The sequence below is a fragment of the Streptomyces sp. NPDC030862 genome (assembly GCF_055571835.1).
In genome coordinates this window covers 115,344-173,014 of record NZ_JBVIEN010000012.1, presented here as the reverse complement: position 1 = coordinate 173,014, position 57,671 = coordinate 115,344, and the positions used below count along the sequence as shown (strand labels likewise).

Here is a 57,671-nt window from a genome sequence, read left to right as displayed (position 1 = left end):
GACCTCGGGTTCAGTTCCCTGCGCGCCGTCGAGCTGCGCGGCCACCTCGAAACCGCGACCGGACTGAGGCTGCCGGCGTCGCTGCTCTTCGACTACCCGACCCCCGCGGCGCTCGCCGCGCACCTGCGGGAGCAGCTGTCGGCGGACCCGGGTGCGACGGCGGCGGCGCGGCCGCAGACGATGTCGGTCGCGGCGGCGGACGACGATCCGATCGTGATCGTGGGGATGAGCTGTCGTTTCCCGGGTGACGTCGTGGATCCCGAGGGGTTGTGGCGGCTGGTCGCCGAGGGCCGGGAGGGGATCTCGGAGTTCCCGGTGAACCGTGGCTGGGACCTGGAGGGGCTCTACGATCCGGATCCGGAGCGGCGCGGTACGTCGTACACGCGGCATGGCGGGTTCCTGCATGACGCGGACCGCTTCGACGCGGAGTTCTTCGGGATCAGCCCGCGCGAGGCGCTGGCCACCGATCCGCAGCAGCGGTTGCTGCTGGAGACGGCGTGGGAGGCGTTCGAGCGCGCCGGGATCGACCCGACCGGCCTGCGCGGAAGCCAGACCGGCGTGTTCACGGGTCTGATGTCCCCGGACTACGGTCCTCGCCTGCACGAGGCCGTGGAGGACACCGACGGTTATCTCCTGACGGGCAGTTCGAACAGTGTGGCGTCGGGTCGGGTGGCTTACACGTTCGGCCTGGAAGGCCCGGCCGTCAGCGTGGACACGGCCTGCTCGTCATCGCTCGTGGCGCTGCACCTGGCGGTGCAGGCGCTGCGGCGCGGCGAGTGCACGATGGCACTGGCCGGCGGTGTGACCGTGATGTCGACCCCCGGAACCTTCGTGGAGTTCAGCCGACAGCGGGGCCTGTCCCAGGACGGCCGCTGCAAGGCCTTCTCCGACGACGCCGACGGCACCGGCTGGGGCGAAGGCGCGGGCCTGCTGTTGCTGGAGCGGCTGTCCGACGCCCGCCGCGCCGGCCGCCGCGTCCTGGCCGTCATACGAGGCAGCGCCGTCAACCAGGACGGCGCCAGCAACGGACTGACCGCACCCAACGGCCCCTCACAGCAAAGGGTGATCCGGCAAGCTCTCGCCTCGGCGGGGCTGTCGGGTGCCGACGTCGACGTCGTCGAAGCACACGGCACCGGAACCCGACTCGGTGACCCCATCGAGGCCCAGGCGCTGCTGGCCACCTACGGCCAGGACCACCACCCCGACAATCCCCTGTGGCTCGGCTCGGTCAAATCCAACATCGGCCACACACAGGCCGCCGCAGGCGTGGCCGGCGTCATCAAAATGGTGATGGCCATGCACCACGGCACCCTCCCCGCCACCCTCAACGTCTCCGAGGCATCCCGGCAGGTCGACTGGTCGGCAGGCGCCGTGAACCTCCTCACCGAAGCCCGGCCCTGGGAGACGGAAGGCCGCCCGCGCCGCGCCGCGGTATCCGGCTTCGGCATCAGCGGCACCAACGCCCACCTCATCCTCGAAGAACCCGAACCGGCGGAAACACCCCACGCCGACGACGAACCCGCCCAGCCGACCGCGGACCCCGTGTCGAGCGGCCCTGTGCTGTGGCCGCTGTCCGCCGCCGGTCCCGAGGCGCTCCGGGCTCAAGCCGCACGCCTGCGCGACCACCTCACCACCGAGGCACCCGCCGCCGACGCGGTGGCGGTCGCCCATGCCCTCGCCACCACCCGCGCGGCGCTCGGACACCGGGCCGTGGTCGTCGGCTCCGAGCGGGCCGAGTTCCTCGCCGCGCTGGACGCCTTCGCCCAGGGCGACAGCCCGGCGGCCGTACGGACCGGCGTGGCCCGCCCCTCCGGGCGTCTGGCGGTGTTGTTCGCGGGGCAGGGCTCCCAGCGGGTGGGCATGGGCCGCGAACTGTACGCATCACACCCCGTGTTCGCCGAAGCGTTCGACGAGGTCTGCACCGCGTTCGACCCGCTCCTGGGACGCCCCCTGGCAGAGATCGTGTTCGCCGACAAGGACACACCCCAGGCCGCCCTCCTGGACGAAACACGCTTCGCCCAACCCGCGATCTTCGCCACCGAAGTAGCCCTCTACCGACTCCTCCAGACCTGGGGAGTCCGACCCGACTTCCTCGCCGGACACTCCATCGGCGAAATCACCGCCGCCTACCTCGCCGGCGTATGGACCCTCACCGACGCCTGCACCCTCGTCGAAGCACGCGGCCGACTCATGCAATCCGCCCAGCACACGGGCGCGATGGCATCCCTCCAAGCACCCGAAACCGAAGTCCGCGCCACACTCCCCCCCGGAGTCGACATCGCGGCCGTCAACGCCCCCGACGCCACAGTCATCTCCGGCGACGCCGAAGCCGTGGACACCCTCATCACCACCTGGAAGAACCGCGGCCGCAAGGCAACCCGCCTCCGCGTCAGCCACGCCTTCCACTCCGCACACATGGACCAGATACTCGACGCCTTCCACCACACCGTCGAGACACTCCAATTCCACCCCGCCCAACTCCCCCTCATCTCCAACATCACCGGAACCCTCACCACCGACCAGGAACTCGCCGACCCCACCTACTGGACACGCCACATCCGCGAAGCCGTCCGCTTCGCCGACGGAATCCACACCCTCCGCACCCACGGCACCACCACCTTCCTGGAGGTCGGGTTCGACGCCGTCCTGACCCCGGCCGTCGCCGCGACCCTCGGCGACGACGAGCAGGTGCGGGCCATCCCGGCCGTACGGCGCCAGGGCGGCGAGGCCGCGTCCGTCGCGGCGGCACTGGCCGACGCCTTCGTGTGCGGCGCGCTCACCCCCGACTGGGACGCCGTCCTGGGTACCGGCGATGCCGGCGCCCTCCGTCCCCGCCCCCTCGCCCTGCCGACGTATGCCTTCCAGGGCGAGCGGTACTGGCTGGAGGCCGCCGCCCCGGCCGGCGACCTGGGCCGTCTCGGCCTCGACAGCGGCGCCGACCACCCGCTGCTGGCCGCCGCCGTCGAACTCGGCGACGACCAGGGGCTGCTCCTCACCGGTCGGCTGTCGCTGCGCACCCACCCGTGGCTCGCCGACCACGCGGTCGGCGACCAGGTGCTGCTGCCGGGCACCGCCTTCGTCGAGCTGGCCCTGCACGCCGGCGACCGGGCGGGCTTCCCCGTACTCGACGAGCTCACGCTCGAGTCGCCCCTGTTCCTTCCCGCGCAGGGAGCCGTACAGCTCCAGGTCGCCGTCAAGGCGCCGGAGGCCGACGGCCGGTGCGCGGTGACCGTCCTCTCCCGGCCGCACCGGACCCACGGTGCCGCCGACGGTGACGCACCGTGGACCCGGCACGCCTCGGGACTGCTGGCCGCCGAACCGTCCCGGCCGCAGCCCGCACCGCAGCAGGCGGAGGCGTGGCCTCCGGCCGGTGCCGAGGCCGTGGACATGGAGGGCGCGTACGCGGCGCTGGCCGGGCTCGGGTACGCCTACGGACCCGTGTTCCAGGGTCTGACCGGCATGTGGCGCAAGGGCGGTGAGCTCTTCGCCGAGGTGCGGCTTCCCGAGGAAGCCGTGCGCGACGCCGGCGCGTTCGGGCTGCACCCGGCGCTGCTCGACGCCGCCCTGCACCCGCTCGTGCTGGCGGACGCCGCGGCGGGCGAGACCGTGGCGCCCCGCGTCCCCTTCTCGTTCTCGGGCGTACGGCTGCACGCGGTCGGCGCCGACATGCTGCGGGTACGGATCTCCCGGGCCGGCGACGGCACTGCCGCGCTGAGCCTCACCGACGGCAGCGGTGCCCCGGTGGCCCGGATCACCGAGCTGCTGCTCCGTCCGATGGACCTGGGCGCCACCAGGCCCGGCGGCGGGACGCTGCTGGCCGTGGAGTGGCAGCCGCTCCGGCTCGAGGCGGCGGCCACCGCGCAGAGCCCCCGTTTCGCGGTCCACGAGGTCGTCGCCGGGCAACCGGTCCAGGACGCCGGCGCTCTGGCGCTCTCCCGGATCCACGCATGGCTGGCGGAAACGGAGGAGGGCGTACTCGTCGTCCGTACCCGCTCCGCGGACACCGACCCGGCGGGCGCGGCCGTCCGCGGACTCGTCCGCACGGCGCAGACCGAGCACCCCGGCCGGTTCGTCCTGCTGGACGCCGACGGTGGTGACATCCCATGGGACCTGGTCGCCGCCGCGGTGGAGTCCGGCGAGTCCCAGCTGTCGCTGCGCGACGGGCAGTTGTGCGCAGCCCGACTGGGCCCGGTCGCGGGCGACAGTGCTGCTGCCGGGCGTCCGGTCTTCCGCGCCGGGGGCACGGTGCTGGTCACCGGCGGTACCGGCACGCTGGGCATGCTGGTGGCGCGGCACCTGGTCACCGAGCACGGCGTGCGGAACCTGCTGCTGGTCTCGCGCCGCGGCCCCGCCGCCGACGGCGCCCACGAGCTGACCGCCGAACTCCAGGCGCTCGGCGCCCGCGTCGACATCGCGGCCTGCGACATCGCAGACCGGACCGCACTGGCCGGGCTGCTGGACGGCATCCCGAAGGACCGCCCCCTGTCCGCCGTGGTCCACACCGCCGGCGTACTCGACGACGGCATTCTGGAGGCCATGACGGCGGAGCGGCTGGCCGCGGTCTTCGCACCGAAGGTCGACGCGGCCCGGCACCTGCACGAGCTGACGCGTGACCTGGACCTGGACGCCTTCCTCCTCTTCTCCTCCGTGGCGGGCACCCTGGGCACTGCAGGGCAGGCCAACTACGCGGCGGCCAACGCCTGCCTGGACGCGCTGGCCACCGAGCGCCGTGCTGCCGGGCTTCCCGCGATCTCCCTGGCCTGGGGCCTGTGGGCGGAAGCCGGCGGTATGACCGTCGAGATGGCCGACGCCGATCTCGCCCGGATGCGCCGCGCCGGCATCGCGCCGATGTCGAACGCCGAGGGACTGGCCTTCCTCGACACCGCCCTCGCCGGGACCGCCCCGGCCGTCGTCGCGGCCGGCCTCGACCTGGCCCAGCTCCGCGGCCGGGCCGCGGCGGGCACCCTGCCCGCTCTGTTCCGCCGACTGGTCCGGGTCCCGGCCCGCCGCCGCACCGCGGGACAGGACGCGGACGGCTCGTGGGCCGCGCGGCTGCGAGCCATGCCCGCCGCCGAGCGCGAGCAGACCGCACTCGCCCTCGTACGGGCGCAGGCCGCCGCCGTGCTCGGGCACTCGGGCACCCGGGCCGTGCCCGCCGACCGGGCATTCAGCGAGCTGGGCTTCGACTCGCTGACCGCGGTCGAGCTGCGCAACCGGCTCAACCAGGCGACGGGGCTGCGGCTGCCGGCGTCGCTGCTCTTCGACTACCCGACCGCGAGCGCTCTGGCGGCGCACCTGCGGGCCGAGGTACTCGGCACCGACGGGCCCGGCGTCGACGTGCCCGGGACCGACGGCACATCGACTGGCGCCGATGTCCTCCCCGTCGACGACGATCCGATCGTGATCGTGGGGATGAGCTGTCGTTTCCCGGGTGACGTCGTGGATCCCGAGGGCTTGTGGCGGCTGGTCGCCGAGGGCCGGGAGGGGATCTCGGAGTTCCCGGTGAACCGTGGCTGGGATCTGGAGGGGCTCTACGATCCGGATCCGGAGCGGCGCGGTACGTCGTACACGCGGCACGGCGGGTTCCTGCATGACGCCGACCGCTTCGACGCGGAGTTCTTCGGGATCAGCCCGCGCGAGGCGCTGGCCACCGATCCGCAGCAGCGGTTGCTGCTGGAGACGGCGTGGGAGGCGTTCGAGCGTGCCGGGATCGACCCGACCGGCCTGCGCGGAAGCCAGACCGGCGTGTTCGCCGGCGTCATGTACCACGACTACGCCTCGCGGCTCCAGCCCATTCCGGAGGGATACGAAGGCCTGCTGCTCACCGGCAACACCGGCAGTGTGGCGTCGGGTCGGGTGGCGTACACGTTCGGCCTGGAAGGCCCGGCGGTGAGCGTGGACACGGCTTGCTCGTCGTCGCTGGTGGCGCTGCACCTGGCCGTGCAGGCACTGCGGCGCGGCGAGTGCACGATGGCGCTCGCCGGCGGTGTGACCGTGATGTCGACCCCCGGAACCTTCGTGGAGTTCAGCCGGCAGCGGGGTCTGTCCCAGGATGGCCGCTGCAAGGCCTTCTCCGACGACGCCGACGGCACCGGCTGGGGCGAAGGCGCGGGCCTGCTGTTGCTGGAGCGGCTGTCCGACGCCCGCCGCGCCGGCCGCCGCGTCCTGGCCGTCATACGAGGCAGCGCCGTCAACCAGGACGGCGCCAGCAACGGACTGACCGCACCCAACGGCCCCTCACAGCAAAGGGTGATCCGCCAGGCCCTGGCCTCCGCCGGACTCACCGGCGCCGACGTCGACGTCGTCGAAGCACACGGCACCGGAACCCGACTCGGCGACCCCATCGAGGCCCAGGCGCTGCTGGCCACCTACGGCCAGGACCACCAGCCGGAAAACCCCCTGTGGCTCGGCTCGGTCAAATCCAACATCGGCCACACCCAAGCCGCCGCAGGCGTGGCCGGCGTCATCAAAATGGTGATGGCCATGCACCACGGCACCCTCCCCGCCACCCTCAACGTCTCCGAGGCTTCCCGCCAGGTGGACTGGTCGGCAGGCGCCGTGAACCTCCTCACCGAAGCCCGGCCCTGGGAAACGGAAGGCCGCCCACGCCGCGCCGCGGTATCCGGCTTCGGCATCAGCGGCACCAACGCCCACCTCATCCTCGAAGAACCCGAACCGGCGGAAACACCCCACACCGACAGCACCGTTCACGAGGGCAGCAGCCCCTGCCTGCCCCCGTTGGTCCTCTCCGCCCGTGCCGAGCAGCCCCTGCGGGACATCGCCGCGCGGTTGAGCGAGGTGCTCGCCCCCATCGCTGTGGACACCACCGCTGTGGACACCGCCGACGTGGCCTGGTCCCTGCTGACCACCCGCGCCGTCCTCGACCACCGGGCCGTCGTCACCGCCACCGGCCGTGACGACGTACGGGAGGCCTTGGACGCCCTCGCCGCCGGACGGCCCGACCCGCGCGTGGTCACGGGCCTCGCCGCCTCCGGCGGTCTCGGGGACACCGTGTTCGTCTTCCCCGGCCAGGGGTCCCAGTGGACCGGCATGGCCCTCGAACTCCTGGAGAGCTCACCCGTCTTCCGAGACCGGATGGCCGAATGCGCCGAGGCGCTCGCCGAGTTCACGGACTGGTCCCTGCTGGACGTCCTGCGCGGTGCGCCCGGTGCGCCCGGCTACGACCGGGTGGACGTCGTCCAGCCCGTCCTGTTCGCCGTCATGGTGTCGCTCGCCGCGCTCTGGGAGTCGTACGGCGTCCGCCCGGCCGCGGTCGTCGGGCACTCGCAGGGCGAGATCGCGGCGGCCGCCGTGGCGGGGGCGCTCAGCCTCCAGGACGCGGCTCGTGTCGTCGCCCTGCGCAGCCGCGCCCTCGGTGCGCTCGCGGGCACCGGCGGCATGGTGTCGGTGCCCCTGCCGTACGAGGAGACGGACCGCCGCATCGCGGCCTGGGCCGGCCGGCTCTCGGTCGCCACCGTCAACGGGCCCGGCTCGTGCGTGGTCTCCGGGGACCCGGACGCACTGGACGAACTGCTCGCCGCCTGCGCGGCCGAGGAGATCCGGGCCCGGCGCATCCCGGTCGACTACGCCTCCCACTCCGCGCACGTCGAGGCCATCGAGGAGGAGCTGCTCACCCTGTTGGCGCCCGTCGCACCCCGTGCCTCGCGCGTCCCCTTCTATTCGGCCGTCACCGGTGACGTGCTGGACACCGAGGAACTCGACGCCGCGTACTGGTACCGCAACCTGCGCGCCACCGTGCGCTTCGACGTGGCCACCCGGACCCTGCTAGAGCACGGCCACGGCGCGTTCATCGAGGTCAGCCCCCACCCGGTGCTGACCACCGCCGTCCAGGACTCCATCGCGGCGTCGGCGGCCCCGGGGACCGAGGCGGTGGCGCTGGGCACCCTGCGCCGCGACGAGGGCGGGCTCGAGCGCTTCCACGCCTCCGCCGCCGCCGGATACACCGCCGGGTTGGAGGTGGACTGGAAGGCCGCCTTCGACGGCGAGGGCGCCACCCGCCCCCGCCGCCACATCGACCTGCCCACCTATCCCTTCCAGCACGTCTCGTACTGGCTCGACGCGACGGCTCCGGCCGGCGACATGAACACCGCCGGCCTGCGCAGCGCCGACCACGCGCTCCTGGCGGCCGCCGTCGAGTTCGGTGACGGACGCGGACTGCTGCTCTCCGGCCGGCTGTCGCTGCGCACCCACCCGTGGCTCGCCGACCACGCCGTCAGCGGCACCGTGCTGCTGCCCGGCACCGCCTTCGTCGAACTCGCCCTGCGGGCTGCGCGCGAGGCCGGGTGCGCCCATGTGGAGGAGCTCGTCATCGAGGCGCCGATGGTGTTCGCGGAAGGCACCGCCCTGCGCCTCCAGGTCTCCGTCGGCGAACCGGCCGCGGACGGCCGGCGCAGCGTGACGGTCCTGTCCCGGACCGATGACGACGACCCGCAGGGCACCTGGGTCCGGCACGCCACCGGCACGCTGAGCACCGCGCCGGCGCCTGCCGCCCCCCTGCCGGAGGCATGGCCGCCGCCGGGCGCGGTCCCGGTGGACCTCGAAGGCGCGTACGAGCGGCTCGCCGCCCAGGGCTACGAGTACGGACCCGCCTTCCAGGGCCTGCGGGCCCTGTGGCGCGGCGACGACGGAACCGACGTGTACGCCGAAGTCGCCCTCGCGCCCGAGGAGAGCGCCGGAGCCGACGCGTTCGGTCTGCATCCGGCTCTGCTGGACGCGGCCCTCCACCCGGTGGTGCTCGGCGCGCTGGGCGCGACCGAGGAAGGCGCGCTGCCGTTCTCGTGGAACGGGGTCACCCTGCACGCCGAAGGCGCCCAGGCGCTCCGCGTGCGACTGCGTACGGTCGGCCGCGACGAGATCGCCGTCTCGGTCGCCGACGCGCTCGGCGGCCCGGTCGCCGACGTGGGTGCGCTGAGCCTGCGCGTGGTCGACAAGGACCGGCTGCGCGCGGCCGGGACCCGGCAGGTGCCGCTGCTGCGGATGGACTGGCAGCCGTACGAGGTTCCCGCGGGCTCGGCCACCGGCGCCGGCCACCGGGTATGGGAGCCGGCGGACGGCTCCGGCGAGGTCCGCGAGGTGCTCGCCGGGGTGCTGGCGCGGCTGCAGTCACACGCCGCCGGCGACACGACGGAGCCTCTGGTCGTGGTGACCCGGCAGGCCGTGGCCGCTGCCGGCACGGCCGCGCCGGATCCGGTTGCGGCGGCCGTCTGGGGGTTGGTCCGCACGGCGCAGACCGAGCACCCCGGCCGGTTCCTCCTGCTCGACCTGGAGAGGGACGCCGAGCTGCCCGTGGTGGCGGAGACCGGCACCGAGACGCAGTTCGCCGTACGGGGAGGGCAGTGGTTCCTGCCGAGGCTGGTCCCGGTCGCGGGCGACAGTGCTGCTGCCGGGCGTCCGGTCTTCCGCGCCGGGGGCACGGTGCTGGTCACCGGCGGTACCGGCACGCTGGGCATGCTGGTGGCACGGCACCTGGTCACCGAGCACGGCGTGCGGAACCTGCTGCTGGTGTCACGCCGCGGCCCCGCCGCCGACGGCGCCCACGAGCTGACCGCCGAACTCGAAGCACTCGGCGCCCGCGTCGACATCGCGGCCTGCGACATCGCAGACCGGACCGCGCTGGCCGGGCTGCTGGACGGCATCCCGCAGGACCACCCCCTGTCCGCCGTGATCCACACCGCCGGCGTACTCGACGACGGCACCCTGGAGACCATGACGGCGGAGCGACTGACCACCGTCTTCGCCCCCAAGGCCGACGCGGCCCGGCACCTGCACGAGCTGACGCGGGACCTGGACCTGGACGCCTTCGTCCTGTTCTCCTCGTACGCCGGCATCATCGGCAACGCGGGACAGGCCAACTACGCCGCAGCCAACACCTACCTCGACGCACTCGCCGAACACCGCCACACACTCGGCCTGCCCGCCACCTCCATCGCCTGGGGCCTGTGGGCGGACAGCAGCGGCATGACCGGCGAACTCACCGCCGCCGACCTGGCCCGCCTCGGTCGCTCCGGCATCGCGCCGCTCGCCGCCGACCAGGGGCTCGCCCTGTTCGACGCCGCCCTCGCCGGGACCGCCCCGCTCCTGGTCGCGGCCCGCCTCGACCTGGCCGCCCTGGCCCGGAGCGGCGGGCCGGTCCCGAGCACGCTGCGAGGTCTCGTACGGCCCACCGCGCGGCGGGCCGCGACCGCCGCCACGGGGACCGGTGACTCCGCCGGCGGCGGGCTCGCCGACCGCGTGCGCGCTCTGGCGGCCGATGAGCGCCGGCGGCTGGTCACCGAACTCGTGGCGGCCGAGGTGGCCGCCGTACTCGGGCACACCGACCCTCGCGCCGTACCGGTGGACCGTCCCTTCACGGAGCTGGGCTTCGACTCGCTGACCGCGGTCGAGCTGCGCAACCGGCTGAACCGGGCGACCGGGCTCAAGCTGCCGGCGTCGCTGGTGTTCGACCACCCGACCGTCGCCGTGCTCGCCACACACCTCACCCGTGAGCTCGCGGGTGAGGACGAGGGGACGGGGACCGAAGCGGGCGCGAGCGCGCCGACGGCGGTGTCGGCCGTCCTCACCGACGACGAACCGATCGCGATCGTCGGGATCGGCTGCCGCTTCCCGGGAGGAGTCACCGACCCCGAGGGGTTGTGGCGGCTGGTCGCCGAAGGCCGCGACGCCATCGGGGACTTCCCCGACGGCCGCGACTGGGACCTGGACGCCCTGTTCGACGCCGATCCGGAGCAGCGGGGGACGTCGTACACACGGCGCGGTGGCTTCCTCTACGACGCGGACCGCTTCGACGCGGAGTTCTTCGGGATGAGTCCGCGCGAGGCGCTGGCCACCGATCCGCAGCAGCGGTTGCTGCTGGAGACGGCGTGGGAGGCGTTCGAGCGGGCGGGGGTCGACCCGGCCGGCCTGCGCGGAAGCCAGACCGGTGTGTTCGCCGGCGTCATGTACAACGACTACGCCTCACGCATCAAGCGGGCGCCCCGGGACCTGGAGGGCTACCTGGTCAACGGTAGTTCGAACAGTGTGGCGTCGGGTCGGGTGGCGTACACGTTCGGCCTGGAGGGGCCAGCGGTGAGCGTGGACACGGCGTGCTCGTCGTCGCTGGTGGCGTTGCACCTGGCGGTGCAGGCGCTGCGGCGCGGCGAGTGTGGGATGGCGCTGGCCGGTGGTGTGACGGTGATGTCGACCCCGGCGACGTTCGTGGAGTTCAGCCGGCAGCGGGGTCTGTCCGAGGACGGCCGCTGCAAGGCCTTCTCGGACGACGCGGACGGCACGGGTTTCGCGGAGGGTGCGGGGCTGCTGCTGCTGGAGCGGCTGTCCGACGCCCGCCGCGCCGGGCGCCGCGTTCTGGCCGTCATACGAGGCAGCGCCGTCAACCAGGACGGCGCCAGCAACGGACTGACCGCACCCAACGGCCCCTCGCAGCAAAGGGTGATCCGCCAGGCCCTGGCCTCCGCCGGACTCACCGGCGCCGACGTCGACGTCGTCGAAGCACACGGCACCGGGACCCGGCTCGGTGACCCCATCGAGGCCCAGGCGCTGCTGGCCACCTACGGCCAGGACCACCAGCCGGAAAACCCCCTGTGGCTCGGCTCGGTCAAGTCCAACATCGGCCACACACAGGCCGCCGCAGGCGTGGCCGGGGTCATCAAAATGGTGATGGCCATGCACCACGGCACCCTCCCCGCCACCCTCAACGTCACTGAGGCTTCCCGGCAGGTGGACTGGTCGGCAGGCGCCGTGAACCTGCTGACCGAAGCCCGGCCCTGGGAGACGGAAGGCCGCCCACGCCGCGCCGCGGTATCCGGCTTCGGCATCAGCGGCACCAACGCCCACCTGATCCTCGAAGAACCCGAACCGCACGCCGGCGACGAACCCGCCCAGCCGACCGCGCACCCGATCCCGGTCCCGGTCCCGGTCCCGTGGGTGCTCTCCGCCCCCACCGGCGCCGCACTCCGCGCCCAGGCGGAGGCCCTCGTCGCACACGTCGAGGCCGACCCGGCAGCCGCTGTCCCGGCCGCGACCGGCCTGGCTCTGGCCACCGGCCGCACCGCCTTCAGCCACCGCGCGGCCGTGGTGGGCCGCGATCAGGAGGAGTTCCTGACCGGACTGCGGGCCCTGGCCGAAGGCCGGGCGGTGCCGTCCGTCGTCCAGGGCAGGCCCGTCAACGGGTCCCGTCTGGCGGTGTTGTTCGCGGGGCAGGGCTCCCAGCGGGTGGGCATGGGCCGCGAACTGTACGCATCACACCCCGTGTTCGCCGAAGCCTTCGACGAGATCTGCACCGCGTTCGACCCGCTCCTGGGACGCCCCCTGGCAGAGATCGTGTTCGCCGACAAGGACACACCCCAGGCCGCCCTCCTGGACGAAACACGCTTCGCCCAACCCGCGATCTTCGCCACCGAAGTAGCCCTCTACCGACTCCTCCAGACCTGGGGAGTCCGACCCGACTTCCTCGCCGGACACTCCATCGGCGAAATCACCGCCGCCTACCTCGCCGGCGTATGGACCCTCACCGACGCCTGCACCCTCGTCGAAGCACGCGGCCGACTCATGCAATCCGCCCAGCACACGGGCGCGATGGCATCCCTCCAAGCACCCGAAACCGAAGTCCGCGCCACACTCCCCCCCGGAGTCGACATCGCGGCCGTCAACGCACCCGACGCCACAGTCATCTCCGGCGACGCCGAAGCCGTGGACACCCTCATCACCACCTGGAAGAACCGCGGCCGCAAGGCAACCCGCCTCCGCGTCAGCCACGCCTTCCACTCCGCACACATGGACCAGATACTCGACGCCTTCCACCACACCGTCGAAACACTCCAATTCCACCCCGCCCAACTCCCCCTCATCTCCAACATCACCGGAACCCTCACCACCGACCACGAACTCGCCGACCCCACCTACTGGACACGCCACATCCGCGAAGCCGTCCGCTTCGCCGACGGAATCCACACCCTCCGCACCCACGGCACCACCACCTTCCTGGAGGTGTCACCGGCCGCCGTACTCTCGCCCGCCGTGGAACGGGTCCTCGACGAGGCGGCGGAGGACCGCCCGGCCGTGGCCGTCGCGGTTCCGGACCCGGCCGCGTTGGCCGCGGCGGTGGGCCGGATGTACGTGACCGGAGCCGCCGAGCTCGACTGGGCGGCGCTGTTCCCGCCGGGAACACGGCCGGCGCCCGTGCCCACGTACGCCTTCCAACGACAGCGCTACTGGCTCTCCCCGTCGCCCGAGGAGCACTCGGCTCCGGCCCTGCCGGGGGCCGGGCACCACCCGGTGCTCGGCGCCGGCCTGGAGTTGGCGGACGGCAGCACGGTCCACACGGCCCGGCTGTCCGCCGCCACCCACGCGGAACTGGTGGACCAGGAGCTGGCCGCGGGTGGCGTGCTGCTGGACGGCATTCCCCTGGTGCTCACCCGGCACGCCCCGCTGCGCCTGCCCGCCGACGACGCCGTGGACGTACAGCTCGCTCTCGCCCGCCCCGATGCGCGCGGGCACCGCGCGGCCGTCCTGCACTCCCGCCCCGTGGCGGCGGGTGCACGGCCCGGGCCGTGGCGGCGCCATGCCGAAGCGGTGCTTCCGGCCGTGGTCGGCTGTGCGCCCGCCGCCGCGCTGTACAGGGTGGATCACATCGCCCTGCCGTCCGGTGCGTCGGCACCGGAGCCGGCCCCGATCGACCCGGGGGACGTCCTGTTCACCGTGCCCTCCGGAGCCGGACCGCGGGAAGCGGCCGCGGAGACGTTGGCACGGATCCAGCGGCTGGCGGCCGAGGAGGACCCGGCCGTACGACGTCTCGTCGTGGTCACCTCCCGCGCGGTCACGGTCGACGGAGAGCCGCTCACCGCCGGTCCCGACGCTGCCGCCGCCCGCGGACTGGTCCGTTCCGCGCAGTCCGAACTGCCGGGCCGGCTGGTCCTGCTGGACACCGACGGCAGCGACGCCTCGACGGCAGCCGTGCCCGCGGCACTGGCGACCGGGGAACCGGAGCTCGTGCTGCGTGCCGGGACGGTGTACGTGCCTCGCCTGGTCCAGGCCGGTCCCGCCGATCCCGCCGGTCCCGCCGCGGCCGCCCGGCCGGTGCTGCACCCGCAGGGCACGGTGCTGGTCACCGGCGGTACCGGGGCGCTGGGCATGCTGGTAGCACGGCACCTGGTCACCGAGCACGGCGTGCGGAACCTGCTGCTGGTATCACGCCGCGGCCCCGCCGCCGACGGCGCCCCCGAGCTGACCGCCGAACTCGAAGCACTCGGCGCCCGCGTCGACATCGCAGCCAGCGACATCGCAGACCGGACCGCGATAGCCGGGCTACTGGACGGCATCCCGACGGACCACCCCCTGTCCGCCGTGATCCACACCGCCGGCGTACTCGACGACGGCACCCTGGAGACCATGACGGCGGAGCGACTGACCACCGTCTTCGCCCCCAAAGCCGACGCAGCCCGGCACCTGCACGACCTGACGCGGGACCTGGACCTGGACGCCTTCGTCCTCTTCTCCTCGTACGCCGGCATCATCGGCAACGCGGGACAGGGCAACTACGCCGCAGCCAACACCTACCTCGACGCACTCGCCGAACACCGCCACACCCTCGGCCTGCCCGCCACCTCCATCGCCTGGGGCCTGTGGGAGGGGGACGGCATGGGCGGCAGCCTCGCTGCCGGCGATCGGAGCCGGATGGACCGGTCCGGCGTACGGGCGATGCCCGCCACGGCGGCCCTCGGTCTGCTCGACGCCGCACTGACCGGGGCGGATCCCGCCCTGGTCGCCGTGGACCTGGACGGGGCGGCACTGGCGGAGCGGGCGGCGTCGGGAGCACTGCCGGCGATCCTCTCCGCGCTCCCGGCGGGCGCCTCGGACCAGGCCGGGTCCGAGGACGCCGCTGCCGAACCGGTGGTGCTGGACGCCGAGCAGGCGTACGCGCTGGTGCTGCGCACCGTCGCCGAGGTCCTCGGTTACGACGATCCGGACGAGGTGGAGGTCGAGGAGGAACTGCTCGATCTGGGCTTCGACTCGCTGATGGCGGTCGACCTGCGCAACCGGCTCACGACCGAGACGGGGCTGGTCCTGCCCAGTTCGCTGGTGTTCGACTTCCCGACGATCCGCAAACTGGCGGACCACCTCGCGGAGCAGCTGGCCCCGCGCACCGACGCCTAAGGCAGGACGCTCCTTTGCGGATGCTCCCCAGACGAACAGGGGGCCCCGGGGGCCGTGGCACACACGATCCGTGCGCGACGGCCCCGGGCTCCCCCATCGCCAAGTCCTCAGCCCTGCGGGATCAACACGCCTGGGCCGCGACGAGCCTGCGCGGCATCTCCCTCACCGGTGTGTGGACGATCAGCCGCACCGCGCCGTCCGGGTCCCTGTGGAGCAACTCGACCATCCGTACGTCGATGACCCCACGCTTGGGGTGGCGCATGCGATGCGTCCTGCTGAGGGGCCCCGCCACCTGGTGCTCGTCCCACCACATGCGGAACCTGGGGCTGCGCGCGGCGAGTTCCTCCACCAACGGGCCGGTGCGCGGACAGGTCCGCCAGTCGGTCACCTCGGCCCGGAAGCAGGCGATGAAATGGCGGGAGACGTCCTCCCAGTCGACGAAGAGGCGGTGCGCCTCCTCGGAAGTGAACATCCACACAAGGAGGTTGCGCTCACGGCCCGGCAGACTGCCGAAGTTCGCCAGCCAGTCCGGCACCGCACGATTCCAGCCAAGCAGGTCGCCCGAGAGGGAGCAGACGTAGGCGGGGAAGGGGTACATCCCCTCCGCCACGGCGACGAGCGACCTCCAGGACTTGGGCACCTTGGCGGCGGGCAGCGGGGAAGGCCGCTCGCTGGACAGGTTGAGCAGGTAGTCCCGTTCGAAGACGGACAGTCCGAGCACGCTGGCCAGGCTGTTCAGGACCTCGGGCGAGGGCGAGACGTCCCGGCCCTGTTCGAGGTACGTGTACCAGGTCGGGCTGAGCCCGGCCAGCACGGCGACTTCTTCGCGGCGCAGCCCGGGAGTCCGTCGTCGCACCCCCTGAGGAAGTCCCACTTCGCAAGGCAAGATGCTTTCTCGCCGCTTTCTCAGAAAATTGGCTCGTTCTAGCCTACGGTGCTCCTCTATGGCCACGCTCTACCCCCCGCAGGAACGGTGCTTCTGATCTTCCGGATCTAATCACAGTCACCCAATCCGCTTGCCGCGGCGAACCATCGCCGCTGGCCAGCCGGGATGACGTGCGCTCTCAGCGAACGAACTACGGTTCGGCTGAGTCCCCGTGGTGATCGTGCTACGGTCCGATGAGTGAAGATCGGTAAGTGTCACGTCAGTTGAGCGCATCGGTCGGATCAGCAGGACCGGAACGGCAGTGATACATCGAACGGTGGCTGTGGCCGCCAGTGGATCCACTTGGGGGTTCAGTGACTCGTCAGGATGACTTTCAGCCGGCGGAATTCGGCCATGAGACGCCCCGAATGAACAGCGACGCACCGGCGCCCTGGGGAATGGGCGACCAGGTATTCAGCAGCCTGCTCCGGCACCGCATTATCTTCCTCGGCCAGGCCGTCGATGACGAAATCGCCAACCGCATCACCGCGCAGCTCCTGATGCTCGCCGCCCAGTCCGAAGAGGACATCTACCTGTACATCAACTCGCCGGGCGGCTCGGTCACCGCCGGCATGGCGGTGTACGACACGATGCAGATCATCAAGAACGACGTCGTCACCATCGCCATGGGCTTCTGCGCCTCCATGGGGCAGTTCCTGCTGACCGCCGGCGCCCCCGGCAAGCGCTTCGCCCTGCCGCACGCGAAGATCCTCATGCACCAGCCGTCGGCCGGCTTCTCCGGATCGGCGAGCGACATCCGCATCTACGTGCAGCACCTCCTCAAGACGAAGCGCGAGATGGCGGAGCTCATCGCGCAGCACTCCGGCAACGACGTGGAGCGCATCACCAAGGACTCCGACCGCGACTACTGGTTCTCCGCGCAGGAGGCCAAGGAGTACGGCCTCATCGACGACGTGATCCAGTCCACTCCGGCCATCTCGGGTGGCGGCGGGCTCGCGGCCCGCTGACCTGACGGCAACGCATCACACCGGTGCGGGCGGTACGGCTGGTGACGGCATGTCACCCGCCGTGCCGCCGCGCCGCATCGGCGTGCCCTCAGCACGCCCTGCCCCGCCCGCTCCCGCCACCGCATCCCGGACATCACGGAGGCTGCCTTGTCCATGCACGACTACGCGCCCCAGGCCCGTTACGTCATCCCCCGCTTCGTCGAGCGCACCTCGCAGGGCGCGCGGGAGTACGACCCGTACGCGAAGCTCTTCGAAGAGCGGGTCATCTTCCTCGGTTCCGAGATCGACGACACGTCCGCCAGCGACGTCATGGCCCAGCTCCTCTGCCTGGAGTCGGCCGACCCGGACCGCGACATCTCGATCTACATCAACTCGCCCGGCGGCTCCATCACTTCGCTGCTCGCCATCTACGACACGATGCAGTTCGTGAAGCCCGACATCCAGACGGTCTGCATCGGCCAGGCGACCTCGGCCGCCTCCGTGATCCTGGCGGCCGGCACCAAGGGCAAGCGCATCGCGCTCCCCAACTCCCGCGTGCTGATGCACCAGCCGGCCAGCCCGGGCCAGCAGGGACAGGTCTCCGACCTGGAGATCCAGTGGCTGGAGATCGAGCGCATCCGGGACCGGATCGAGACGATCATGGCCCTGCACACCGGCCGCGACCGGGACCAGATCCGCGAGGACCTCGACCGTGACAAGATCCTCACCGCCCAGGATGCCCTGGAGTACGGGATCGTGGACCAGGTGGTCGTCCCGCGCGGGAAGAACGGTTCCTGAGCGGTCATGACCGTTCCCCCTCTCCGCAGCGGCTGGTTGCGGCGGTTCTCCAGCGGCTCCCCCGACGGGACGACGCTGCTGTGCTTCCCCCACGCGGGCGGAGCCGCCAGCACCTACTTCCCGATGTCCAAGCTCCTCGCACCCCTCGTCGGGGTGTGCGCGGTGCAGTACCCCGGGAGGCAGGACCGGCGCTCGGAACCGTCGCTCGACGACATGGCCGAGCTCGCCGACCGGGTCACCGAGTCCCTCACGGAACTCGACCCCGGCCGGCCGCTGGCCCTGTTCGGGCACAGCATGGGAGCCCTGCTGGCGTACGAGGTCACGCGTCGGCTGGAGGCGGCCGGAGGGATCCGTCCGGTCCGCCTGATCGTCTCCGGCCGCCGGGCGCCCGGCCTGCCCGCGACCCGGCCGGACCTCCACGACCAGGACGACGAGACGCTCCTCGCGGAACTGCGCCGGATCAGCGGGACGGCCGAACAGGTGCTGGCCGACGAGGAACTGGTCCGGATGCTGCTGCCGACGCTGCGCTCCGACTACAAGGCGGTGGAGTGCTACGTGCCGCCCGCGCCCGGGGACGGTGTGCTGTCCTGCCCGATCTCGGTGTTCACGGGCACCGAGGACGGCCACGTCTCTCCGGAGGGGGCCGCGGCCTGGGAGGCGTACACCACCGGCGCCTGTGATGTGCAGGCGTTCACCGGTGGGCACTTCTTCGTCCAGACCCATCGCGAGGAGGTGGCCTCGGCCATCGCCGGCCGGCTCCACGGCCGCCCGTCGGCGGTCGGTCAGCGCGCGGGCCACACCATCTGACGCGTCCTTTTCCGGGGGGAATCCATGCCCGTGCGTGACCTGCACAGGCCCTTGATGTACTTCGTCGCGGCGATGGCGGTCGTCGGCGTCGTCAGCGCCGTCGGCCTGGTCGTCGACGACCGGGTGCTGCTCGGCATGCCGATCTGGGAGAAGCCGCTCAAGTTCGCGCTGTCCCTTGGTGCGTACGCCGCGACGCTGGCCTGGATGCTGTCGCTCCTCGACCGCGGCCGGCGGATCAGCTGGTGGGCCGGGACGGTGATCACGGCTGCCTCGTCCGTGGAAGTGGCCCTCATCATCGTGCAGGCCGCACGGGGCAAGCGGAGCCACTTCAACGACGAGACCGCGCTGGACGCCGGCCTGTACGCCGTGATGGGCGTGACCGTGGCGGTGCTGTGGCTGGCCGGGGTGGTCGTCGCCGTCCTGATGTTCCGGCAGCCGCTGCCCGACCGGGCGACCGCCTGGGCGATCCGGCTCGGTTCGGGCATCGGGGTCGTCGGGCTCGCGCTCGGCTTCCTGATGAGCCAGCCGACGCCGGAGCAACTGTCGGGCGAGGTGGTGGGCACGGTGGGCGCCCACAGCGTCGGAGTCCCGGACGGCGGTCCGCACCTGCCGCTCACCGGCTGGGCGGCCACCGGGGGCGATCTGCGCATCGCCCACTTCACCGGGATGCACGCCCTCCAAGTGCTGCCGCTGCTGGCCCTCGCACTGGCCGCGGCGGCCCGCCGGCACCCGGGAGCCCGGCTCGCCGACCCGGCCGTACGCACACGACTGGTGATCGTCACGTCGGCCGGTTATCTGGGCCTCGTCGCCCTGGTGACCTGGCAGGCCCTGCGGGGCCAGCCCCTCATCGCCCCAGACGCGCCCACCCTGATCGCGGCGGGCGTCCTCGCCCTGGCCTGGCTGACGGGAACGCTGCTGGCCCTGCGCCGAAGTCCTCTGCAAGGGGAGGGCCCGCAGGTGGCGGCAGGGGACGCCGCTCGCCACGGCGAAGAGGCGTCGCGCGTTCACGACCGGGTTGCGTGAGGACCGACGCGATTGCCTTCCCGTCGGAACCCCCTCATGGGCGACGACGGGCTATGCGGACGCCCCGCGAAATTCGGCAGGAGCCGTGACCGGGCGCTGTCGATGAGGGTGTGCTGGAGAGCGCTGGGGACTGCGCCACCGCCGATGCGGAGGCCGAGAAGGCGACCCTCGACGTTCTTCGTATCTGTCCCTCACCCGGCGCCGTGCCCTCGGGCACTAAAGCCGTGACCTCTTGGAAGGGGACGCGACGAGGCGGGGGATGGGATAAAGCCGATGGCACGCTGGGGTAGCCCTTCGATGGGGAGAGGCCAGGGTTGACGTCCACGCCATGAAGCATGCCCACACAGCCGGAACGTAGCAGAACGGCATCGACAGCCTCTAGATGAGCGCCTGCCACGCCATCAGCGGATTACTCCTGGCTCCTTTCAGCCTCGGGTGTTTCACACTCGTCAATACGAGCCTTGACTTGCGAGTCCGCGGCCAGCTTCTCGGGGAGTTTCGTGTCATGGGTGAGGTGCGCCTTGATGAGCTGACGAATGCTCAGCCCACTGGCCGTACTGAGATCTGCGGCAGCAACCTTGGCGTCCGTAAGGTCGGTGTGGGCCAGGTTGGCTCCGCTGAGGTCGGCCCCCGTGAGGTCTGCGTTCGCGAGTTTCGCGCCGACGAGATCAGCGTGAGTGAGGTCTGCACCCTCTAGATTTGTCCCGCCCAAGTCGGCATGTTCCAGATTTGCGTGACTCAGCACAGCCTTGGCCAGACGTGAACCGGTCAGCTTGGCGCGGTGCAATGATGCGTGGCTGAAATCAACATACGAAAGGTCCGCTCCCACCAGGAGCGCGCTGGTTAGTACCGCGTTCGTGAAGTTCGTGCCAACAACTACTACCCCGGTGAAGTTGGCGCCAGGGGCGATCGCGTGAGACAGGTCCCCTTCCCAGAAAGTAGCCCCGGTCAGTCTGGCCGACGCGAGATGCGCGCCGGTCAACACGACGGCGTCCAGGCGGGCGCCCGTCAGTTCGGCCCCTTGCAGGTTCGCATCTTGCAGGTCTACGTCCTGAAGCGTGGCGCCTGTGAGGCGGGCCCCACGCAGGTCCACCACGGGATGGCTCTGCCGCACCGGCTGGCGTCCAAGGACCGCCAAGGCCGCAGTCACGTCGGGGGCGAGAGAGACACGTGACGCTTCCACCGAGTCCTCACCCGAGCGCTTCTTCGTCCCTTCCTTCGACCTGCTCCTCTCCCCCTCCGGGGTGCGCACGAATGCCGACAGGACTTCGACGACTGTCCTGTGGTCTCTCTCACTGTCGTTCATGATGCGTTCGAGGCTGTAAATGCCGCCGAGCCGTTCGTGGAGATTGCCGGACCCAAGCAGTTTGATCGCCGCAACGTACCGGTCGGTGACCTGCCCCTCGCGCGTCAACTCCGCTTGCTCACGATCTTTCTCACGCACATGTGCGAACTGCTCCTGACTGTGTTCGTACAGCTTCTCGGCGTGCCGGTGGTTCCGGTGGGTGTAGTACAGCCCGAGTCCGGCCACCGCCCCAGCCCCGATGGCGACAAGCATGGTCCGGAAGCCGGTGATGACGACGCCATCAGCTGGCTGCAGGTCCGTCTCGCGTAGGTGGGCACCGTCGATCCACCACGGCCCGCGCCACAGGAGAAGGACGTACCCAATGGCTGCGGCCATGCCCACGACGGCGAGGATAAGGCGCCTGGTCTCGGACTTCATGCGACGCATCATGACCGAGCTCGGGGCGGCACACACATGAACAGTTGTTGTCTGAGGAGAAGTTGAGCTTGGACGGTGCCGCTGCGGTTGCTTCCGCCGCCGAGCGAGCCGGACGCGAGTCCGACGGCCCCCGGTGCGGGATGCGGCACCCTAGGGGCAGCGACCCCGCCCCCAGCTACCCGCCATCCCCGAACCACAAGCCGACGATCTCAGGCTGGGCGGGGGCGACAACAGCTCGGCAGCCGGTCTCCCCGCCCCTTCACGGTGCCTACCGCCATACAGCTGGGTGCTCCGCCCGGCGGTCGACAGTCGTGCATGACGAGCCGTCGGCAACTGCCCCGGTCAGCGGCCCTTTTCTGCAGGCTAAAGGATCGCGACGCACTCGACACGGTAAGTCATCGCAAACCGTCAAATGCATCCGGGAGTTTCGGCGCCGTGACCTCGGGGTCTCCTGGGAGTGCCACCGACCACTGCGCACCGTCGAGCTCCACGACGGGCCTGCCACTGCCCGGAACAGCCTTAACCAACCGCGCGCTGACGAATTCCCCGCCTTGAGGGACAGGGAGCCCGAGTCGGCGGGCGATGTCCTGGTGGGCTCGGCGGTCACCCAGGATGATGATCCCTTCGTCCCGGAGCGCGGAACGAGCCCCGCCGTTCCCGCGGACCCGTTTCATGTAGTCGTGCTGCTGTACAACGGTGCCGATCGTGTTTCGTCCGATCCGGCGGTGCTGCACTCGCCGGAACAGCTCGTTGGCGCGGCGCTGACCGGACGGCTGCGCGAGGATCGCGTCGCGGTCGTCGGCGGGTATGTGCAGCAGGGTGTTCTCCGGGAGGGCCGCATCGCGCCAGAGCCAGACGATCTTGTCTCGATATTCCGCCTTGACCGTGAACTTCCCGTCCCGGTTCAAGCCGAGATTGAGCCGTTCCCGGCTGGCGCGCAGCAGGCCGGCACTCCAGCAGCTCCGGTGGTCGTCCGCCCACACCAAGAGGCACAGGTGATTCTCGGCTTCGGGCGGGATCACCCAGCCACCGAACCGATGTGAGTACTTGAAGTCCACCTCCACCCCCGCGATCCGGTAGTCCATCCGGGCTCCGTCGGCGAACGCGAACTCCCGCTGGACGGCGATCTCCACCAGGGCCCCGAAGTGGGCCTTCTCCGTCTTGAAGAGGTGCGCCCAGTCGTAGCGGCCGGTCCGGGGACCGTCGAGCACGGCGTCGATGGTGTCCCGCAGGACACGCCCCATGCGGCTGCTGTCCGGGTCCAGGGCCAGCATGGCGCGGGTGACCGCGGTGAGCTCCTCGTCGTCCGCACCCACGCTCGTGAACCTCGCCATCACCGCCTCCGCGTGGTCCGGCCGGTCCTCGGGGTGAGTGGCGAGCAGGTCGGTGACGAGCGTGTCGAACTCGGGAGGGAAGCCGGAACGGAGCTCTGGCTGAGGATGCGGCATTCCATGCGTCCACGCGTTGCGCACGGCACGGGAGTCCGGGGCAGGGGCGGACCCAGTAGCCATCGCGTAGAAGAGGCAGCCGAGCGAGTACAGGTCGCTGCGGTGATCGGCAGTCGGGCCGAAAAGCTGCTCGGGTGATCGGTACGCGGGCATGGGGCCGGACGGATCGGCGGCCCACCGCCGGTGTTCATTGTCGTGGTCGGCCTGCAGCCCATGGACACCCAGACCTGGATCGGTGACAATCACGCGCCCGTCGTGGCGCATCACCAGGGCCGCCGCACTGAGGTCCAGGTGGGACAGTCGGTGCAGGTGCAGTTCGGCGAGCGTCCCGATGATCTGTCCACCGATTTCCCTGATCGTCTCCCAGGACATGGTCCCGGCGGCAGGGCTCAGCAGTCGCTCGAAATCCTCTCCGTCGACGAGATCCGTCACCACATATGGACGGCCGTCGTGGAACCCGAAGTCGCCGACGCGCGCCAGCCCCCGGACTCCGATCGCCGCCAGCCGCTCCGCGTCGGCGAGGAACCGGTGCTTCCTGACGTCGTCCGTGATCGACGCGTGAAAGAGCTTGAGGGTCACGTCCTGGTCCCGTTCCTCGTCCGTCGCCCGCCAGAGGTCGGACGTCGGCCCGGCGTGGCGTCGTTCGACCAGCTGATAGCGCCTGTCGATGAGGGAACCCGGAACATCAGCACCCGTGTTCGTCCCGTCCTCATCCGCGCTCCCCTCCGAGCGCCCGCCTAGCCTCTGTACCGTTTCCGCGGTCACCACCGCCAAAGGCACCCCGCCCGGCCGCCCCTCCTCCTCGGCGCCACCGGTCGATGCCACGACGGGGAACTCCCCCGGCCTGAAGCCGGCGTGCCGTTGGATGACGGCGCCGATGCGCGTGGCCGTCGAGCGGGGCAGGGCACGCGACAGCACGTCACGCACGCCCGGGCGGAAGACGTAGTGGCCCGAGGAGGCCGGCTTGCCGGGGGCCGTCGTGAGCAGACCGCTGAGGACGACCTCGGCCAGGTGCTGCGGCTCCGGCCGCGCCTCCGTGGCGGCCTGGACCAGCCGCATCACGGGCAGGCTGAGCTCGACCACGGCCAGGTGCGCGGCGAGGCGGAGCGCTTGCGGTGAGGCGTAGGACCGGAAATCGAGGACGAGCTCCTCGGGCGAGAGCGACTCGGCCGCGATTCCCCCGGATTCGAAAGGAGCCGCCGACGGGTCGGTGGTTAGCGTCGCGGCCACCCCCGGCACCTCGGTTTCCGGGCCTCCCGCCACGAGTTCCGCCCAGTGTCCGAACCAGCGGGCAGAGGGCTCCAGCAACGGCAACGGCAGCCCGGTACGCTCTTCCCGCGGCGGGTCGTACGGAGTGAACCGGAGACCCGAGTTGGCGGCGGCCGGTCCGCTCGCCGACAGCAAACCCGCCGAGCCGGGGAGTGCGGTGCGCCGCCAGAGCCGCTCCGGGAGGGGCTGGATAATGGCCACCGGCATCGTGCGCGCCCAACGGCCCAGTACCCCGTGCCAGCGCGCGGTCGCCTCGTCACCAGCGTACCAATGGGGGCCGCTGCAGTCGCTGAGGATGAGGGCCGCGGCGCGGCCGTCGCGCGGGGGCAGAGCGGCCAGCCGGCCACCGGGGGACTGCCGCAGTCGGCCGTCGTGGGTGAGTGTCAGCAGCTTGATCCCGCGGAATGCGCCGGTCTGCCCGAAGACGCGGTGGAGCTCCCGCCACAACGGGCGCCAGATGGGCATCGTCGGCCCCGCGTCGTACACGAGGTAGAGGGTCAGTCGGCGCTCGGGCTTCGGCCGGAGCACGGGCAGCCAGGTGCCGGGCAGTGCGCCTTGACTGGCGATGCGGTACGCCGTACTCCGCTCGTCCAGCTCCGTACTCAGGCGCGAAGGCACCCGGCGCCGGAGCGGCCGCAAGGCCCGCTGGAGGGGAAGCGGGTGCGGCAGCATGGGCGGCAGCGGCGCCAGTAGCGACCTGTACCGGCCCTCGCCCGACGGCTCTTCGTCGGACTGGTGCGACAGCTGAGAACCTCGACCTGCCGATGCCGGCGGGGACTCCGGGTTCATGGAGGGTTCGGTGCTCCCGGCCGATGAGGAGATCGACGCTTTAGGTGCCGGTTCCTCGGGGTCTGGTCGTGCGGCGTGCGCGGGCGTGCCGCTGTGGCTCGCCAGCCAGATCAGCTCGGCGAGCTCCGTCGCATCCGCGCCGTGTCCGCCAGCCCGGTCGAGGACGTCGAGGAGACGCCTCAGTTCGGACGGGGACGACGGCTGGGCCGGATCAGAAGTCATGGAACTCCGCGACCGGGCCGAGATGAGTCATGAGGCTGGCGGCCAGTGCCTCGCGGGACTCGGCCGTCAGGCCGGGGACCCGTGAGAGGTAGATGGCGTTGAGCAGCTGGTCGGTGGCCAGTTCACCCGTGCTGCTGCGCTCCAGGAACGTCGCGATCATCTGCGTCGTCTCCCCGTCCAGCTCTCCGAGGTGTGCGCGCACGATCGCTTCCAGGTGGTCCGGCTGGGGGCGCCGGAGCCGCAGGGGAACGCACCGGCGCAGGAAGGCGGGGGGAAACTCCCGCTCGCCGTTGCTCGTGAGCACGATGAAGGGGAACGCGCGGCAGCGCACGAGCCCCCGGTCGACGGTGACACGGCTCTCGCCGCCCGCGGTCATCAACCGTGCCCTGGGAGCGAGTTCGGCGGCACGGACCAGCTCAGGGATCTCGTACTGTCCCTCCTCCAACACGTTGAGCAGGTCGTTCGGCAGGTCGAGGTCGCTCTTGTCGATCTCGTCAATGAGCAGGACGCGGGGCCGCTCGTAGGGGAGCAGCGCGGTCCCCAACGGGCCGAGCCGCAGATGGTCTTCGAGGGCGTCACCCGCGGGGTTCCCGTCGTCGGGCTCCACCGCCGGCTTGCGCCCCGCGCCCTTGCTGGCTGCGTAGAGACGGGCCATAGGGTCGTACTGGTACAGGCCATCCTGGAGGGTGCTGCGGCTGGTGATGTTCCACCGCAGTACGGGCCCCAATTTCAGCTCCCTCGCCACGGCGTAGGGCAGGGACGACTTGCCGCTGCCAGGCGGGCCGGTGATGAGCAGCGGTCGGCGCAGTACCATCGCCGCGTTCACCAGGTCGACGCTTTCCGGGGTCGCCTGATAGGTGCCCGCCCGGTGTTTCCGGTCGCGGGACACGGCATCGTCCTCCTGCGACGGGGAGGGCAGTGCCGGTCCGCCGTCGAAGGTCCGCCAGGGCGGGGGGTCGGGCAGGCGGGACACACCGTCGTGTGGCTCGTCCGTCCCGGTGTACACAGGCCACATGGACACGGGAGTTCTCCAGATCGCTCGACTGTCGCTCAACGGACCGGGGATTTCGGGTAGATGTTCGTCTCCGGGAAGCATCGAGGATCCTCCCAGACGAGGGTCAGTCCGGCGGCCCAGTGCGGTGAGGGCTCTTCGGCGATGAACGCCTCCCTCCGCAAGGTGTGGACGTGACGCGGGAGTTCAGCCAGAGGAACGGACGCCAGTCGTTCCTCCAGAGCGTCGAGGAAGCGGGCACCAGCGCATGAGTGCTCGGTCACGGCGGCCTCGTCGTGCCGACCGGAACAGCTTGCCCGCGACCAGACGATGACGGGTGCCGCCGCGTTCAGACCCGCCTGCAGCAGCCCACGCGACTGCTCGGTGAAGGGAGGCGACCCGTATCCCACGGCGGTGGCCTCGAGCCCCTGGAGGCGGACGGTGAGCTTGGCGGGGTCCTGGGGAGTGTCGCACTCGACCCGCTGCCAAGCGGTGCTGCCGGCATGGCGGTCGAGGGCCTGCCAGGCCTTCTCGAGCCTGAACTGGAGCCTGCGCTCACGCCGCCGGTTGAGATCCATCACCACGACCGGCGAGAAGCATCCCAGCGGAGTGGCGTCGGCCGCGCTGGTGCGCCATTCGTCGACAGGTTCGCCGAGCCAGTCCCCGGGCAGCGCGAAGGCGATGAGCTCCTCGCCGTCGCGATCGATCTGCCCGAAGGCGTGGTCGAGGTGTTCCCTGACGTATTCCTGTGCGTGCCGTCTGGCGAGGGTGCTGCTGGCCACGAGCTGCGTCCGCCCGTCACGGATGACGTAGACCGAGACGATGTACACATCGCGGTCGGCGCCACTGCGCTCGACCTCGACGAGGATCGGGGACCATGGCGTGCCGTCGGCTGGCACCGGTTGTGCCCGTGGCGGCCCTTGGGGGGTGGTTCTCGCACCGTGTTCTCCGGCCCACTCGCGCAGCGCGCTTCGGACGGCCGGATCCTGGGTGCGGTCGGCGAGGTACGCCGCGAAGTCCGCCCACGGCGCGGTGCCCGGCGCGGGGTCGACCTCTGTCATCAGGAACCAGGCCACGTCCCACAAGGAGAGGAAGCCGCCGGCGGGCGGAGGCGGCGGCAGCGGGGCCAGTGGCTCCATGACGCTCCGGTACGCGGTCTCCGGGGCGCAGGCGTCCGCGCATCGCAGCACGAGATCACGCAGCGCGGCCACGGAATCACGGCTGTGGTCGGGCACGGGCACCAGCTCGGCCGCGTCGGGCCAGCGCCGGACGAGTGCCCGAGCGGGCAGCATCCGTCCGCCGCCGCCCACCGGGTACCTGGCGGTGACCATGCCCACGACTTCGCCCGTGTCCTCACGGACGACGGCCGCTCCGCTGAACCCCTCTTCCAGCGGCGGCCCGTGACCCGTCCACGCCTCTAGCTGAAGCCACTCCCCCGCGATCAACTGGTCGCTTGTGCCCCGGAACTCGCCGAGGATCCCCTCGTCGTATCCGCGGGGAAAGCCGTACGCGGTCAGCCTGGCCGCCTGACGTACGAACGGCGTGTCCACGGCGGCGAACCGGGCCGGGGTCACCCCTACCGCTCGATCGAGCTCAAGCACCGCGACGTCGCCCCGGTCCTCACCGGCTCCACACCATTCGCCGGTGGTGATCACGGTCGCCCGGAGCGGTCCGAGGTCGGGGTACTGGGCGAACGTCACCTCGGCACGGTCCGCACCGTCCACGACATGCGCGCAGGTCATCACATGGCGCTCAGTCACCAGGAACCCGGAACCGACGCGGCCCGCGGAGACCCGCACCTGCCAGGACTGGGAGCTCATCAGCCTGCCGGTGTCCCCCCGGCAGCGCCCGGCGTCCAGCTCAGTTTCACCACGAGGTGCCCTTCCACGGAGGTCTTGGCGATCACCGCGCCCGCCTCGGCGGTGAGCTTCACGCCGAACTCGATCTCGACGGCGTCGGGCTTGAGATGGCCGTCGCGGAAGACGCTCAGTGCCGACTCGGCCGCGGTGTGAATGCTTTCCAGCGCGCCGTTGAAGGTCTGTCCCGCCTGCCGCAGCACGCCGTCCCCCCGAGAGACCGGCCGGGCGCCGCGCTCCTCCTCCTCGACGGCCACCACGACCGAAGCACCGCTGTCCGTCTTGAACTCGATCAATTCGTCCACATGTCCCCCCGCGCCACGCTGTGATATCGCCACATCATTCTAAGACCCCGCACCGCGCGCCCCTGGTCGACGCCCACGCCTCCGACCTCCCGCGCAGCGCCGCACCGACGCGCCTGCTCGCCGGCCGCAGTCGCCACACGCGTCGAGGGCCGGAACGAGCCGAGGGCGGCACCTTCCTTCGCGCGTCCCCGTCCGAAGGCCGCGGCTCATGACCCCCACCACGAGGACAGGGCACGGCTGACGAGTTCGCGGACAAGACCTGAGACCACCCACCCTCCCGCTGTCTTCAGCGCCTCGAACCGCCAAGCCCGGTCACGCCACTTCGCTGCGAATTCCTTCACCACACGTCCTCTCTCCAGGTCCGGCCTCTCCGGCCGGTCGTCGGCCATTGACCCGGATCCGTGCGGGGTTCAGCGGGTCGGTTTCCCGCTGAACCCCACATCGCCGCAAGCCAGACCTGGTGAAATGGGCGTTCAACGAAGGTTCGGATTGAACGGGTGACGGATGGACGACCAGTCCGCGGCCGAGCGGCTCGCGACGGAGCTGAGGCAGCTGCGCACGAACGCCGGATCCCCTACGTACGCCCAGATCGCGCGGTGGGGAAGCCGGCAGCGTCCTCCGGTCAGTCTCGGCAAGAGCAAGCTCAGCCTGTGGTTCAGCGGCAAGAGCGTTCCTGAGGACGACCGCCCTTTCGCCGTCCTCGTGCAACTACTCGAAGCCAGGGCCCAGCACAAGTCCGGCACACCCCCGCGCGGCGTGGCCGCATGGCGGACGAGACGGACGGCGGCGGACCAGGAACGACGCCGTGAGACTGGGGGCCTCCCCCGCCGTACGGCCGGGGACGACCCGGCCGTCTCCGGACCGACGCCGGGCACCTACTCGGTGCGTCCTCCGTACGGAAAGTTGCCCACCCGGCTCCATGGCCGGGACAGCCTGTTGGCCGATCTGGAACGGGCGCTGGCCGAGGGGCATGAGCAGGTACAGGTCCTGCACGGGCTCGGCGGATGCGGAAAGACGACAGCGGCGCTGCAGCTTGCCCGGCACGCCCGGGACCTTGGACACCAGGTGTTCTGGGTGTCAGGGACGACGAACGAGCGGTTGCTGACGGGTATGTCTCAGATCGCCCGTGAACTGGGCGTGGCCGAAGACGACCTCAGTCGCGCATGGGCGGGGCAGTCGAGCGCGCTGGACCTCGTGTGGCGTTGCCTGGACCGCGCGGGCGAGCGCTGGCTGGTCGTCGTCGACGCCGTGGACGACCTCTCGGTCGTCGCTTCGGAGCACGGCTTGCCGGGGGACGGCACAGGGTGGATCCGGCCGAGTCGTTCCGGCCTCACCGTGGTGACGAGTCGCGTCGGCAACCCCCTGCTGTGGGGAACGGAAGCAGTGTGCCGAGCGGTGGACATGCTGTCCGCCGAGGAGGGGGCGAAGGTCCTCACTGATCTGGCGGGAGACGCCGGGCCGGTGGAGGACGCTCGTACGCTCGCCGCGAGGCTGGGCGGGCTGCCCCTGGGACTGCACTTGGCAGGCTCATATCTGGCGAAGGCACGAAGGAGCCTGGGCTTAGCGCGCGGCGTCATGGACGTCCGGCCCGTGGGGGACTTCGCGGGGTACACGGCTGAACTCGACCGGCTGGGCGCCCCGCTGCTCGATGCGGGTGAATCACTCAGGTCGGGCACGGACGACCAGCGGCTGCGCCGACTGGTGAGCCACACTTGGGAGATCAGCCTCGACCTGCTCACCCGACAAGGGCTGCCGGAAGCCAGATTGCTCATGCGGGTCCTGTCGTGCTTCGCCACGACCCCGTTCCCCACCGCGCTGCTCGCCTATGGTCTCGTCACTCCGGAGGGCGGGTTCCCGGAAGGATTCCAAGACGGCGAGGCAGCCGTCGACGCACTCGTCGACGTGGGCTTGTTGAGCCTGGTCGACATGGACGTCTCAGTCGGCGGAAGCGGCACGGCGAACGCGGCAAACCTGTGTCTCACAGCCCACCCTCTGGTACTGGAGACCAACGCGGCCCAGGTGCGTGGCGGAGACGGAGCCACTGAGGTGTGGCGGGCCGCCGCCCGCGTCGTGCGATGGATGGGAGGGGATACGGGTACGCCTGTTCAATGGCGACGGTGGCAGGTCCTGGTTCCGCATGTTCTGGCTGCCCTGCGCTCCGCTCCCGCGAACGACGTGGAGTCGTTGGCCTGGTTCGTCGAAGTCGGATGGGCCTCTTACGGCTACTGCCTGGCCTCCAACCATCGGGGCCAGGCCGATGAACTGCTCAGGTTGATGATGGAGCGTGCCGCCGCCCTGCCGGAAACCCGTCCCGTGGTCGGTGCGATTCGTGGCCAGTACTACGAGACCATCGGCGATGTGGACGAGGCTCGCCGGCTCTTCGAGGAGAGCCGCGCCAAGCGGGGGCCGCAGGATATGGAAACACTGCAATTCCAGTTCCGATGGGCGCGCGCCCTGCAGGCCACCGGACGGCTGCCCGCCGCTGAAGAGCAGCTGCACGCGGTTCTTGGCGGGATGTGCTCGAACGACTCCGTGAGCAACAGGTTGCTGGTCCACTCGGTCCTTGTCCTGGTGCTCGCGGCACAAGGCAAGGACGAGAGGGCGGCTGCGGAGGCGCAGGCGCTGATGTCCGCCATCGAGACGGATCCGGCCGAACTGGACATCACTCTGCTTCACCACGTGGGTCACGCGCTCACGGAAACGCATCAGACGGAACAAGCAGAGAGCATGTACGGTGCGCTTCTTTCCCGACTCGATGAAGCGGACGAACAGCTCTCCCCCCTCTACCACGACATTTCCCTGCAACTGCTCGGTCTGCTTCTGCACGGGGGACGTGAACGCGCGGCCATCGCATTGATCAGCCGTCTCCTCGATCTCTACATGCCGGCCGGGAGCGACTCCCCGGTAAGCCCCGCGAGCCTCGTCGACCTCATCCAGACCCGGCTCGACCTTCAGCTGCAACTGGCGGAGCGCAGCGGCGCCGAGGACGAGCTGCGGGGGTTGCTGCGCGATCAGCTGAGCGTGAGCGGGGACATCGGCTTGCTCATCGTCGAGTTGCACATCGCGCTCGCCCGCCTGTTCATCGCACAGGGGGACTTCACCCAAGCCCAGGAACAGCTGGAGCTGGCCGAAAAAGCCGCGACCGCAGCCGACGGCGGCACGGTGCCCCTGTGGACGGTCTCCCTCTGGAACGCCCGGTGCCTGTGCGCCCAGGACCGCTGCGCAGAGGCCCTGGGCTACTACGAACAGACGGTCGCGCTGCTCACCGATGACCCCGACGGCATGGCGTGCGTCATGGAGGAAGCCGCTGACTGCCTCGCCACGGCCTCGGGTGGCGAAGCCCGCGTCGGACAGGGGGAGTTCGCTAGGAGGGCAATGGATTGAGCGCCACGAGCGTCACCTCAGCGTCAAGCCGTCGCCCATAACGCGCACTCGGAGAAACGCCAGGTCAGCGACCCTTCTCAGCCGGCTCCAGAATCGCCACGCACTCCACGTGATGCGTCATCGGAAACAGGTCGAACGCCCGCAGCGTCCGCGGCTTGTACCCCACCTCGCGGAAGTAGGCGAGGTCGCGGGCCAGGGCCGCCGGGTCGCAGGCGACGTAGGCGATCTTCCGCGCACCCAGGCCCGCCAGGTGCTTGACCGTCTGCTTGCCGGCGCCCGCGCGGGGCGGGTCCAGGACGATGAGGTCGACCTGGGTGATGCCCGTGCGCGGCAGGGCCTGCTCGACCTTGCCCTGTTCGATGCGGACGCGGTCGAAGTGCTGGAGGTTGTGGCGGGCGTCCTCCACCGCGCGCTTGCCCGACTCGATGCCGAGGACCGCGCCCTTGTCGCCGACGCGGTCGGCGAGCGCGCCCGCGAAGAGGCCCACGCCGCAGTAGAGGTCGAGGGCGGTGTCGCCCTTGCGGGGCAGCAGGCCCTGCATCACGGCGCGCACCAGGGTGTCGGCGGCCTTCGGGTGGACCTGCCAGAAGCCGCCGTTGCCGACGCGGTACGTGCGGTCGTCGGCGCGCTCGCGGACGAAGGGGCGGCCGTGGACGCGGTGCACTCCCCCGTCCTCGGCGACCCGCAGCACCGAGACCGGCCTGTCGAGCTCGACCAGCGGGAGCCGGGCGCCGGGGCGCGGGGTGAGCACGACGGCGCGGTCCTGCGAGCCGGACGCGGCGATCGCGTCGACGGCCTCCATGCCGGACCAGTCGCGCTTCTCGATGCCGAGCTCGCTGACGCCCGGCGCCGCGATCAGGCAGCGGTCGATCGGCTGGACCTCGTGCGAGCGGTGCTTGCGCAGGCCCGCGTGGCCGTCGGCGTCGACGGCGTACTGCACACGCGTCCGCCACGCCGGCACCTCGCCGGCCGGGACCTTGTCGCCCTCGGCCGGCATGACCGTGCCGTCCCAGCCCGCCTCCTCGGGGGTCAGGCCGGCGAGCCGCTGGAGCTGCTCGGCGACGACCTCGCCCTTCAGGCGGCGCTGGGCGCCGGGCTTGGCGTGCTGCCAGTCGCAGCCGCCGCACTTGCCGGGCCCGGCGTACGGGCAGGGGGCCTCGACCCGGTCCTTCGACGCCTCCAGGACGCGGACGGCGTCGGCGCGCAGGAAGCGGGAGTCCGCTCCCCCGTCGGTGACGCGGGCGACGACCTTCTCGCCGGGCAGCGCGTGCCGGACGAAGAGCACGCGGCCCTCGTCGGTGCGGGCGACGCAGTGACCGCCGTGTGCCACGGGGCCGACCTCGACCTCGTACTCCTCACCGACGAGTGACGAGTCAGGTGCGTTCTGCATGGCGGGGTGGCTCCAGAAGTAGACAGGGCTGCCGGGGCGGCAGCCCACCAGTCTACGTGGCCGGGTGTCACTTCTTCGCCGTCGGTTCCTTCGGGCGCTCGTCGAACATGCCGCGGCGCACCGAGCCCGGCGCGTTCCACTCCTGGCGCTTCTTGGCCCGCTTCTTCGCCAGCTCCGAGGAGCGCAGCTGGTACGGCACCGAGGTCACCATCACACCCGGGGTGAACAGCAGCCGGCCCTTGAGGCGCAGGGCGCTCTGGTTGTGCAGCAGGTGCTCGTACCAGTGGCCGACCACGTACTCCGGGATGATCACGCTGACCGCGTCGCGCGGGCTCTCGCGCCGCAGGGACTTGACGTAGTCGATCACCGGGCGGGTGATCTCGCGGTAGGGGGAGTCGAGGATCTTCAGCGGGACGTTGATGCCGCGCCGCTCCCACTCCGCCTTGAGCGCCTTCGTCTCCGCCGGGTCGACGTTGATGCTGAGCGCCTCCAGCTTGTCGGAGCGCATCAGCTGCGCGTACGCGAGGGCGCGCAGCGTGGGCCGGTGGACCTTCGACACCAGGACCAGGGAGTGGACCCGCGACGGGCGCACGGTGTCGTCCGTGGGGCCCTCGGGGGCGGCGATCTCGTCGGCGACACGGTCGTAGTGCTTACGGATCGCGGTCATCGTCCCGTAGAAGATCACCATGCCCAGCAGGGCGACCCAGGCGCCGTGCGTGAACTTCGTCGCCAGGACGACGACCAGGACCAGGCCGGTGAAGAAGGCGCCGAAGGTGTTGATCGCGCGGGCGCGGATCATGCGGCGCCGGGCGGCGGGGTCCCGCTCGGTCCGCAGGTGGCGGTTCCAGTGCCGGACCATGCCGGTCTGGCTGAGCGTGAAGGAGACGAAGACGCCGACGATGTAGAGCTGGATGAGCTTGGTGGAGTCCGCCCCGTACAGCCAGACCAGCAGGATCGCGGCGCCCGCGAGGAGCACGATGCCGTTGGAGAAGGCGAGCCGGTCGCCGCGGGTGTGCAGCTGGCGCGGCAGGTAGCGGTCCTGGGCGAGGATCGAGCCGAGGAGCGGGAAGCCGTTGTACGCGGTGTTGGCGGCGAGGAACAGCACGAGGGCCGTGGCCGCGGCCAGCAGCACGAAGAAGAAGGTGCCGTCGCCGAAGACGGCTGCCGCGACCTGCGAGATGACCGGGTTCTGTACGTACTCGGGGCCGACGGGCACGCCGTCGCGCAGCAGGTCGTGGGCGGGCTGCTCGGCCATCTTGACGTCGGTGGCCATGGCGAGGCCGATGATGCCGCAGAACATGGTGACGGCCAGGCCGCCCATGAGGGCGAGGGTGGTGGCGGCGTTCCTGCTCTTCGGCTTGCGGAAGGCGGGTACGCCGTTGCTGATCGCCTCGACGCCGGTCAGCGCCGCGCAGCCGGAGGAGAAGGCGCGCAGCAGCAGGAAGACGAGGGCGAAGCCGGCCAGCCCCTGGTGCTCGGGCTTGATCTCGAAGTCGGCGGTCGGGGCCTTCATGGTCTGGTCGTCGAGGACGATGCCCTTGTAGGCGCCCCACACGATCATGATGAAGACGCCGGCGACGAAGACGTACGTCGGGATCGCGAAGAGCTTTCCGGACTCCTTCACGCCGCGCAGGTTCATGATCGTGAGGAGGAGGATTATCGCGATGGCCGAGAAGACCTTGTGCTCGACGACGAACGGGACGGCCGAGCCGAGGTTCTCCACGCCGGAGGAGATCGAGACGGCGACGGTCAGGACGTAGTCGACGAGGAGCGCGCTGGCGACGGTGAGTCCGGCCTTGGGGCCGAGGTTGGTGTTGGCGACCTCGTAGTCGCCGCCGCCGCTCGGGTAGGCGTGGACGTTCTGCCGGTACGACGCGACCACCGTGAACATCAGGACCACGACGGCCACGGCGATCCACGGGCTGAAGTGGTACGCCGACACTCCCGCGATGGAGAGGACCAACAGCACCTCACCGGGCGCGTACGCCACCGAGGAGAGCGGGTCGGAGGCGAAGACGGGGAGCGCAATGCGCTTGGGGAGGAGGGTTTCTCCCAGCCTGTCGCTGCGCAGAGCCCGGCCGATCAGGATCCGTTTGGGCACGTCGGTCAGTTTGGACACGCAGAGGATCGTAAGCGTTCGAAAAGGGACGCGCCCACCCGCCACCTCTTACCGCCACGGAATCTCTGCCGGACGTCTCCATCGGACGACTCCGTCGACGACGCGGGCCGTACGCCTGCGCCGATGCGGGTACGAAGGGCGTGGCGGCATAAGCTCGTCATCGGGCAACACCGCACCGCAGGCTGAGAGAGAGAAGTGAGCAGGGTGTTTACGCAGGTCGGCTTCGTCGGCAGAGTCACCAGGAGTGCGGGGTAACCAGGCGTGCACATCGTCATCATGGGCTGCGGGCGCGTGGGAGCGGCACTCGCGCAGACCCTGGAGCAACAGGGGCACACCGTCGCCGTCGTCGACCAGGACCCCACCGCCTTCCGGCGGCTGGGCTCGGGTTTCGGCGGGCGCCGTGTCACGGGGGTCGGGTTCGACCAGGACACGCTGCGCGAGGCGGGCATCGAGGAGGCCGGGGCGTTCGCCGCGGTGAGCAGCGGTGACAATTCCAACATCATCGCGGCGCGGGTGGCGCGCGAGATGTTCGGCATCGAGAACGTCGCGGCCCGCATCTACGACCCGCGGCGCGCGGAGGTGTACCAGCGCCTCGGCATCCCGACGGTCGCGACCGTGCGCTGGACCGCCGATCAGATGCTGCGGCGGCTGCTGCCGTCCGGCGCGGAGCCGCTGTGGCGGGATCCGAGCGGCGGGGTGCAGCTCGCGGAGGTGCACACGTCGGCGGCGTGGATCGGGCACAAGATCAGCAGGCTGCAGGAGGAGACGGGCGTCCGCGTGGCGTTCCTCACCCGGCTCGGCGAGGCGGTCCTGCCGACGTCGCAGACGGTGCTGCAGGAGGGCGACCTCGTCCACGTGATGATGCGTACGGACGAGATCGAGAAGGTCGAGGCGGCGTTCGCCGCCGGCCCCGAGGAGGACGGTCACTGATGCGCGTCGCTATTGCGGGCGCCGGCGCGGTGGGCCGTTCCATCGCGGGCGAGCTGCTGGAGAACGGGCACGAGGTGCTGCTCATCGACAAGGCGCCGACCGCGATCTCGGTGGAGCGGGTGCCGCAGGCGGAGTGGCTGCTGGCCGACGCCTGCGAGATCACCTCGCTGGACGAGGCGGCGCTGCAGCGGTGCAACGTCGTCATCGCGGCGACCGGCGACGACAAGGTGAACCTCGTCGTCTCGCTGCTGGCCAAGACCGAGTACGGGGTGCCCCGGGTCGTCGCGCGGGTCAACAACCCGAAGAACGAGTGGCTCTTCAACGAGGCGTGGGGCGTGGACGTCGCCGTCTCCACGCCGCGCCTGATGTCGGCCCTGGTGGAGGAGGCGGTGAGCGTCGGCGACCTGGTCCGGCTGCTGCGCTTCAGCCACGGCGACGCGAACCTCGTCGAGCTGACGCTGCCCCCGGAGTCGGCCATCGCCGGTACGCAGGTGGGCGATGTGGCGTGGCCGCAGGACACCTCGCTGGTGACGATCATCCGCGGCTCGCGCGTGCTGACGCCGAGCCCGGAGGAGACGCTGGAGGCGGGCGACGAGCTGTTGTTCGTGGCGGCCCAGGCCCGCGAGGAGCAGCTGGAGGACCTGCTGTCGGTCCGCCAGGGCCAGGACACGACGGGCTGAGGAAGTAACCACCGGAAACCACAGAGGCCCGGCGTACCGCGCGAGCGGTACGCCGGGCCTTGTGGCACGGCCGAGCGGGGCTGCGGGGCCCCGCGGCGCTGTGCGCGGCGGGTCCGGGGGCGTGGCCCCCGACGTACGCCGGGCCTCTGTGGCGCCGGAGGTGACGGGAGGGCGTCAGGCCTCGTTGCTCTGGGGCGCCGCCGCCTTGCGGGCCTTCTCCGCGGCCTCCTCCGCCTCCATCTCCGCGAAGACGTCGATCGGCGGCGGAGCCTTCCTCAGGAAGATCCACGTCAGGTACACCGCCAGCAGGAACGGCGGGATCTTCAGGGCGACCAGGACCCAGCCGAGCTGCGTGGTGTCGGCCCACCAGTACAGGGGGAAGAGGATCGCGCACTTGGCGAGGAGGATGAGGCCCCAGGCCCAGCTGGCCTTGGCGTACGCCTTCTTCCGGCCGGGATTGCGGGTCCGCCAGGAGAGGTTCTCCTTGAAGACCGGGCCCAGCACCAGGCCGATCAGCGGTACGCCCGCCAGCGTCGTGATGATGTACGCGAGGCCGAGGCCCAGCGTGTAGAGCATGCCCGGCAGGTAGAAGTCCTTCGCGTTGCCGGTCATCATCGCGAAGATCACGCCGAACGCGACGCCGAAGACACCGCTGAACGCGTGCTTGACCGTGTCCCGGCGCACCAGCCGTACGGCCACCAGCAGCAGGGAGACCCCCAGCGCCGCGATGGCGGACAGGTGCAGGTCCTTGTTGATGGTGTAGATCGTGACGAAGAGCAAGCCGGGGAGGACGGTCTCCACCATGCCCCGCACGCCGCCGAAGGCGTCGAACAGGGCGGCTTCGGTCACGGCGTTGTGGTCGTCGGGGGTGGGCCTGTCGGGAGACGTCACCGGCTACTCCTGTCCGAGCGGTCGGAGCTCGTATTTGGGGTTGAAGAGGACCCGGCGGCCGTGGCTCATGGAGACCCGGCCGGAGGCGATGAGCCTGCGTCCGGGCTCTATGCCCACGATGGAGCGCCGGCCCAGCCACACCACGTCCAGCGGGGCGGTCCCGTCGAAGAGCTCGGCCTCCAGCGCGGGGACGCCGGCCCGCGGGCGCAGGGTGACCGTCCGCAAGGTACCAGTCACCGTGACGATCTGCCGGTCGGAGCAGGCCGAGATGGGCGTGCACCCCGACGCCTGAGCATCCTCCTGCAGCTCCTCGGACTCCAGGTCGCCCTGGGAGCTGGACAGCCGGTCGAGCATCCGGCGGAACCGGCCGGCCGGCTTGTCTGTACGCGGTGCAGCACTCATACAGAAAGCGTACCTAGGGCTCTCAGCGGTGGCCCATGCCCCGTTCGGTGGTGTAAAGGCGCCGGGGGGCCCGGTCGGCCTCGGCCGTACCGTGCCCCCGCCCGTAAGCATCCGCCGTACCGCAGCCGCTCGAGCCGCTCCGGGGTCAGCGGACCTCGGTGATCTCCGGGCCCCGCTGGAGCTGGCCCATGCCGCCGGAGAAGCGCGAGGACTCCTGGTCCTCCTGCTGGACGCCCTCGGGCACCATCTGCGCGTCGTTCGGCAGCTTCAGGACGATCGGGTCGCGCGGCGCCATCGGCCCCTCGCCCCGGACGACCACGGTGTCGCGGAAGATCTGCTCCAGCAGTCCGGCGGTCTGCGGCTGCACCGCGCCCTGACCGGAGATGACACCGCGCAGGAACCAGCGCGGCCCGTCCACGCCCACGAAGCGCACCAGCTGCACACCGCCGGTGCCGTCGGGCAGTTGCACCGGGACCTGGGCGCGCAGCTCCCAGCCCAGCGGGCCCTCGACCTCGTCGACGACGCCGCCCTGCTGGGTGATGCCGGAGGCGATCTCCTCGCGGACCTCGCCCCAGATGCCCTCCTTCTTCGGCGCGGCGAACGCCTGCAGCTGGATGGCGCTGTCGCGCAGCACCACCGTCGCGGCGACGATCGCGTCCCCCGCGACCTCCACGCGCAGTTCCATGCCCTCGACTCCGGGCACGAAGATGCCGCCCAGGTCCACGCGGCCCTCGTCGGGCCGGGAGACCTCGGAAATGTCCCAGGGCCCGTCGGGCCGGGGCGCCGGCGGAAGGTTCACACGGCGCGGCTCGTCCTGCGCCGCGTCGTCGGTGTCGACCTCGTCGACGACCTGCTCGGCCTCGCGCGCCACGTCCGCTGCGTCCTCAGCGGCCCTGCTCTTCTTGCGACGTCCGAACACGTCACTGTCCTTCCCGGTCGGATACGACCGAAGCGTATCGATTCCCACCCGTCCAGCCCTCCACGGCGGCATGACCGCCGGTGGACCCGAAGCCCCCCTCGGCCCGCGCCGAGCCGGGAAGCTCCGCCACCTCGTGGAAGCGAACCCTCTCGACTTGCTGAACGACCAGTTGGGCGATCCGGTCGAACCGTTCGAACCGGACGCTCTCGCGCGGGTCCAGGTTGACCACGATCACCTTGATCTCCCCACGGTACCCGGCATCCACCGTGCCCGGGGCATTCACGAGGGCCACTCCGCAGCGGGCGGCGAGCCCGGAGCGGGGGTGCACGAAGGCCGCGTACCCGTCGGGCAGGGCGATGGACACCCCCGTGGGCAGGATCGCGCGCTCGCCGGGCGCGAGTTCGGCGGCCTCGGTGGTGACGAGATCGGCGCCCGCGTCGCCCGGGTGCCCGTACGACGGAATGGGCACCTCCGGGTCCACGCGGCGGATCAGTACGTCGACGGGGTTACGGCTCTGGGACATCAGGGGTTCACCTCGAAGGCGCGGGCGCGCCGGACCTGGTCGGGGTCGGCCATGGCGGCCCGGATCTCCTCCGGGCGGCCGTTGTCGATGAAGTGATCGACCTTGACCTCGATGAAAAGGGCGTCGGCGCGGACCGCCTCGGGGCCCTCGGGGCCGCCGATCCGGCCGGTCGCCCGGCAGTAGATCTTGCGACCGTGCACGGCGGTGACCTCGGCCTCGAGGTGCAGCACGGTGCCGACGGGCACCGGGCGCACGAAGTCGGTCTCCAGCCGGCCGGTCACGGCGATGACCCGCAGCAGCCAGCTCAGCGAGCCGAGCGTCTCGTCGAGCGCGGTCGCGAGCACGCCCCCGTGCGCCAGCCCGGGCGCTCCCTGGTGGTCGGTGGTCACCGTGAACTCGGCGGTGACGCTCACGCCCTCGCCGGCCCGCGCCGCCAGGTGCAGCCCGTGCGGCTGGGCGCCGCCGCAGCCGAAGCAGTGCTCGTAATGGGCGCCGAGGAGCTCGCCGGGGGCGGGCGCGTCGGGGTGCCGTACCGGCGGTATGGCCTCGGCGGGGGGCGTCAGTGCAGTGGTCACAGCCGCAGACCTTACCCGCGCGGCCGCCCCGGGGGCGCACCGTGCCAAGCTTGGGTGTATGCAGCCTTCCGCACCGGCTTCCGCCTCCCCCGCCGTACCGCTGTACGACGAACGTCTCACCGCCCCGCGCTCGTGGTGGCTGATCGCCGCCCTGGTCGGGCTGTCGGGCGCGCTGATCGCGCTGCCGCTGGGCACGCTGCCGATGCTCGGCGGCCTGATCCTCGCGGGCGCGCTGGCGGCGATCGGCGTCAGCACGTACGGCTCCGTCCGCGTGCGCGTGGTGGCGGGCTCGCTGGTCGCGGGGGACGCGCGGATCCCGGTGTCGGCGCTGGGCGAGCCGGAGGTGCTGGACGCCGAGGAGGCGCGCGCCTGGCGGACGTACAAGGCCGACCCGCGCGCCTTCATGGTGCTGCGCGGGTACGTGGCCGGGGCGGTACGGGTCGAGGTGACGGACCCGGCGGACCCGACGCCGTACGTGTACGTCTCCAGCCGGGACCCGAAGGCCCTCGCGGCGGCGCTGGCCGCGGCCCGCGCGGCCTAGAAAGCTTAGAACGGCCTAGAAGCCGAGCTCCTTGGGGCTCTCCGGCTGGTCCAGCGGCGGAAGCTCGGGGAGGGCGTCCCACGGCACCTGGCGGGTGCGCAGGTCCTTGCGGATCTGCTCGGCGAGGTTCTTGGTGTCGCGCCGGTTCATCATGGCGCCGACGGCGGCGCCGACCATGAACGGCATCAGGTTGGGCAGGTTGCGCACCATGCGCTTGGTGATCCGCTGGCGCAGCTCGCGCTTCATCCGGCCGCCGAGGGCGGCGTTGATGGTGGTGGGCTTGGTGACGTCGATGCCGCGCTCCTCCGTCCAGGAGGTCAGGTAGGCGGTGGCGCGCTCCCTGAGGTTGCCCGGGGGGCGCTGGCCGTAGACCTCGTGGAGCTCGGCGATGAGCTTGAGCTCGATCGCGGCGACGCCGGTGATCTCCGCGGCCAGCTCGGCCGGCATGGCCGGCGGTACGGGGAGCATGGCGGCCGCGCCGACGCCGGCGCCCACGGTGGAGGTGGCGTTGGCCGCGCCCGCGATGAGCTTGTCGGCGATCTCCTCGGGGCCGAGGCCCGGGAACTGCTTGCGCAGGGTGGCGAGGTCGCGGACGGGGACGCGCGGGGCGTTCTCGATGAGCCGGTCGGCGAGGTGGCCGAGGCCGGCGCGTGCTCCGTCGCGGCCCTTGCGTACGCCGCGCCGGACGGCTTCGACGGCTTCGAGGCGCCGTCGGGCCTTGGTGGGGTGCTGCTGCTGTGCCGGTAGGCCGCGTCCCGTGGGTCCGGCCTCGGCCGCTGCTTCGAGCGAGGCCGAAGGGCCTCGCTCGTCGTCACGCGCGCCGGGGGAGGGCAGGAGGGCGGAGTGCTCGGCGGACGCGTCCTGCGCGTCCGGTGCCGTGCCTGTGCCGCCCTGGTACGCCTCCGGCTTCCGGTGGAGGGGGAGCCGGAAGCGTCGCTTCCGAGACGGGGTGTCGCCTGCCACGGCCGACCGGACCTCAGTCGCAGTCTCGGCAGATCGGCTGGCCGTTCTTCTCACGGGCCAGCTGGCTGCGGTGGTGGACCAGGAAGCAGCTCATGCAGGTGAACTCGTCAGCCTGCTTGGGCAGCACCCGGACGGCCAGTTCCTCGTTCGAGAGGTCGGCGCCCGGGAGCTCCAGGCCTTCGGCGGCCTCGAACTCGTCGACGTCGACCGTCGAGGTGGACTTGTCGTTCCGGCGGGCCTTCAGTTCCTCAAGGCTGTCCGAGTCGACGTCGTCGTCGGTCTTGCGTGGGGTGTCGTAATCCGTTGCCATGTCGCTCTCCCCCTCTGGGTGTTTGCGGTGTCTCCAGCGCACGTAACGCGTGGGAGGCCGGTCTTGTGCCCGACCTGAGGCGGAGATTTTGCCTCACATCAAGGTCTGTTACTCAATCGACACCCAACCGGACCCCTTCGGAGTGATCGGATTTGAGTGGCGAACGGGACCGTACACGGTCCCGGAGCCGCGCCCTGCAGGCGCCACCCCGTGTACTTCCCGTGATCCAGGGCCCTGGAAACCCGGACTTTTCCTGGTTTTCCGGGGGAATTCTTGATCACGGAGAGTAGATGGCCGGAATCGGTCCTTTGTGATCGATCACACACGGTCAACACGGGAACGGGTCCCGAAAATTCCGCGCAAAGCGAACACAATGACGACCACGGCGGCGTGCCACCCCTCCATGGTCACACCGGGAGGGTGACACGCATCACCAGGCCGCCGCCCTCGCGGGGCTCCGCGATGATACGGCCTCCGTGGGCCCGCGCGACGGACCGGGCGATCGAGAGCCCGAGCCCCACGCCCTTGTCACTGCCGGTGCGCTCCTGCCGCAGGCGCCGGAACGGCTCGAAGAGATTGTCGATCTCGTACGCGGGTACCACCGGCCCCGTGTTCGACACCACCAGCACGGCCTGACCGGCCTGGGTCTCGGTGGTGACCTCGACCCAGCCCTCCTCCGGCACGTTGTAGCGCACGGCGTTCTGCACCAGGTTCAGCGCGATCCGCTCCAGCAGCACGCCATTGCCCTGGACGACGGCGGGCGCCCGCTCGCCGCGGATCTCCACGCCCTTCGCCTCGGCCTCGCCGTGCACCTGGTCGATGGCCCGCGAGGCCACCTCCGCGAGGTCCACGGGCTTGCGCTCGACGATCTCGTTGTCGCTGCGGGCGAGCAGCAGCAGGCCCTCCACCAGCTGCTCGCTGCGCTCGTTGGTGGCCAGCAGCGTCTTGCCGAGCTGCTGGAGCTCCACGGGCGCGCCGGGGTCGGAGAGGTGGACCTCCAGCAGGGTGCGGTTGATCGCCAGCGGCGTGCGCAGCTCGTGCGAGGCGTTGGCGACGAACCGCTGCTGCGCGGTGAAGGCCCGCTCCAGCCGGTCCAGCATGTCGTCGAACGTGTCCGCGAGCTCCTTCAGCTCGTCGTCCGGGCCGTCCAGCTCGATGCGGCGGCTCAGGTCCGTACCGGCCACGTTGCGGGCGGTACGGGTGATCTTGCCGAGCGGGGACAGGACGCGGCCCGCCATCGCGTAACCGAACGCGAAGGCGATGACGCTCAGGCCCAGCAGCGCGAAGAGCGAGCGGCGCAGCAGGTCGTCCAGGGCGTGCTGGCGCTGTGCGTTGACGCAGGCGTTCATCGCGCGGTTGGCCTCGTCGGCCGTCGGCGCGTAGGGGAACTCGCAGATCTCGCTCTGCAGCCGGCCCTCGACGATCCGGAACGGCAGCGAGCTGCCGATGTGGAGCGCCTGCGCGGCCAGCAGGTAGATGATCGACAGCAGCAGGATGCCGGCGATCAGGAACATGCCGCCGTACAGCAGCGTGAGCCGTATCCGGATGGTGGGCCGCAGCCACGGGCGGACCGGTTCCCGGGGGTCCCAGGTCGGCTTCGGGGGCGCCTGAGGAGGCGCTGGTGTCGTGGCCACGGGTCAGATCCGGTAACCGGAGCCCGGCACGGTGACGATCACCGGCGGCTCGCCGAGCTTGCGGCGCAGGGTCATGACGGTGACCCGGACGACGTTGGTGAACGGGTCGGTGTTCTCGTCCCAGGCCTTCTCCAGCAGCTGCTCGGCCGAGACCACCGCGCCCTCGCTGCGCATCAGCACCTCCAGCACCGCGAACTCCTTCGGCGCCAGCTGGATCTCCCGGCCGTCGCGGAAGACCTCGCGGCGGTTCGGGTCCAGCTTGATGCCGGCCCGCTCAAGAACCGGCGGCAGGGGCACGGTCGTACGCCGCCCGAGCGCCCGTACGCGCGCGATCAGCTCACTGAACGCGAACGGCTTCGGCAGGTAGTCGTCGGCGCCGATCTCCAGGCCCTCCACGCGGTCGCTGACGTCACCCGAGGCGGTGAGCATCAGGACGCGGGTGGCCATGCCCAGGTCGACGATCTTGCGGCAGACGTCGTCGCCGTGGACGAGCGGCAGGTCGCGGTCGAGGACGACCACGTCGTAGTCGTTGACCCCGATACGCTCCAGGGCCGCCGCCCCGTCGTACACGACGTCGACGGCCATGGCCTCCCGGCGCAGTCCGGTGGCCACCGCATCGGCGAGCAGCTGCTCGTCCTCGACGACGAGTACGCGCACGGCGCTGTTCCTTCCTCCGAGCCCGGATTCGGGCGAATGAGCTGTTGACTGTGGGTATCCATCCTGCCCCTTACGCGCGTAAACCGGCTGTAAGGCGGCCTGCGGGCGGTCCGGGACGGGGGCCGCGGCACGGAGTCGGCACCGGGAATTCACCGGATTCACGAATGACTTGAGGTTTCTGTGAGGTAGCTCTTGGGGAGGACGTCTGCACACCCGAGATCACGCCGTGTCTGTGGCACGCCACGAACCGCTCTGTCCCCCAGAGGTGCCGTGCGTGATCGAGAACCCGATCGACCAACCCTCGGCACACCCCCGTGCCACCGACCCATGACGAGGGGGCGCACGATGGACGCTTTCACCGCAGGACTGCTGCAGCGCATAAGGACCACGGAGACCCACCTCACGCAGGCGCGCGAGACGGGCGACGACTTCCTCGCCGATGTCGAGCAGGAGGAGCTCGAGGACCTGCGCCGGATCGCCGCCGAACACGGCGTCGAGATCGGCACCCCGCAGATCGCCTGAGTTCCGACCGGCAGCACAGAGCCCCGATGTCCGGGTATGACATCGGGGCCGCTGTCTTTTCGAGGCGCCGTTCGCCTCGTCGGGCGTGGTCAGTCGTGCCAGGCGCCGAACTCCTCCAGGAGCGCCTGGAGCGGCTCGAAGACGCCCGGGGAGGCCGCGACCGTCAGGTCTCCGGAGGGCGGGTCGCCCGGGCGGCCGCCGGTGAGGGCGCCGGCCTCGCGGGCGATCAGGTCGCCGGCCGCGAGGTCCCAGGGCCTGAGCCCGCGTTCGTAGTAGCCGTCCAGGCGGCCGGCCGCCACGTCCGCGAGGTCGATCGCCGCCGAGCCGCCGCGGCGGATGTCGCGCAGCCGGGGGATGAGCCGCTGTGCCACGTCGGCCTGGTGGGCGCGGACCGTGGCCACGTAGTTGAAGCCGGTCGAGACCAGGGCCTGGTCCAGCGGCGGGGCCGGGCGGCAGCGGATGGGCCGGCCGTTCAGGAAGGCGCCGCCGCCGAGGACCGCGTGGAAGGTCTCGTCGCGCATGGGGACCACCACGACCCCGACGAGGGTCTCGCCGCCCCGCTCGGCGGCGATGGAGACGGCCCACGTGGGCAGGCCGTAGAGGTAGTTCACGGTGCCGTCGAGCGGGTCGACGACCCAGCGGACACCGCTCGTGCCCTCCGTGGCGGCGCCCTCCTCGCCGAGGAGGCCGTCGTCGGGCCGGTGCTCGGCGAGGAAGCCGGTGATCAGCTTCTCGGCGGCGATGTCCATCTCGGTCACGACGTCGATGGGGCTCGACTTGGTGGCCTGGACCCCGAGGTCGGCCGGGCGGCCGTCGCGCAGCAGCGCACCGGCCCGGCGCCCGGCCTCCAGGGCGAGGTCCAGCAGGTCGTTCGGGAGTGGGTCACGCGGGTCGGTCACGGCGTCTCCTCACGCGTACGGGCTGTCGGCGCCCGCCGCCGCGGGCCGCTCGGCCCGGGCCGGGCAGCAGCCCACCGGGCACAGGTCGTGGGACGGGCCCAGGGTGCCCAGCGCGCACCGCTCCACCACCATGCCCCGCTCCGTCGCCGCGCGCTCCAGGACGAGGTCGCGGACGGCCGCGGCGAAGCGCGGGTCGGCGCCCACGGTGGCCGACCTGCGCACCGGGAGCCCCAGCTCGGCGGCCTTGGCGGTGGCCTCGGTGTCGAGGTCGTACAGGACCTCCATGTGGTCCGAGACGAAGCCGATCGGGACCATCACGACCGCCGGGGCCCCGGCGCCGTGCAGCTCCTCCAGGTGGTCGCAGATGTCCGGCTCCAGCCACGGGATGTGCGGCGCGCCGCTGCGGGACTGGTAGACGAGCTGCCAGGGGTGCTCGACGCCCGTCTCGTCCCGTACGGCGTCGACGATGAGGCGTGCGACGTCCAGGTGCTCCGCGACGTACGCCCCGCCGTCGCCGTGCTCCTCGGCCGGGCCGGAGCTGTCGGCGGCGGAGACCGGGATGGAGTGCGTGGTGAAGGCGAGGTGGGCGCCCGCGCGGACGGGCTCGTCGAGCTCGGACAGCGCCTTCAGGACGCCGTCGACCATGGGCCGGACGAAGCCCGGGTGGTTGAAGTAGTGCCGCAGCTTGTCGATCCGCGGCAGCGGCAGGCCCTCCGCCTCCAGGGCGGCGAGCGCGTCCGCGAGGTTCTCCCGGTACTGGCGGCAGCCGGAGTAGGAGGCGTACGCGCTGGTGGCGAGGACGGCGATGCGGCGGCGGCCGTCGGCCACCATCTCGCGCAGCGTGTCGGTGAGGTACGGCGCCCAGTTGCGGTTGCCCCAGTAGACCGGCAGGTCGAGGCCCGCGTCCGCGAAGTCCTTGCGCAGCGCGGCCAGCAGGGCGCGGTTCTGGTCGTTGATCGGGCTGACGCCGCCGAAGAGGAAGTAGTGCTGCCCCACCTCCTTGAGCCGTTCCTTGGGGATGCCCCGGCCCCGGGTCACGTTCTCGAGGAACGGGACCACGTCGTCGGGGCCCTCGGGCCCGCCGAAGGACAGCAGCAGCAGGGCGTCGTACGGGGCTGGATCGCGCTGATCGGACATGGCATTGATCCTGCCACCCGCGTCTGACAGCCGGAAAACCGCCGTGCGCGCTCACCCATTCGGGCGTAACCTGTCAAGGCTGCCCATAGGCCTTACGCCGCCTCACCGCGGTACCGCCTTGCACCGCCTCACCCGCTTCACCCGCCTCACGCAACGCGTTCACGCCACGCGCGCCCTACGCTCACCGGCCGGAGTACCCCTTGCCCAGTCCCTACCGCGCGATCTTCGCCGCCCCCGGAACCGTGGGCTTCTCCGCGGCCGGTTTCCTCGGCCGGATGCCGCTGGCCATGATGGGCATCGGCATCGTCACGATGATCTCCCAGCTCACCGGCCGCTACGGACTGGCCGGCGCGCTCTCGGCGACGCTGGCGGTGTCCGCCGCCGTCCTGGGCCCGCAGGTCTCCCGCCTCGTCGACCGGTACGGCCAGCGGCGCGTGCTGCGCCCGGCCACCCTGATCACCGTGACGGCCGTGGCGGGCCTGCTGATCTGCGCGCAGCAGGGGCTGCCGGAGTGGACGCTGTTCGTCTTCTCGGCCGCCGCCGGCTGCGTACCGAGCGTCGGGGCGATGACCCGGGCCCGCTGGGCGACCATCTACCGGGGCTCGGGGCGCGAGCTGCACACCGCGTACTCCTTCGAGTCGATCATCGACGAGGTGTGCTTCATCTTCGGCCCGATCGTCTCGATCGGTCTGTCGACCATCTGGTTCCCGGAGGCGGGCCCGCTGCTGGCGGCCGTCTTCCTGGCGATCGGGGTGTGGTGGCTGACCGCCCAGCGCTCCACCGAGCCGGAGCCCCATCCGGTCGAGCAGCACACCGGTGGCTCGGCGCTGCGCTCCCCCGGCCTGCAGGTGCTGGTGGCCGCGTTCGTCGCCACCGGCACGATCTTCGGCGCGGTGGACGTGGTGACGGTGGCGTTCGCCGAGGAGGAGGGCCACAAGGCCGCGGCCAGTCTGGTGCTGGCGGTGTACGCGCTCGGCTCGTGCGTGGCGGGCGCGGTCTTCGGCCTGCTGCACCTCAAGGGTGAGCCGTCCCGCAGGTGGCTTCTGGGCGTCTGCGCGATGGCCGTGAGTATGATCCCCCTCCAACTGGTCGGGAACCTGCCGTTCCTGGCCGTGGCGCTCTTTGTCGCAGGCCTCGCCATCGCGCCGACGATGGTGACGACCATGGCCCTCGTCGAGGCCCACGTACCGCGCAGCAAGCTGACCGAGGGCATGTCCTGGACGAGTACCGGGCTCGCGGTCGGCGTGGCGCTCGGCTCCTCCGCCGCCGGCTGGGTGGTCGACGCGCACGGGGCGGCCGCGGGGTACGCGGTCCCCGGCGTCGCGGGAGTGCTCGCGGCCGCGGTGGCGTTCCTGGGGTACCGCCGGCTGCGCAGGCCGGTGCCGACGCGGGAGGGGCAGGGGCAGCGTGAGCAGCGCGAGCAGGACCCGGAACAGCCGGAGCAGCAGCACGTGGCGTAACTGGGCGGGGAACGTCACCGCCAGGCCCGTACGGGAGGCCCGTCCGGCCTCGGTGGCGGAGCTGGCGGCGACGGTACGGAAGGCGGCCGAGGACGGGCTGCGCGTCAAGACGGTCGGTACGGGTCACTCGTTCACGGCCATCGCCGCCACCGACGGGGTGCTGATACGGCCGGACCTGCTGACCGGGATCCGCCGCATCGACCGCCGCGAGATGACGGTGACGGTGGAATCCGGCACTCCGCTGAAGCGGCTGAACGCGGCCCTGGCCCGGGAGGGGCTGTCGCTCACGAACATGGGCGACATCATGGAGCAGACGGTCGCGGGCGCGACCAGCACCGGGACGCACGGCACGGGCCGGGACTCGGCGTCCATCGCCGCGCAGATCAGGGAGCTGGAGCTGGTCACGGCCGACGGGCGCGTGCTGACCTGTTCCGAGAAGGAGAATCCGGAGGTCTTCGCGGCCGCCCGGATCGGGCTCGGCGCGCTGGGCGTGGTCTCCGCCCTCACCTTCGCCGTGGAGCCCCTGTTCCTGCTCACCGCGCGCGAGGAGCCGATGGGCTTCGACCGGGTGACGGCCGAGTTCGACGCCCTGCACGCGGAGAACGAGCACTTCGAGTTCTACTGGTTCCCGCACACCGGGAACTGCACCACCAAGCGCAACAACCGCAGCGCGGGCCCGGCGGCGCCGCCCGGGCGGGTCAGCGGCTGGATCGAGGACGAGTTCCTCTCCAACGGGCTCTTCCAGGTGGTCAACTCGGTGGGCCGCGCCGTGCCGGCCACCATCCCCGCGATCGCCAAGCTCTCCAGCCGGGCGCTGTCCTCGCGTACGTACACGGACATCCCGTACAAGGTCTTCACCAGCCCGCGGCGGGTGAGGTTCGTGGAGATGGAGTACGCGGTCCCGAGGGAGGCGGCGGTCGACGCGCTGCGCGAGCTGAAGGCGATGGTCGACCGGTCGCCCCTGCGCGTCAGCTTCCCCGTGGAGGTGCGGACGGCCCCGGCGGACGACATCGCGCTGTCGACGGCGTCGGACCGGGAGACCGCGTACATCGCCGTGCACATGTACAAGGGCACCCCGTACCGGGCGTACTTCACCGCCGCGGAGCGGATCATGACGGCGCACGGCGGCCGGCCGCACTGGGGCAAGGTGCACACGCGGGACGCGGCGTACCTGGCGGAGGTCTATCCGCGGTTCGGCGAGTTCACGGCGCTCCGCGACCGGTTGGACCCGGACCGGCTGTTCGGCAACGACCACCTGCGGCGGGTGCTGGGCGACTGACGCCTCACTCGGCGGTCGTCCCCGCGTCGTCCGGTGTGGGTGAGGGCGATGTGGGGTCGGGCGTCGGGGACGTCGGTGTCGGCGTGGGGGCCGGGGGCGGCGCCGGCGTGGGCGGGGTGGTGTCGGGATCCGGCGTCGGGGGTGTCGGCGTGGGTGTGGGTGCCGGGTCCGTGGGCGCGCCCGGCTCCGGGTCGGGGCTCGGCGCCTGCTGCCGGTACGGGTTCTCGTGCGGGGTCACCGGCCGGCGCGGCCCGGAGTCCCCGCCGCGTACGACGGAGCCGATGGTGGTCCCGCCGCCGCCGCTGAAGTCCCGGCCGGATATCAGCTCGTACGCGGTGATGCCGGCCATCGCCAGGACGAAGACGAGCGCCGCCGCGATGAGCGACCGCCGACGGCGGCTCCGGCTCCCGCCGCGTGTGCGCGTACGGGCGCGGTACGTCGTCGCACCGCCGAACTCGCCGTGCGGTGGTCCCGCCGACGCCGTCGGCGGCGCGGGGCGCGGGCGTCGCACGGCGCGGGCCCGCTCGCCCGCAACGGTCAGGACGTGCTGGAAGACCGGACCGCCGCAGGTGGCGATGACGCTGATCACACCGGCGCCGAGGACCGTGCCGTACACGCCCAGTTTGGCAGCGAGCTTGGCCGCGACGACCGCGGCGACCGCGCTGCCCGCCACATGGGTGACGGTGAGGTCCAGCCGCCTCTTCTTCCCTTCTCTATCTTTTGTCCGTGTCTCCGGCTTGTGTTCCATTTCGTCCCCTTGCCCACCGGTCTGTTGGTACATGCAGGGAGAAGGGGCCTTTGGGCGGAGCAAATAGTTCCGTTTCTGCCGATTCTGTGAAGGATGCCACCGGGGAGGAATAGCCCGGGGGGCCCAACTGCCGTACCGCGGGACAAGTTCGACGGCGCGCCGGTCCACCCTGGTGGCCCGAATGGAGTACTGTGGCGAACCCTGGGCTCCGGTCCTGCGATGGGTGTCCGGGACCAACGGGAGGGGGCCAGATGGCACTCGATCCGGCGGCGCCGCGGTACCGCACGGATGCCTGCCGCACAGCGCGACCGTCGCGGTCACGCTCCGTCGCGAACAGGTAACCGTGCCATAACGGCGTTCCAGGGCCCATGCCCGACACGCCGGGCAACTCGGCAAGGTTGTGGCAGGCTGCACCCGGGCAGGCCACACTCGACTAGCGGAAGCAGCGACGCAGGTGACGTCGGCAGGCACCACCCGGGAGGTCCCCATGCCCGAACTGCGTGTCGTGGCCGTCTCCAACGACGGCACACGACTGGTGCTGAAGGCTGCTGACAACACGGAGTACACGCTTCCGATCGACGAACGGCTGCGCGCCGCCGTACGCAACGACCGTGCCCGGCTCGGCCAGATCGAGATCGAGGTGGAGAGCCACCTCCGCCCCCGTGACATCCAGGCGCGGATACGCGCCGGTGCCTCCGCCGAGGAGGTCGCCCAGCTCGCGGGCATCCCCGTCGAGCGGGTACGCCGCTTCGAGGGCCCCGTGCTCGCGGAGCGTGCCTTCATGGCCGAGCGGGCCCGCAAGACCCCCGTGCGCCGGCCCGGCGAGAACACCGGCCCCCAGCTCGGCGAGGCCGTGCAGGAGCGGCTGCTGCTGCGCGGCGCCGACAAGGACACCGTGGTGTGGGACTCCTGGCGCCGGGACGACGGCACCTGGGAGGTCCTGCTCGTCTACCGCGTCGCGGGCGAGGTGCACTCGGCCAGCTGGACGTACGACCCGCCCAGGCGGCTCGTCCAGGCCGTGGACGACGAGGCGCGGGCGCTGATCGGCGAGACCGACGACGCGGTGGCGGTGCCGGAGCCGAGCTTCCCCTTCGTCCCCCGGATCGCGCGGCTGCCGCGCGACCGGCCGCTGGACCGCACGCCGGTGCCGCCGCCGGTCCCGGAGCCCGAGGAGGAGCCCGAGCGCGACTCCCTGACCAGCCTGCTGGAGGCGGTGCCGAGCTTCCGGGGCGACATGGTCGTCCCCGAGCGCGCGGGCGCCGCGGAGCCGTCCACGGCCGACCCCGAACAGGAACCGGACGCCGAGGAGCCCCCGGCCCCCGCCGCGTCGGCCGGCGCCGGCTCGGCGTACGCGGACGTGCTCATGCCGCGTGCGGTGAGCGGCCACCGCGACCGCCTGATCGGCACGACGGACCGCCAGGCGGAGGCGGACGGCGTCCGCCCGGGCCGCCGCGCGGCGGTCCCGAGCTGGGACGAGATCGTCTTCGGTACACGCCGCAAGAAGCAGGAGTAGACGCGGAAGCGACCGCCCGGGCCCGGGAGGGCCCGGGCGGTGGATCAGCCCCGGTCGGAGCCCTTGGCGACCGGGCGGGCGGGGTCGCTGGACCAGTCGGACCAGGAGCCCGCGTAGAGGGCCGCCTGGATGCCGGCGAGCTCCAGGGCCAGCACCTCGTGGGCGCCGGAGACGCCCGAGCCGCAGTAGACGCCGACCTGCGGGGCGTCCGTCGCGCCGAGGGTCTTGAAGCGGGCCGCCAGCGCCTCGGCGGGCAGGAAGCGGCCCTCCCCGTCGACGTTCTCGGTCGTCGGGGCCGAGGCCGCGCCCGGGATGTGGCCGCCCACCGGATCGATCGGTTCCACATCGCCCCGGTAGCGCTCCGCCGCGCGCGCGTCCAGCAGCAGGCCCGCCCGGGCCAGCGCCGCCGCGCCGTCCGCGTCGAGCAGCGGCAGGGCGCCCGGCCGTGGCGTGAAGTCGCCAACGGACGGTGTGGGCGTCGCCGTCGACAGCTCTCCCCGCCACGCCGCGAGACCGCCGTCGAGTACGCGTACGTCCGTGTGGCCCGCCCAGCGCAGCAGCCACCACGCGCGCGCCGCCGCCCAGCCCTGGCCCCCGTCGTACGCGACCACCCGCGAGGACGCGGAGACGCCCGCCCTGCGCATCACCGCGCCGAACTCGGCCACATCCGGGAGCGGGTGCCGGCCGCCGCGGCCGCCGGGGCCGGGCTTGCCCGCCAGCTCCGTCTCCAGATCGACGTAGACCGCGCCCGGGATGTGCCCCGCCTCGTACGCCGGGTGACCGGGCGGGCCGCCGAGCTCCCAGCGGACGTCGAGGAGGACCGGCGGGCGGGGTCCGGCGATCTCGGTCGCCAGTTCGGTTGCGGAGATGATGGGGTTCATACGTGCCATCCTCGCTCAGGGACGGCCCGCGCGGGGGCTGTCACAACGCGGATGGTCACCGGAAATTCGGGCATCCTCCTGCGGGATCGCGCCACATCCCGGCGCGGCCGGGGCGCACCGCGCGGCCAGTGGTGCAAGCATCTGACGAGGCGTGGAGCCGGGTACCCGAACGGCCCGCACGCCCGGTCCCCCCGCACGGCCACAACCGATGGTCGAAGGAGAGAGTGACGATGACCGAGGCGGCTCGGCGCAAGCCCGGTACACCCTGCTGGGTGAGTTTGATGGCGCACGACCTTGACGCGACGCGGGAGTTCTACGGGGCGCTGTTCGGCTGGCGGTTCCAGCCGGGTCCGCAGCAGCTCGGCCCGTACCTGCGCGGGCTGCTCGACGGCAAGGAGGTCGCCGGCATCGGCCAGCACCCGGGCGACCGGGGCCTGCCGACGGCGTGGACGCCGTACCTGGCGTCGGACGACGCCGACGAGAGCGCCGAATCGATCCGGTGCAGCGGCGGCACGGTCGCCGTGGGGCCGCTGGACGCCGCCGACGCCGGCCGCATGGTGATCTGCTCCGACCCCACGGGCGCCGTCTTCGGGGTGTGGCAGGCCGCCTCGCACCTCGGTACGGCGGTGGCGGGCAGGCACGGCACGCCGGTCTGGAACGAGCTGCTGACGCAGGAGACCGAGGCCGTCGGCAAGTTCTACAAGACGGTGTTCGGGTACGAGCTGGAGCCGCTCGCCTCCGCCGACGCCGACGTGGACGTGGTGACGCTGAGGCTGGACGACCGCCCGGTCGCCTCGCTGCACGGCGTCGGCACGGCGCTGCCGCGGGACCGGGGCGCGCACTGGATGACCTGGTTCGAGGTGGCGGACGCGGACGACGCGGCGCGCCGGGTCGCCGAGCTGGGCGGTCGGGTGGTGGAGCCGCCGCGCGACGGCCCCAGAGGCCGGCACGCGACGGTCGCGGACCCGGAGGGCGCGGTCTTCACGGTCGTACGGTCGGCCGGCGACCGCTGACACCGGTCGCGCCCCGCTGCGAGTCCCGTTCGGCGGCGGCGCGGGAGGGGGTTCAGGCGGGCGTGACCGGCAGGACGTCCGGGGAGAGGGCGGCGGCGCGGGCGGCGGCGCTCGTCATCCGCTTGCGGTGGTGACGGCGGCACAGGACCTCGTACCCGACCTCACCGGCCGGGCGGTTGACGTCGCCCACGACGACCTGCTCGCCTTCGACGACCATCTCGCCGCCCACCGTGCGGGCGTTGTGCGTGGCGCGCGCCCCGCACCAGCACATCGCCTCGACCTGGAGGGTCTCGACGCGGTCCGCCAGCTCGATCAGCCGCTGGGAGCCGGGGAAGAGCTTGGTGCGGAAGTCCGTGGTGATGCCGAAGGCGAAGACGTCCAGTTCCAGGTCGTCCACGATGCGCGCCAGCTGGTCGATCTGCTCGGGCGCGAGGAACTGCGCCTCGTCGACGATGACGTAGTCGACCTTGCCGCCCTTCGACATCTGGTCCACCAGGTGGCCGTACAGGTCCATGCCCGGGCCCGCCTCGACCGCCTCCGTCACCAGGCCGAGGCGCGAGGAGAGCTTGCCCTGGCCGGCGCGGTCGTCACGCGTGAAGATCATGCCCTGGAGGCCCCGGGCGGAACGGTTGTGCTCGATCTGCAGAGCGAGGGTGCTCTTTCCGCAGTCCATCGTTCCGGAGAAGAACACCAACTCGGGCATGGGAAAGTGACGGCCTTTCGGGTCGTGGGGGAAGCGGGGGTCAGGAACGGACTTCGAGGAGGGGGACGAGCTGCTCGGCCGGGGTCATCGAGCCGTGCATGCCCGCCATCGCGGACTCGTGCGGCTCGTTGACGGACGCGGTGATCACGACGTCGTCGTGTGCGGCGGCGACGACGTCGCCGATCCGGCCGTACACCCGCTCGTCGATCCCGGGTCCGAACCAGCCCGCCGCGATCGCCTCCTCGCGGCTCGCCACCCAGAACTGCTCGCCGAGCACCTCGCGCCAGCAGGCCAGGACGTCGGCCTCGGCCCCCGGCACGGCGTACACGTGGCGGGCCCGGCCCTCGCCGCCCAGCAGGGCGACTCCGGCGCGCAGCTCCCAGTCCTCGTCGAAGTCGATCCGGGACTGCTCGTCGAACGGGATGTCCACCATGCCGTGGTCGGCGGTGACGTACAGCGCGGAGCGCGGGGGCAGCTGCTCGACCAGGCGCTGGACGAGCCGGTCCACGCACATCAGCTGGCCGCGCCAGGAGTCGGAGTCGATGCCGTGGCGGTGGCCGCTGCCGTCGAGCTCGCTGTAGTACGTGTAGACCAGCGAACGGTCGCCGGCGGCGAGCTGCTCGGCGGCGAAGTCCATGCGCTCGTCGCCCGACAGCCGCCCGTGAAACGTTCCGCCGCTGAGCGCGATCTTGGTGAGCGGCGTGTCCTGGAAGGCCGGCGACGAGACCTGCGCCGTGTGGACGCCGGCCGCGTCGGCGAGCTGGAAGACGGTGGGGTACGGCTGCCACACGTGCGGCGGCGTCCAGGGCCGCCAGCGCAGCTGGTTCATCAGCGCGCCGGTGTCCGGGTCCCGCACGGTGTAGCCCGTCAGACCGTGCGCGCCGGGCGGCAGGCCCGTACCGACGGAGGCCAGCGAGGTGGCCGTGGTGGCCGGGAAGCCGGCGGTGAGGGGCCGCCCGGTGCCGCCGCGCGAGGTGGCGAGCAGGGAGGTGAGGTAGGGCGCCTCGTCGGGGTGCGCCTTGATCTGCTCCCAGCCGAGGCCGTCGATCAGGAACACGCAGTTCCGGTCGGCGGGCGCCAGCTCCGCGATGCGGTGCTCGCACTCCGGGACGCCCTGCGCCGCCGCGAGCGTGGGCAGCAGGTCGGCGAGGGAGCCGGAGCCGTACTCCGGTACGGGCGCGGTGTCGAGGGCGAGCGGCGTCGGGTCGTCGGGCCAGGCGGCGGCCGTCGCGGTGGGCTGCACCATCAGCGGGTGGCCGCGGTGGCCTCGGACAGGGCCTGCGCGAAGGCGAGGGCCTGGCGGACCGTCTCGGGGCCGTCGCCGGCCTCGCTCACGCGCAGGCTCAGGTCGTCCGCGGTGGCGTTGCCGGTGTAGCCATGGTCGGCCTCGCAGTTCGGGTCGCCGCAGGCGGCGGGCTCCAGGTCGATGCGGGAGACCGCGCCCCAGCCGATGTTGAGGACCACCTCGCGGGGCAGGGTGCCCGGGGTGTACGACTCCGGGTTCGCCACGACGCGGCTGAGCACCACGGACGAGATCCGGCCGAGCTTCACGGACTCGGTCGAGGTGGTGGCGTACGGCGTCGGGGAGCTGGTGTCGGCGTTCTGCTCGTCGGTGTGGCTGACGATGAAGCGGGTGGACGTCAGGACGAGGACGGTGACGTGGCGGCGCACCTCGTTCGCGTCGAAGGTGGTCTCCTGGTGGACCAGGTACGAGGCGATGGGCTCGCCGCCCACGGCGGCCTCCACCGCCTCGGCCACGAGGGCCGGGTAGTAGCCGCTGCGCTCGATCGCCGCGCGCAGCCCCTGGGTCGTCGTACCGGTCTTCGCCATGAGCTCCATCCTACGGGGCCGGTAGGACACGCCCGCCCCCTCAGTAGTTCGGGAGCCGCCGCGGGCCCAGGTCGGTGCGGGCCGGGGGCGGCGCGAGGCGGACGGCCGCGCCGAGGACGGTGAGGCCGCGGGGGGCGACGACCACCGGCTCCAGGCCGATGGAGACGATCTCCGGGTGGTCGTCGACCAGCCGGGAGACCCGCAGCAGCAGCTCTTCGAGGGCGGGGGTGTCGACCGGGTCCGAGCCGCGCCAGCCGAACAGCAGCGGCGCCGTGCGGATGGAGCGGATCTGCTCGGCGACGTCCCGGTCGGTGGCCGGAACCAGCCGGTGCGCGGTGTCGCCGAGCAGCTCGGAGGGCGCGCCCGCGAGACCGAAGGACAGCACGGCGCCCACGCCCGGGTCGATGGCGGCGCGCACGACGGTGTCGACGCCGCGCGGCGCCATGGCCTGGACGACCGGCTGGAGCTCCGCGGGCTTGCCGAGCGTCTCGGTCAGCTCGGCGTACGCGGCGCGCAGCTGCTCCTCGGTGGCCAGGTCGAGGCGTACGCCGCCGAGGTCGGGGCGGTGGCGCAGGTGGGGCGCGGTGGTCTTGAGCGCGACGGGGTAGCCGAGGCGCTCGGCGGCCCGGACGGCGGCGTCGGGGGTGGGGGCGGCGAGGGCGGGGCGTACGTCGATGCCGTACCTCCCGAGCAGCTCGCGGGCGGCCTCGGCGTCGGGGGTGACGCCGCTCCGCTGTGCCGTGCGGTCGCCGCCGCGGTTGCCGCCGCCACCGCTGCCGCCGCCGCCAACGTCACCGTCGCTGTCGGCGAGCAGGCGCTCGATCTGCGCGGCGGCCCCCGCCTCGTCGATCCCGTCGTAGTGGGGCACCCGCCCGGGCTCGGCGGCCTCCCGCCGCCACCGCGCGTACCGCACGGCCTGCGCGAGCGCGCGGGCGGCCCGCTCGGCGGCGGGGTAGGCGGGGATGCGGTGGGCGCCGTCGGGGTGTGCCGGCGCCTGGGGGGCCGGGGCCGGGGCCGGGGCGGGGGCGGGGGCGGGGAGAGGGTCTCCCCCACCCCGCCCCTTCCCGAAACCCTCCGGGGGCACGGGGGCCGCTCCGGCGGGCGGCGGAGGCGCGTCCGCGCCGGGGGCCTTCGGCGGGGGTGCCGTGCTGGTGGCGGCGGACAGGGCGTCGGCCAGGGCGCCCATTTCGACGTGGACCACCAGGACCGGCTTCGTCGGCGCCGTCGCGGACGCGGCGCGCAGGGCGGCCGCGAGGACCTCGCCGTCGCCGGACTCGGTCACGCCGTTCTCGCCGACCCACGGGATCGCGGTGACCACCACCGCGTCACACGCGTCGTCCCGCAGCGCCTCCGCCAGCGCCGCGCGGAAGTCCTCGGGCGTGGCGGCGGTCGTCAGGTCGCGGGGCCGCAGCGGCCGCAGGCCCTCCGTCAGGCAGGCGTCGTACGTCAGGAGGCCGAGGGACTCGGAGTTGCCGAGGATCGCCACCCGGGGGCCGG

The 57,671-nt window shown here is 71.9% G+C and carries 39 protein-coding genes (2 of these 39 cut by a window edge); 14 read left to right on the top strand and 25 right to left on the bottom strand.

Translation table 11 applies throughout. The features are described 5' to 3' along the window. A protein-coding gene (locus ACZ42X_RS29450; RefSeq protein WP_468296258.1) for an SDR family NAD(P)-dependent oxidoreductase crosses the window boundary here: on the top strand, nucleotides 1-15,168 show its 3' portion. 2,958 nt of this gene lie to the left of the window's left edge; 15,168 of the gene's 18,126 nt are visible here — the last part of the coding sequence; its start codon lies beyond the left edge, outside the window; the stop codon is at nucleotides 15,166-15,168. A 121-nt stretch (nucleotides 15,169-15,289) separates the two neighbouring features. On the opposite strand, the gene ACZ42X_RS29445 is transcribed toward ACZ42X_RS29450, so the two are convergent. Beyond that, nucleotides 15,290-16,024, bottom strand: coding sequence for a helix-turn-helix domain-containing protein (locus ACZ42X_RS29445; protein WP_468296255.1), 735 nt, complete (start codon nucleotides 16,022-16,024; stop codon nucleotides 15,290-15,292). Nucleotides 16,025-16,461: 437 nt separating this feature from the next. On the opposite strand from ACZ42X_RS29445, the gene ACZ42X_RS29440 reads away from it, so the two are divergent. The 4 genes from ACZ42X_RS29440 (at nucleotide 16,462) to ACZ42X_RS29425 (ending at nucleotide 19,668) form a co-directional block, all read left to right on the top strand. Further along, a complete protein-coding gene (locus ACZ42X_RS29440; RefSeq protein WP_361427148.1) occupies nucleotides 16,462-17,061 on the top strand; it encodes an ATP-dependent Clp protease proteolytic subunit in 600 nt (199 codons plus the stop codon). 153 nt (nucleotides 17,062-17,214) lie between these two features. Beyond that, a complete protein-coding gene (locus ACZ42X_RS29435) occupies nucleotides 17,215-17,838 on the top strand; it encodes an ATP-dependent Clp protease proteolytic subunit (RefSeq protein WP_361427242.1) in 624 nt (207 codons plus the stop codon). Nucleotides 17,839-17,844: 6 nt separating this feature from the next. After that, entirely contained in the window at nucleotides 17,845-18,645 is an 801-nt protein-coding gene (locus ACZ42X_RS29430) for a thioesterase II family protein (protein ID WP_468296252.1), read from the top strand. 24 nt (nucleotides 18,646-18,669) lie between these two features. Beyond that, entirely contained in the window at nucleotides 18,670-19,668 is a 999-nt protein-coding gene (locus ACZ42X_RS29425; protein ID WP_468296249.1) for a hypothetical protein, read from the top strand. Nucleotides 19,669-20,077: 409 nt separating this feature from the next. Here ACZ42X_RS29425 and ACZ42X_RS29420 read toward each other — a convergent pair whose 3' ends face one another. The 5 genes from ACZ42X_RS29420 to ACZ42X_RS29400 all read right to left on the bottom strand — a co-directional run bounded on the left by ACZ42X_RS29420 (nucleotide 20,078) and on the right by ACZ42X_RS29400 (nucleotide 28,271). Beyond that, on the bottom strand, nucleotides 20,078-21,391 hold the full coding sequence (locus tag ACZ42X_RS29420; RefSeq protein WP_468296246.1) for a pentapeptide repeat-containing protein: 1,314 nt from the start codon (nucleotides 21,389-21,391) through the stop codon (nucleotides 20,078-20,080). A 395-nt stretch (nucleotides 21,392-21,786) separates the two neighbouring features. Further along, the gene (locus ACZ42X_RS29415) at nucleotides 21,787-25,119 is read right to left on the bottom strand and encodes a NaeI family type II restriction endonuclease (protein WP_468296244.1); all 3,333 of its coding nucleotides are present in this window, start codon (nucleotides 25,117-25,119) and stop codon (nucleotides 21,787-21,789) included. Further along, nucleotides 25,109-26,140: an AAA family ATPase gene (locus ACZ42X_RS29410; RefSeq protein WP_468296242.1), complete on the bottom strand. Its 1,032-nt coding sequence runs from the start codon at nucleotides 26,138-26,140 to the stop codon at nucleotides 25,109-25,111. Before ACZ42X_RS29410 ends, ACZ42X_RS29415 begins: the two co-directional genes overlap by 11 nt. A gap of 29 nt (nucleotides 26,141-26,169) precedes the next feature. Beyond that, nucleotides 26,170-27,930: a VMAP-C domain-containing protein gene (locus tag ACZ42X_RS29405; protein ID WP_468296240.1), complete on the bottom strand. Its 1,761-nt coding sequence runs from the start codon at nucleotides 27,928-27,930 to the stop codon at nucleotides 26,170-26,172. After that, complete coding sequence (locus ACZ42X_RS29400) at nucleotides 27,930-28,271, bottom strand: CU044_2847 family protein (protein ID WP_468296237.1); 342 nt, start codon at nucleotides 28,269-28,271, stop codon at nucleotides 27,930-27,932. The genes ACZ42X_RS29405 and ACZ42X_RS29400 overlap by 1 nt, the downstream gene beginning before the upstream one ends. Before the next feature lie 504 nt (nucleotides 28,272-28,775). Between ACZ42X_RS29400 and ACZ42X_RS29395 the strand changes: the two genes are divergently transcribed. After that, entirely contained in the window at nucleotides 28,776-31,655 is a 2,880-nt protein-coding gene (locus ACZ42X_RS29395) for a tetratricopeptide repeat protein (protein ID WP_468296235.1), read from the top strand. A gap of 64 nt (nucleotides 31,656-31,719) precedes the next feature. On the opposite strand, the gene ACZ42X_RS29390 is transcribed toward ACZ42X_RS29395, so the two are convergent. After that, entirely contained in the window at nucleotides 31,720-33,045 is a 1,326-nt protein-coding gene (locus tag ACZ42X_RS29390) for a class I SAM-dependent RNA methyltransferase (protein WP_468296232.1), read from the bottom strand. Between the two features lie 67 nt (nucleotides 33,046-33,112). Continuing rightward, complete coding sequence (locus tag ACZ42X_RS29385; RefSeq protein WP_468296229.1) at nucleotides 33,113-35,164, bottom strand: APC family permease; 2,052 nt, start codon at nucleotides 35,162-35,164, stop codon at nucleotides 33,113-33,115. A gap of 261 nt (nucleotides 35,165-35,425) precedes the next feature. Between ACZ42X_RS29385 and ACZ42X_RS29380 the strand changes: the two genes are divergently transcribed. After that, complete coding sequence (locus ACZ42X_RS29380) at nucleotides 35,426-36,094, top strand: potassium channel family protein (protein ID WP_355356886.1); 669 nt, start codon at nucleotides 35,426-35,428, stop codon at nucleotides 36,092-36,094. Further along, nucleotides 36,094-36,774: a potassium channel family protein gene (locus ACZ42X_RS29375; RefSeq protein ID WP_355356884.1), complete on the top strand. Its 681-nt coding sequence runs from the start codon at nucleotides 36,094-36,096 to the stop codon at nucleotides 36,772-36,774. Before ACZ42X_RS29380 ends, ACZ42X_RS29375 begins: the two co-directional genes overlap by 1 nt. 174 nt (nucleotides 36,775-36,948) lie before the next feature. On the opposite strand, the gene ACZ42X_RS29370 is transcribed toward ACZ42X_RS29375, so the two are convergent. The 5 genes from ACZ42X_RS29370 to ACZ42X_RS29350 all read right to left on the bottom strand — a co-directional run bounded on the left by ACZ42X_RS29370 (nucleotide 36,949) and on the right by ACZ42X_RS29350 (nucleotide 40,084). Further along, entirely contained in the window at nucleotides 36,949-37,665 is a 717-nt protein-coding gene (locus tag ACZ42X_RS29370) for a DUF3159 domain-containing protein (RefSeq protein WP_468296226.1), read from the bottom strand. A gap of 3 nt (nucleotides 37,666-37,668) precedes the next feature. Then, complete coding sequence (locus ACZ42X_RS29365) at nucleotides 37,669-38,067, bottom strand: OB-fold nucleic acid binding domain-containing protein (protein ID WP_355356880.1); 399 nt, start codon at nucleotides 38,065-38,067, stop codon at nucleotides 37,669-37,671. 145 nt (nucleotides 38,068-38,212) lie between these two features. After that, the gene (locus ACZ42X_RS29360) at nucleotides 38,213-38,986 is read right to left on the bottom strand and encodes a DUF3710 domain-containing protein (protein ID WP_468296223.1); all 774 of its coding nucleotides are present in this window, start codon (nucleotides 38,984-38,986) and stop codon (nucleotides 38,213-38,215) included. Between the two features lies 1 nt (nucleotide 38,987). Then, nucleotides 38,988-39,509 carry a dUTP diphosphatase gene (gene dut, locus ACZ42X_RS29355; RefSeq protein WP_361427108.1) on the bottom strand — a complete coding sequence of 174 codons (522 nt, stop codon included), beginning with the start codon at nucleotides 39,507-39,509 and terminating at the stop codon, nucleotides 38,988-38,990. After that, entirely contained in the window at nucleotides 39,509-40,084 is a 576-nt protein-coding gene (locus ACZ42X_RS29350) for a PaaI family thioesterase (protein WP_468296220.1), read from the bottom strand. Before ACZ42X_RS29350 ends, dut begins: the two co-directional genes overlap by 1 nt. 58 nt (nucleotides 40,085-40,142) lie before the next feature. On the opposite strand from ACZ42X_RS29350, the gene ACZ42X_RS29345 reads away from it, so the two are divergent. Further along, the gene (locus ACZ42X_RS29345; RefSeq protein ID WP_468296217.1) at nucleotides 40,143-40,625 is read left to right on the top strand and encodes a DUF3093 domain-containing protein; all 483 of its coding nucleotides are present in this window, start codon (nucleotides 40,143-40,145) and stop codon (nucleotides 40,623-40,625) included. Between the two features lie 15 nt (nucleotides 40,626-40,640). Here the strand turns inward: ACZ42X_RS29345 and ACZ42X_RS29340 are convergent, their stop codons facing one another. The 4 genes from ACZ42X_RS29340 to ACZ42X_RS29325 all read right to left on the bottom strand — a co-directional run bounded on the left by ACZ42X_RS29340 (nucleotide 40,641) and on the right by ACZ42X_RS29325 (nucleotide 44,189). After that, a complete protein-coding gene (locus ACZ42X_RS29340) occupies nucleotides 40,641-41,588 on the bottom strand; it encodes a hypothetical protein (RefSeq protein WP_468296214.1) in 948 nt (315 codons plus the stop codon). A gap of 13 nt (nucleotides 41,589-41,601) precedes the next feature. Beyond that, entirely contained in the window at nucleotides 41,602-41,898 is a 297-nt protein-coding gene (locus ACZ42X_RS29335) for a DUF4193 domain-containing protein (protein WP_003955561.1), read from the bottom strand. Nucleotides 41,899-42,305: 407 nt separating this feature from the next. Further along, the gene (locus ACZ42X_RS29330; protein WP_468296211.1) at nucleotides 42,306-43,532 is read right to left on the bottom strand and encodes a sensor histidine kinase; all 1,227 of its coding nucleotides are present in this window, start codon (nucleotides 43,530-43,532) and stop codon (nucleotides 42,306-42,308) included. 3 nt (nucleotides 43,533-43,535) lie between these two features. Further along, the gene (locus ACZ42X_RS29325) at nucleotides 43,536-44,189 is read right to left on the bottom strand and encodes a response regulator transcription factor (protein WP_355356866.1); all 654 of its coding nucleotides are present in this window, start codon (nucleotides 44,187-44,189) and stop codon (nucleotides 43,536-43,538) included. 345 nt (nucleotides 44,190-44,534) lie between these two features. On the opposite strand from ACZ42X_RS29325, the gene ACZ42X_RS29320 reads away from it, so the two are divergent. Continuing rightward, nucleotides 44,535-44,711 carry a hypothetical protein gene (locus ACZ42X_RS29320; protein WP_361427092.1) on the top strand — a complete coding sequence of 59 codons (177 nt, stop codon included), beginning with the start codon at nucleotides 44,535-44,537 and terminating at the stop codon, nucleotides 44,709-44,711. Nucleotides 44,712-44,800: 89 nt separating this feature from the next. Here the strand turns inward: ACZ42X_RS29320 and ACZ42X_RS29315 are convergent, their stop codons facing one another. Next, entirely contained in the window at nucleotides 44,801-45,610 is an 810-nt protein-coding gene (locus ACZ42X_RS29315; RefSeq protein WP_468296206.1) for an inositol monophosphatase family protein, read from the bottom strand. 9 nt (nucleotides 45,611-45,619) lie between these two features. Beyond that, nucleotides 45,620-46,747 carry a ferrochelatase gene (locus ACZ42X_RS29310; RefSeq protein ID WP_468296203.1) on the bottom strand — a complete coding sequence of 376 codons (1,128 nt, stop codon included), beginning with the start codon at nucleotides 46,745-46,747 and terminating at the stop codon, nucleotides 45,620-45,622. A gap of 200 nt (nucleotides 46,748-46,947) precedes the next feature. Between ACZ42X_RS29310 and ACZ42X_RS29305 the strand changes: the two genes are divergently transcribed. Both ACZ42X_RS29305 and ACZ42X_RS29300 read left to right on the top strand, forming a co-directional pair. Beyond that, nucleotides 46,948-48,207, top strand: coding sequence for an MFS transporter (locus ACZ42X_RS29305; protein WP_468296200.1), 1,260 nt, complete (start codon nucleotides 46,948-46,950; stop codon nucleotides 48,205-48,207). Then, a complete protein-coding gene (locus tag ACZ42X_RS29300) occupies nucleotides 48,155-49,486 on the top strand; it encodes a D-arabinono-1,4-lactone oxidase (protein WP_468296198.1) in 1,332 nt (443 codons plus the stop codon). The genes ACZ42X_RS29305 and ACZ42X_RS29300 overlap by 53 nt, the downstream gene beginning before the upstream one ends. A 4-nt stretch (nucleotides 49,487-49,490) precedes the next feature. Here the strand turns inward: ACZ42X_RS29300 and ACZ42X_RS29295 are convergent, their stop codons facing one another. Next, on the bottom strand, nucleotides 49,491-50,234 hold the full coding sequence (locus ACZ42X_RS29295) for a hypothetical protein (protein WP_468296195.1): 744 nt from the start codon (nucleotides 50,232-50,234) through the stop codon (nucleotides 49,491-49,493). A gap of 487 nt (nucleotides 50,235-50,721) precedes the next feature. On the opposite strand from ACZ42X_RS29295, the gene sepH reads away from it, so the two are divergent. Continuing rightward, a complete protein-coding gene (gene sepH, locus ACZ42X_RS29290; RefSeq protein ID WP_361427074.1) occupies nucleotides 50,722-51,747 on the top strand; it encodes a septation protein SepH in 1,026 nt (341 codons plus the stop codon). A gap of 44 nt (nucleotides 51,748-51,791) precedes the next feature. On the opposite strand, the gene ACZ42X_RS29285 is transcribed toward sepH, so the two are convergent. Then, complete coding sequence (locus tag ACZ42X_RS29285) at nucleotides 51,792-52,628, bottom strand: sulfurtransferase (RefSeq protein WP_468296193.1); 837 nt, start codon at nucleotides 52,626-52,628, stop codon at nucleotides 51,792-51,794. 230 nt (nucleotides 52,629-52,858) lie between these two features. Between ACZ42X_RS29285 and ACZ42X_RS29280 the strand changes: the two genes are divergently transcribed. Then, complete coding sequence (locus ACZ42X_RS29280; protein WP_468296191.1) at nucleotides 52,859-53,641, top strand: VOC family protein; 783 nt, start codon at nucleotides 52,859-52,861, stop codon at nucleotides 53,639-53,641. Nucleotides 53,642-53,693: 52 nt separating this feature from the next. Here ACZ42X_RS29280 and ACZ42X_RS29275 read toward each other — a convergent pair whose 3' ends face one another. The 4 genes in view from ACZ42X_RS29275 to ACZ42X_RS29260 are tightly spaced (at most 40 nt apart) and all read right to left on the bottom strand, a layout consistent with a single transcriptional unit that may run on beyond the window. Next, on the bottom strand, nucleotides 53,694-54,344 hold the full coding sequence (locus ACZ42X_RS29275; protein ID WP_468296188.1) for a thymidine kinase: 651 nt from the start codon (nucleotides 54,342-54,344) through the stop codon (nucleotides 53,694-53,696). 40 nt (nucleotides 54,345-54,384) lie between these two features. After that, nucleotides 54,385-55,590, bottom strand: a complete 1,206-nt coding sequence (locus ACZ42X_RS29270; RefSeq protein ID WP_468296185.1) for an alkaline phosphatase family protein — start codon at nucleotides 55,588-55,590, stop codon at nucleotides 54,385-54,387. Then, nucleotides 55,590-56,174: a DUF5998 family protein gene (locus ACZ42X_RS29265; protein ID WP_361427059.1), complete on the bottom strand. Its 585-nt coding sequence runs from the start codon at nucleotides 56,172-56,174 to the stop codon at nucleotides 55,590-55,592. Before ACZ42X_RS29265 ends, ACZ42X_RS29270 begins: the two co-directional genes overlap by 1 nt. A 40-nt stretch (nucleotides 56,175-56,214) precedes the next feature. Next, nucleotides 56,215-57,671: the 3' end of a bifunctional acetate--CoA ligase family protein/GNAT family N-acetyltransferase gene (locus ACZ42X_RS29260; protein WP_468296181.1), read on the bottom strand. It continues 1,516 nt past the right edge of the window; 1,457 of the gene's 2,973 nt are visible here — the last part of the coding sequence; its start codon lies beyond the right edge, outside the window — the gene reads right to left on this strand; it ends in the stop codon at nucleotides 56,215-56,217.

What these genes read in the sequence shown, in the direction of transcription:
- ACZ42X_RS29285 (WP_468296193.1), bottom strand. Translation starts at nt 52,628, where the DNA reads ATGAACCCCATCATCTCCGCAACCGAACTGGCGACCGAGATCGCCGGA.
- ACZ42X_RS29375 (WP_355356884.1), top strand. Translation starts at nt 36,094, where the DNA reads ATGCGCGTCGCTATTGCGGGCGCCGGCGCGGTGGGCCGTTCCATCGCG.
- dut (WP_361427108.1), bottom strand. Translation starts at nt 39,509, where the DNA reads ATGTCCCAGAGCCGTAACCCCGTCGACGTACTGATCCGCCGCGTGGAC.
- ACZ42X_RS29265 (WP_361427059.1), bottom strand. Translation starts at nt 56,174, where the DNA reads ATGGCGAAGACCGGTACGACGACCCAGGGGCTGCGCGCGGCGATCGAG.
- ACZ42X_RS29415 (WP_468296244.1), bottom strand. Translation starts at nt 25,119, where the DNA reads ATGACTTCTGATCCGGCCCAGCCGTCGTCCCCGTCCGAACTGAGGCGT.
- ACZ42X_RS29440 (WP_361427148.1), top strand. Translation starts at nt 16,462, where the DNA reads ATGAACAGCGACGCACCGGCGCCCTGGGGAATGGGCGACCAGGTATTC.
- sepH (WP_361427074.1), top strand. Translation starts at nt 50,722, where the DNA reads ATGCCCGAACTGCGTGTCGTGGCCGTCTCCAACGACGGCACACGACTG.
- ACZ42X_RS29295 (WP_468296195.1), bottom strand. Translation starts at nt 50,234, where the DNA reads ATGGAACACAAGCCGGAGACACGGACAAAAGATAGAGAAGGGAAGAAG.
- ACZ42X_RS29335 (WP_003955561.1), bottom strand. Translation starts at nt 41,898, where the DNA reads ATGGCAACGGATTACGACACCCCACGCAAGACCGACGACGACGTCGAC.
- ACZ42X_RS29280 (WP_468296191.1), top strand. Translation starts at nt 52,859, where the DNA reads ATGACCGAGGCGGCTCGGCGCAAGCCCGGTACACCCTGCTGGGTGAGT.
- ACZ42X_RS29310 (WP_468296203.1), bottom strand. Translation starts at nt 46,747, where the DNA reads ATGTCCGATCAGCGCGATCCAGCCCCGTACGACGCCCTGCTGCTGCTG.
- ACZ42X_RS29395 (WP_468296235.1), top strand. Translation starts at nt 28,776, where the DNA reads ATGGACGACCAGTCCGCGGCCGAGCGGCTCGCGACGGAGCTGAGGCAG.
- ACZ42X_RS29275 (WP_468296188.1), bottom strand. Translation starts at nt 54,344, where the DNA reads ATGCCCGAGTTGGTGTTCTTCTCCGGAACGATGGACTGCGGAAAGAGC.
- ACZ42X_RS29425 (WP_468296249.1), top strand. Translation starts at nt 18,670, where the DNA reads ATGCCCGTGCGTGACCTGCACAGGCCCTTGATGTACTTCGTCGCGGCG.
- ACZ42X_RS29430 (WP_468296252.1), top strand. Translation starts at nt 17,845, where the DNA reads ATGACCGTTCCCCCTCTCCGCAGCGGCTGGTTGCGGCGGTTCTCCAGC.
- ACZ42X_RS29405 (WP_468296240.1), bottom strand. Translation starts at nt 27,930, where the DNA reads ATGAGCTCCCAGTCCTGGCAGGTGCGGGTCTCCGCGGGCCGCGTCGGT.
- ACZ42X_RS29270 (WP_468296185.1), bottom strand. Translation starts at nt 55,590, where the DNA reads ATGGTGCAGCCCACCGCGACGGCCGCCGCCTGGCCCGACGACCCGACG.
- ACZ42X_RS29435 (WP_361427242.1), top strand. Translation starts at nt 17,215, where the DNA reads ATGCACGACTACGCGCCCCAGGCCCGTTACGTCATCCCCCGCTTCGTC.
- ACZ42X_RS29345 (WP_468296217.1), top strand. Translation starts at nt 40,143, where the DNA reads ATGCAGCCTTCCGCACCGGCTTCCGCCTCCCCCGCCGTACCGCTGTAC.
- ACZ42X_RS29320 (WP_361427092.1), top strand. Translation starts at nt 44,535, where the DNA reads ATGGACGCTTTCACCGCAGGACTGCTGCAGCGCATAAGGACCACGGAG.
- ACZ42X_RS29390 (WP_468296232.1), bottom strand. Translation starts at nt 33,045, where the DNA reads ATGCAGAACGCACCTGACTCGTCACTCGTCGGTGAGGAGTACGAGGTC.
- ACZ42X_RS29365 (WP_355356880.1), bottom strand. Translation starts at nt 38,067, where the DNA reads ATGAGTGCTGCACCGCGTACAGACAAGCCGGCCGGCCGGTTCCGCCGG.
- ACZ42X_RS29420 (WP_468296246.1), bottom strand. Translation starts at nt 21,391, where the DNA reads ATGAAGTCCGAGACCAGGCGCCTTATCCTCGCCGTCGTGGGCATGGCC.